56 protein-coding genes (1 of these 56 only partly in view) are annotated in these 55,401 nt (G+C 71.9%); 28 read left to right on the top strand and 28 right to left on the bottom strand.

Translation table 11 applies throughout. From position 1 onward, the window contains the following. A protein-coding gene (locus tag ABZ342_RS36535; protein ID WP_360483084.1) for a toxin-antitoxin system HicB family antitoxin crosses the window boundary here: on the bottom strand, positions 1-349 show its 5' portion. Its footprint begins 143 nt before the window's first position; only the first 349 of its 492 coding nucleotides appear in the window; the start codon lies at positions 347-349; its stop codon lies beyond the left edge, outside the window. Between the two features lie 92 nt (positions 350-441). Then, positions 442-1,125, bottom strand: coding sequence for an FCD domain-containing protein (locus ABZ342_RS36530; RefSeq protein ID WP_360483081.1), 684 nt, complete (start codon positions 1,123-1,125; stop codon positions 442-444). Between the two features lie 49 nt (positions 1,126-1,174). Between ABZ342_RS36530 and ABZ342_RS36525 the strand changes: the two genes are divergently transcribed. From ABZ342_RS36525 to ABZ342_RS36515, 3 genes are all read left to right on the top strand, one after another. Then, entirely contained in the window at positions 1,175-2,404 is a 1,230-nt protein-coding gene (locus ABZ342_RS36525) for an MFS transporter (RefSeq protein ID WP_360483078.1), read from the top strand. 51 nt (positions 2,405-2,455) lie between these two features. Continuing rightward, entirely contained in the window at positions 2,456-3,352 is an 897-nt protein-coding gene (locus tag ABZ342_RS36520; RefSeq protein WP_360483075.1) for an XRE family transcriptional regulator, read from the top strand. 85 nt (positions 3,353-3,437) lie between these two features. Beyond that, a complete protein-coding gene (locus ABZ342_RS36515) occupies positions 3,438-5,237 on the top strand; it encodes a fibronectin type III domain-containing protein (protein WP_360483072.1) in 1,800 nt (599 codons plus the stop codon). Between the two features lie 45 nt (positions 5,238-5,282). On the opposite strand, the gene ABZ342_RS36510 is transcribed toward ABZ342_RS36515, so the two are convergent. Further along, positions 5,283-6,677, bottom strand: coding sequence for a mycothione reductase (locus ABZ342_RS36510; RefSeq protein WP_360483069.1), 1,395 nt, complete (start codon positions 6,675-6,677; stop codon positions 5,283-5,285). Between the two features lie 95 nt (positions 6,678-6,772). After that, positions 6,773-7,645 carry a M15 family metallopeptidase gene (locus ABZ342_RS36505; RefSeq protein WP_360483066.1) on the bottom strand — a complete coding sequence of 291 codons (873 nt, stop codon included), beginning with the start codon at positions 7,643-7,645 and terminating at the stop codon, positions 6,773-6,775. 181 nt (positions 7,646-7,826) lie between these two features. On the opposite strand from ABZ342_RS36505, the gene ABZ342_RS36500 reads away from it, so the two are divergent. Together ABZ342_RS36500 and ABZ342_RS36495 are read left to right on the top strand one after the other, a co-directional pair. Next, complete coding sequence (locus ABZ342_RS36500) at positions 7,827-8,639, top strand: serine protease (RefSeq protein ID WP_360483063.1); 813 nt, start codon at positions 7,827-7,829, stop codon at positions 8,637-8,639. A gap of 18 nt (positions 8,640-8,657) precedes the next feature. Further along, positions 8,658-9,092, top strand: coding sequence for a GNAT family N-acetyltransferase (locus ABZ342_RS36495; RefSeq protein ID WP_360483060.1), 435 nt, complete (start codon positions 8,658-8,660; stop codon positions 9,090-9,092). A 153-nt stretch (positions 9,093-9,245) separates the two neighbouring features. On the opposite strand, the gene ABZ342_RS36490 is transcribed toward ABZ342_RS36495, so the two are convergent. The 3 genes from ABZ342_RS36490 to ABZ342_RS36480 all read right to left on the bottom strand — a co-directional run bounded on the left by ABZ342_RS36490 (position 9,246) and on the right by ABZ342_RS36480 (position 13,484). After that, positions 9,246-10,421 carry an 8-amino-7-oxononanoate synthase gene (locus ABZ342_RS36490; protein WP_360483057.1) on the bottom strand — a complete coding sequence of 392 codons (1,176 nt, stop codon included), beginning with the start codon at positions 10,419-10,421 and terminating at the stop codon, positions 9,246-9,248. A 106-nt stretch (positions 10,422-10,527) separates the two neighbouring features. Then, positions 10,528-12,135, bottom strand: a complete 1,608-nt coding sequence (locus ABZ342_RS36485; protein WP_155545404.1) for a DEAD/DEAH box helicase — start codon at positions 12,133-12,135, stop codon at positions 10,528-10,530. Between the two features lie 326 nt (positions 12,136-12,461). Next, the gene (locus tag ABZ342_RS36480; RefSeq protein ID WP_360483053.1) at positions 12,462-13,484 is read right to left on the bottom strand and encodes an RIO1 family regulatory kinase/ATPase; all 1,023 of its coding nucleotides are present in this window, start codon (positions 13,482-13,484) and stop codon (positions 12,462-12,464) included. 274 nt (positions 13,485-13,758) lie between these two features. Between ABZ342_RS36480 and ABZ342_RS36475 the strand changes: the two genes are divergently transcribed. Then, complete coding sequence (locus tag ABZ342_RS36475; RefSeq protein WP_360483050.1) at positions 13,759-15,297, top strand: NAD(P)/FAD-dependent oxidoreductase; 1,539 nt, start codon at positions 13,759-13,761, stop codon at positions 15,295-15,297. A gap of 54 nt (positions 15,298-15,351) precedes the next feature. On the opposite strand, the gene ABZ342_RS36470 is transcribed toward ABZ342_RS36475, so the two are convergent. Beyond that, a complete protein-coding gene (locus ABZ342_RS36470; protein WP_360483047.1) occupies positions 15,352-16,248 on the bottom strand; it encodes an MBL fold metallo-hydrolase in 897 nt (298 codons plus the stop codon). 100 nt (positions 16,249-16,348) lie between these two features. On the opposite strand from ABZ342_RS36470, the gene ABZ342_RS36465 reads away from it, so the two are divergent. Continuing rightward, positions 16,349-16,792 carry a cytidine deaminase gene (locus ABZ342_RS36465; RefSeq protein ID WP_360483044.1) on the top strand — a complete coding sequence of 148 codons (444 nt, stop codon included), beginning with the start codon at positions 16,349-16,351 and terminating at the stop codon, positions 16,790-16,792. A gap of 1 nt (position 16,793) precedes the next feature. After that, complete coding sequence (locus ABZ342_RS36460; RefSeq protein WP_360483041.1) at positions 16,794-17,651, top strand: LysR substrate-binding domain-containing protein; 858 nt, start codon at positions 16,794-16,796, stop codon at positions 17,649-17,651. Here the strand turns inward: ABZ342_RS36460 and ABZ342_RS36455 are convergent. After that, positions 17,621-18,175: a suppressor of fused domain protein gene (locus tag ABZ342_RS36455; protein WP_230862703.1), complete on the bottom strand. Its 555-nt coding sequence runs from the start codon at positions 18,173-18,175 to the stop codon at positions 17,621-17,623. The genes ABZ342_RS36460 and ABZ342_RS36455 overlap by 31 nt on opposite strands. Positions 18,176-18,259: 84 nt before the next feature. Between ABZ342_RS36455 and ABZ342_RS36450 the strand changes: the two genes are divergently transcribed. Then, entirely contained in the window at positions 18,260-19,330 is a 1,071-nt protein-coding gene (locus ABZ342_RS36450) for an FAD-dependent oxidoreductase (RefSeq protein WP_360483038.1), read from the top strand. Between the two features lie 3 nt (positions 19,331-19,333). Here ABZ342_RS36450 and yaaA read toward each other — a convergent pair whose 3' ends face one another. Beyond that, positions 19,334-20,080 (bottom strand): peroxide stress protein YaaA, encoded by a 747-nt coding sequence (gene yaaA, locus ABZ342_RS36445; protein WP_155545412.1) that lies wholly within the window; start codon positions 20,078-20,080, stop codon positions 19,334-19,336. Between the two features lie 144 nt (positions 20,081-20,224). On the opposite strand from yaaA, the gene ABZ342_RS36440 reads away from it, so the two are divergent. Genes ABZ342_RS36440 through ABZ342_RS36430 form a run of 3 tightly spaced genes read left to right on the top strand, consistent with a single transcriptional unit; the run spans position 20,225 to position 22,305 of the window. Continuing rightward, positions 20,225-21,178 (top strand): GNAT family N-acetyltransferase, encoded by a 954-nt coding sequence (locus ABZ342_RS36440; RefSeq protein ID WP_360483035.1) that lies wholly within the window; start codon positions 20,225-20,227, stop codon positions 21,176-21,178. Between the two features lie 55 nt (positions 21,179-21,233). After that, on the top strand, positions 21,234-22,067 hold the full coding sequence (locus ABZ342_RS36435) for a helix-turn-helix transcriptional regulator (RefSeq protein ID WP_360483032.1): 834 nt from the start codon (positions 21,234-21,236) through the stop codon (positions 22,065-22,067). A gap of 16 nt (positions 22,068-22,083) precedes the next feature. After that, complete coding sequence (locus ABZ342_RS36430; protein ID WP_360483029.1) at positions 22,084-22,305, top strand: DUF397 domain-containing protein; 222 nt, start codon at positions 22,084-22,086, stop codon at positions 22,303-22,305. Here ABZ342_RS36430 and ABZ342_RS36425 read toward each other — a convergent pair. Then, positions 22,286-23,188, bottom strand: a complete 903-nt coding sequence (locus tag ABZ342_RS36425) for a 2-hydroxyacid dehydrogenase (protein WP_360483026.1) — start codon at positions 23,186-23,188, stop codon at positions 22,286-22,288. The genes ABZ342_RS36430 and ABZ342_RS36425 overlap by 20 nt on opposite strands. A gap of 75 nt (positions 23,189-23,263) precedes the next feature. Then, positions 23,264-23,617: a VOC family protein gene (locus ABZ342_RS36420; RefSeq protein WP_360483023.1), complete on the bottom strand. Its 354-nt coding sequence runs from the start codon at positions 23,615-23,617 to the stop codon at positions 23,264-23,266. Positions 23,618-23,754: 137 nt separating this feature from the next. Between ABZ342_RS36420 and ABZ342_RS36415 the strand changes: the two genes are divergently transcribed. Genes ABZ342_RS36415 through ABZ342_RS36405 form a run of 3 tightly spaced genes read left to right on the top strand, consistent with a single transcriptional unit; the run spans position 23,755 to position 27,085 of the window. Continuing rightward, positions 23,755-25,503 (top strand): proline--tRNA ligase, encoded by a 1,749-nt coding sequence (locus tag ABZ342_RS36415; protein ID WP_360483020.1) that lies wholly within the window; start codon positions 23,755-23,757, stop codon positions 25,501-25,503. Further along, positions 25,503-26,393, top strand: coding sequence for a hypothetical protein (locus ABZ342_RS36410; protein ID WP_360483017.1), 891 nt, complete (start codon positions 25,503-25,505; stop codon positions 26,391-26,393). Before ABZ342_RS36415 ends, ABZ342_RS36410 begins: the two co-directional genes overlap by 1 nt. A 26-nt stretch (positions 26,394-26,419) precedes the next feature. Further along, complete coding sequence (locus ABZ342_RS36405; RefSeq protein WP_360483014.1) at positions 26,420-27,085, top strand: hypothetical protein; 666 nt, start codon at positions 26,420-26,422, stop codon at positions 27,083-27,085. On the opposite strand, the gene ABZ342_RS36400 is transcribed toward ABZ342_RS36405, so the two are convergent. Further along, the gene (locus ABZ342_RS36400) at positions 27,063-29,186 is read right to left on the bottom strand and encodes a DUF2156 domain-containing protein (RefSeq protein ID WP_360483011.1); all 2,124 of its coding nucleotides are present in this window, start codon (positions 29,184-29,186) and stop codon (positions 27,063-27,065) included. The two genes, ABZ342_RS36405 and ABZ342_RS36400, sit on opposite strands and share 23 nt — an antisense overlap. A gap of 112 nt (positions 29,187-29,298) precedes the next feature. Next, positions 29,299-29,994 carry a haloacid dehalogenase-like hydrolase gene (locus ABZ342_RS36395; protein WP_360483008.1) on the bottom strand — a complete coding sequence of 232 codons (696 nt, stop codon included), beginning with the start codon at positions 29,992-29,994 and terminating at the stop codon, positions 29,299-29,301. Positions 29,995-30,099: 105 nt separating this feature from the next. On the opposite strand from ABZ342_RS36395, the gene ABZ342_RS36390 reads away from it, so the two are divergent. Further along, positions 30,100-31,104, top strand: a complete 1,005-nt coding sequence (locus ABZ342_RS36390; RefSeq protein WP_360483005.1) for an ABC transporter permease — start codon at positions 30,100-30,102, stop codon at positions 31,102-31,104. Here the strand turns inward: ABZ342_RS36390 and ABZ342_RS36385 are convergent. The 6 genes from ABZ342_RS36385 to ABZ342_RS36360 all read right to left on the bottom strand — a co-directional run bounded on the left by ABZ342_RS36385 (position 31,042) and on the right by ABZ342_RS36360 (position 36,140). Further along, positions 31,042-31,452 carry a secondary thiamine-phosphate synthase enzyme YjbQ gene (locus ABZ342_RS36385; protein WP_155545423.1) on the bottom strand — a complete coding sequence of 137 codons (411 nt, stop codon included), beginning with the start codon at positions 31,450-31,452 and terminating at the stop codon, positions 31,042-31,044. The two genes, ABZ342_RS36390 and ABZ342_RS36385, sit on opposite strands and share 63 nt — an antisense overlap. Before the next feature lie 17 nt (positions 31,453-31,469). Beyond that, positions 31,470-32,114, bottom strand: a complete 645-nt coding sequence (locus ABZ342_RS36380; protein ID WP_360483002.1) for a response regulator transcription factor — start codon at positions 32,112-32,114, stop codon at positions 31,470-31,472. Between the two features lie 171 nt (positions 32,115-32,285). Further along, a complete protein-coding gene (locus ABZ342_RS36375) occupies positions 32,286-33,593 on the bottom strand; it encodes a sensor domain-containing protein (protein WP_360482999.1) in 1,308 nt (435 codons plus the stop codon). 151 nt (positions 33,594-33,744) lie between these two features. Continuing rightward, complete coding sequence (locus tag ABZ342_RS36370; protein WP_360482996.1) at positions 33,745-33,945, bottom strand: hypothetical protein; 201 nt, start codon at positions 33,943-33,945, stop codon at positions 33,745-33,747. 7 nt (positions 33,946-33,952) lie between these two features. Continuing rightward, positions 33,953-35,062: an acyl-CoA desaturase gene (locus ABZ342_RS36365; RefSeq protein WP_360482993.1), complete on the bottom strand. Its 1,110-nt coding sequence runs from the start codon at positions 35,060-35,062 to the stop codon at positions 33,953-33,955. Positions 35,063-35,072: 10 nt separating this feature from the next. Further along, positions 35,073-36,140: an FAD-binding oxidoreductase gene (locus ABZ342_RS36360; RefSeq protein ID WP_360482990.1), complete on the bottom strand. Its 1,068-nt coding sequence runs from the start codon at positions 36,138-36,140 to the stop codon at positions 35,073-35,075. Between the two features lie 92 nt (positions 36,141-36,232). Between ABZ342_RS36360 and ABZ342_RS36355 the strand changes: the two genes are divergently transcribed. From ABZ342_RS36355 to ABZ342_RS36335, 5 genes are all read left to right on the top strand, one after another. Further along, on the top strand, positions 36,233-36,886 hold the full coding sequence (locus tag ABZ342_RS36355) for a TetR family transcriptional regulator (protein WP_360482987.1): 654 nt from the start codon (positions 36,233-36,235) through the stop codon (positions 36,884-36,886). A 123-nt stretch (positions 36,887-37,009) separates the two neighbouring features. Continuing rightward, positions 37,010-38,122, top strand: coding sequence for a Re/Si-specific NAD(P)(+) transhydrogenase subunit alpha (locus ABZ342_RS36350; RefSeq protein WP_155545430.1), 1,113 nt, complete (start codon positions 37,010-37,012; stop codon positions 38,120-38,122). A 5-nt stretch (positions 38,123-38,127) separates the two neighbouring features. Continuing rightward, positions 38,128-38,430 (top strand): NAD(P) transhydrogenase subunit alpha, encoded by a 303-nt coding sequence (locus ABZ342_RS36345; RefSeq protein WP_155547303.1) that lies wholly within the window; start codon positions 38,128-38,130, stop codon positions 38,428-38,430. Next, the gene (locus ABZ342_RS36340) at positions 38,427-39,815 is read left to right on the top strand and encodes an NAD(P)(+) transhydrogenase (Re/Si-specific) subunit beta (RefSeq protein ID WP_360482984.1); all 1,389 of its coding nucleotides are present in this window, start codon (positions 38,427-38,429) and stop codon (positions 39,813-39,815) included. The genes ABZ342_RS36345 and ABZ342_RS36340 overlap by 4 nt, the downstream gene beginning before the upstream one ends. Further along, entirely contained in the window at positions 39,812-40,543 is a 732-nt protein-coding gene (locus ABZ342_RS36335; protein ID WP_360482981.1) for a lipoate--protein ligase family protein, read from the top strand. Before ABZ342_RS36340 ends, ABZ342_RS36335 begins: the two co-directional genes overlap by 4 nt. A 63-nt stretch (positions 40,544-40,606) precedes the next feature. Here the strand turns inward: ABZ342_RS36335 and ABZ342_RS36330 are convergent, their stop codons facing one another. Then, the gene (locus ABZ342_RS36330) at positions 40,607-41,068 is read right to left on the bottom strand and encodes a histone-like nucleoid-structuring protein Lsr2 (RefSeq protein ID WP_230862704.1); all 462 of its coding nucleotides are present in this window, start codon (positions 41,066-41,068) and stop codon (positions 40,607-40,609) included. 137 nt (positions 41,069-41,205) lie between these two features. On the opposite strand from ABZ342_RS36330, the gene ABZ342_RS36325 reads away from it, so the two are divergent. Next, positions 41,206-42,600: an NAD(P)/FAD-dependent oxidoreductase gene (locus ABZ342_RS36325; protein WP_360482977.1), complete on the top strand. Its 1,395-nt coding sequence runs from the start codon at positions 41,206-41,208 to the stop codon at positions 42,598-42,600. On the opposite strand, the gene ABZ342_RS36320 is transcribed toward ABZ342_RS36325, so the two are convergent. After that, a complete protein-coding gene (locus tag ABZ342_RS36320) occupies positions 42,601-43,038 on the bottom strand; it encodes a hypothetical protein (protein ID WP_360482974.1) in 438 nt (145 codons plus the stop codon). Between the two features lie 1,006 nt (positions 43,039-44,044). Beyond that, a complete protein-coding gene (locus ABZ342_RS36315; RefSeq protein WP_360482971.1) occupies positions 44,045-44,404 on the bottom strand; it encodes a hypothetical protein in 360 nt (119 codons plus the stop codon). Between the two features lie 902 nt (positions 44,405-45,306). Here ABZ342_RS36315 and ABZ342_RS36310 point away from each other — a divergent pair. Continuing rightward, positions 45,307-45,810, top strand: a complete 504-nt coding sequence (locus tag ABZ342_RS36310; protein WP_155545434.1) for a DUF3145 domain-containing protein — start codon at positions 45,307-45,309, stop codon at positions 45,808-45,810. 148 nt (positions 45,811-45,958) lie between these two features. Continuing rightward, positions 45,959-46,552 carry a hypothetical protein gene (locus ABZ342_RS36305; RefSeq protein ID WP_360482968.1) on the top strand — a complete coding sequence of 198 codons (594 nt, stop codon included), beginning with the start codon at positions 45,959-45,961 and terminating at the stop codon, positions 46,550-46,552. A 54-nt stretch (positions 46,553-46,606) separates the two neighbouring features. On the opposite strand, the gene ABZ342_RS36300 is transcribed toward ABZ342_RS36305, so the two are convergent. The 5 genes from ABZ342_RS36300 to ABZ342_RS36280 form a co-directional block, all read right to left on the bottom strand. After that, positions 46,607-47,857 carry a beta-ketoacyl-[acyl-carrier-protein] synthase family protein gene (locus tag ABZ342_RS36300; RefSeq protein WP_155545436.1) on the bottom strand — a complete coding sequence of 417 codons (1,251 nt, stop codon included), beginning with the start codon at positions 47,855-47,857 and terminating at the stop codon, positions 46,607-46,609. A gap of 28 nt (positions 47,858-47,885) precedes the next feature. Further along, on the bottom strand, positions 47,886-48,131 hold the full coding sequence (locus tag ABZ342_RS36295; protein ID WP_037820481.1) for an acyl carrier protein: 246 nt from the start codon (positions 48,129-48,131) through the stop codon (positions 47,886-47,888). Between the two features lie 74 nt (positions 48,132-48,205). Next, positions 48,206-49,189, bottom strand: a complete 984-nt coding sequence (locus tag ABZ342_RS36290) for a beta-ketoacyl-ACP synthase III (RefSeq protein ID WP_360482964.1) — start codon at positions 49,187-49,189, stop codon at positions 48,206-48,208. Then, complete coding sequence (locus ABZ342_RS36285; RefSeq protein WP_155545438.1) at positions 49,186-50,109, bottom strand: ACP S-malonyltransferase; 924 nt, start codon at positions 50,107-50,109, stop codon at positions 49,186-49,188. Before ABZ342_RS36285 ends, ABZ342_RS36290 begins: the two co-directional genes overlap by 4 nt. Positions 50,110-50,292: 183 nt before the next feature. Further along, the gene (locus ABZ342_RS36280; RefSeq protein ID WP_155545439.1) at positions 50,293-51,507 is read right to left on the bottom strand and encodes a helix-turn-helix domain-containing protein; all 1,215 of its coding nucleotides are present in this window, start codon (positions 51,505-51,507) and stop codon (positions 50,293-50,295) included. A gap of 128 nt (positions 51,508-51,635) precedes the next feature. Between ABZ342_RS36280 and ABZ342_RS36275 the strand changes: the two genes are divergently transcribed. The 4 genes from ABZ342_RS36275 to ABZ342_RS36260 form a co-directional block, all read left to right on the top strand. Further along, positions 51,636-52,544, top strand: coding sequence for an ATP-binding cassette domain-containing protein (locus tag ABZ342_RS36275; RefSeq protein WP_155545440.1), 909 nt, complete (start codon positions 51,636-51,638; stop codon positions 52,542-52,544). Beyond that, positions 52,541-53,764 (top strand): ABC transporter permease, encoded by a 1,224-nt coding sequence (locus ABZ342_RS36270; protein ID WP_360482959.1) that lies wholly within the window; start codon positions 52,541-52,543, stop codon positions 53,762-53,764. The genes ABZ342_RS36275 and ABZ342_RS36270 overlap by 4 nt, the downstream gene beginning before the upstream one ends. A gap of 318 nt (positions 53,765-54,082) precedes the next feature. Then, the gene (locus tag ABZ342_RS36265) at positions 54,083-54,859 is read left to right on the top strand and encodes a hypothetical protein (RefSeq protein ID WP_360482956.1); all 777 of its coding nucleotides are present in this window, start codon (positions 54,083-54,085) and stop codon (positions 54,857-54,859) included. Between the two features lie 70 nt (positions 54,860-54,929). Next, positions 54,930-55,401 (top strand): MOSC N-terminal beta barrel domain-containing protein (locus ABZ342_RS36260; RefSeq protein WP_360482953.1); only part of this gene is annotated, 472 nt, incomplete at its 3' end.

The raw sequence follows: 55,401 nt of genomic DNA, 5'->3' as shown, positions 1-55,401 counted from the left end.
CGCGCTGCTTGAGCTGCTCGGGCAGGCGCAGGTTGATCCGCGCGACGGCGCCGTCGTCGGGCTCCGGCGGGGGTGGCGGCGCTTCGGCGGGTGCGGGTTCGGGCGTGGTGGGCAGCGAAACGGCGAACTCGGCCTCGCGGCGGCGAAGGCGTACTTCGACGGAGCCGGGAGCGAGGTCGCGGGTGATCTCGTCGGTCGCGGCCGAAAGCGCGTCGAGCAGGGTGAGCCGGATCGCCGATTCGAGCGGCGCGGTGAGCCGCTCGGCGAGAGCGACGGCTTCCTCGCCCGCCGCTTCGGCGGCGACCGCGAGCTCCCGGCGGAGTTCGTCCACGAAGGGCGTCAGGTCCATGGCATTACTGTGGCACCGCGATGGTGCCACGACAACCCTGAAATGGCACCCTTAAGGGTCGGAAGTGGTGCCATCAGGCCCGAAAGTCCAGGTCAGGAGCGTTCGACGCGCTCCAGGAGCTCGTCCAGGAACCCGCAGGCCTCGGCGGCCGCGCGATCGGGATCGCGCCGGGCGATGGCCTCGGCGAGCCCTTCGTGGCCGATCTCCGGCACGTGCTCGACGCCGGGCGTGATGCTCGACGTCGCCGCGATGCTCGCCGTGATGACCTCGGTGAGCCCGCGGTGGAGCTCGGTGAGCAGGCCGTTGTGCCCGGCGCGCACCACCGCTGTGTGGAACTCGGCGTCGGTGCGGGCGAAGTCCTCCCAGCGCCGTTCGCGCAGCTCGACCTCGCGGCGGGCCAGCAGCGACCACAGCTCCGCCACCTCCTCCTCGGTGCGCGACAAGGCGGCGAGGCGGGCGCCTTCGGCTTCGAGGGTGCGCCGGACCTGCAGGACCTCGCGCAGCTCGTCGCCACAGAGACGGCGGATCGCGCCGGACACCTCGCTGGTGGCGCGCACGTAGGTGCCGTCGCCTTGGCGGACTTCGAGCAGGCCCGTGTGCGCGAGCGCGCGCACGGCTTCGCGGATGGTGTTGCGCCCGACGCCGAGCTGTTCGCCGAGCTCGGCTTCGGTCGGGATGCGCTCGCCGAGGGGCCATTCGCCCTCCGCGACGGCGGTGCGCAGCTGCTCGATGACCTGGTCGACCAGGCCGGCCCGCCGGGTGGTGGCCAAAGGCACAGGAGTTATCCCTTCATCCAATCATCCTACGTATGCGATAGTAGCGGTCATGCGCGTCGAACACCGTGAATCCGCCCTGGAAACCGAGCTGGACGGCGCCATCGAGGTCCGGACGCCGGGCGTGGTCGCCGCCGGCGCGCTCCTCGCGGTCGCGGTGGTGCTCACCGCCCTCAACCTGCGCCCGGCGATCACCGGGGTCGGGCCGATGCTCGAAGAAATGCGCGCGGACCTGGGCACCTCGGGAGTCTGGGCGGGCGTGCTCACGACGTTGCCGACGCTCTGCTTCGCCGGCGCCGGGCTGGCCGCGCCGCTGCTGGCCCGCCGGGCCGGGATCGGCTCCGCGATCGCGCTCGCGCTGGCCACGATCGCGGCCGGGCTGGTCCTGCGCGTGGTCGACGGCCCGGCCGTGGTGCTCGGCGGGACGCTCGTCGCCACCGCCGGGATCGCCCTGATCAACGTGCTCATCCCGGTGGTCATCAAGGACTCCTTCCCGGCTCGCATCGGCGTCATGACCGGCGTCTACACCGCGGCCCTGCAGGGCGGGGGCGCCCTCGGGTCGGCGGTGACCCCGCAGCTCGGCGACACCTTCGGCGGCTGGCGCCCGGCGCTGGGCGCCTGGGCGGTGGTGGCCGTCGTCGCGCTGGTCGCGTGGATTCTCGCAGCCCGCGGCACCGGCCGGACACCGCGTCACGCCGACGCCGCCGACGCCGGCCGGTCGCTGCTGCGCAACCGGCTCGCCTGGGTCGTCACGGCCTTCTTCGGCCTGCAGGCGTTCTACGCCTACGCCGCGATGGGCTGGTTCCCGCAGGTGCTGATGGACGCCGGAGTGCCGCGCGACGAAGCCGGCCTGCTGTTCGGCCTGGTCTCGCTGATCGCCGTGCCCATCAGCCTGATCGTCGCGCCGATGGCGGCCCGCCAGCGCGGCCAGGGCTTGTGGATCGTCACCCTCGGCGTCTTCGGCTTCGCCGGGACGACCGGGCTGATGCTCGCGCCGTCGTGGTCGCCGCTGCTGTGGAGCCTGCTGGTCGGGCTCGGGATGAGCGTGTTCTCCCTGGCCCTGACGGTGATCGCGTTGCGCGCCCGCACCGGCGCCGACACCGCCCGCCTGTCCGGGATGGCGCAGGGCTTCGGCTACCTGTTCGCCGCGCTGGGGCCGTTCCTGTTCGGCCTGCTGCACGACGTCGCGGGTAGCTGGCAGGTGCCGCTGGCCATGCTCCTGGCGCTGCTGCTGGTCCAGATGGTGTTCGGCGCCCTCGCCGGCCGCCGCCGGTTCGTCTGATTCTTAACAGTTAACGGCGTTCGTCCGGCCTGGGCCGCTTAAGATCACCGGGTGGCCGTGCCGTCGCCGGACCTCGGGACGTTGCTGCGCGTGGGCCCGTTCGACGCCGCCCTGCGCGCGGCCATCCGCGCCCGCGGCCTGAGCCTCGACCGGCTGCGCGAGCACCTGCGCACCCGTGGTGTCACGGTGACGACGGCGACGCTCAGCTACTGGCAGTCCGGCCGCAGCCGCCCCGAGCGGCGGGACTCGGTCCGCGGCCTGCGTCAGCTCGAAGCCGTTCTCGAGGTACCGCAAGGTTCTCTGGTCGCCTTGCTCGGGCCGCCGCGGGCGCGCCGGTCCTCGCTCGCGGAGATCGGGCGGTTCTGGCCGGACGGCCGGCGCATCGACGCCGCCGTGTCCGATGTGGACATCCGCTGGGACGAGCGGCTGACCCGGCTGAGCCAGCACGACGTCGTCTTGGTCGGAAGCGCCCGCGAGGAGCTGGAAATCCGGTCGCGGCAGGTGCTGCGCGCCGAAGCCGACGGCCCCGACCGGTGGGTGGTGATCCTGCACCTCGACGAGCACGACCGGCCGCTGCCGGAGCTGCGCGACCTGCGCGGCTGTGCGGCGGGCCGTCGCGTCCTCCGGCCGGAAGACGGCCTCCTCGTCGTCGAACTGCTCTTCGGCAGGCCGCTCCTGCGCGGCGAAACCGTGCTCACCGAGCACACGCTCGTCAACAAAGCGCCGCACCCGGTCGCGACGAACTACGAACGCAAGTTCCGGCTGCCGGTCCGCGAATACGTGCTCGAAATCCGGTTCTCGCCCGAGGCGGTTCCGGCGGTGTGCCGCCGGTTCGCCGAACCGGGCGAAGAAGCCGACGTCGTCCCGGAATCCGGTGCGGTGCACGGGGTCGCGCTGAACTTCGGTCCCGGCCGATACGGCTTCGAATGGGACTGGCCCGCCAGTTAACTGTTAAGGACTTCCGGATCTTCAATTCGGTCTTTCCCGCGTTCTACGGTCTGCGCACTCCACTCGCCGACCCGAGGAGAAACCGATGCGCAGATTCGTTTCCGTCGCGAGCGTGGCCGCGTTGGCCGCGCTCGGACTGGGCGTCACCCCGGCCCAGGCGGCGCCACCGCCGAGTCACCCGCAGGCCGAGGTGGACGGCGTGGCCATCGCCTTCGGGCTCACCGCGGACCAGGCCCGGGCCCAGCTCGCGGCCCAGGACGACGCTCACCGGGTGGCCGCGGCCCTGCCCGCCGCGGTGCGCGCGGCCTCGGCCGGGCAGTGGTTCGACGCGGCCACCGGGAAGCTGACCGTCGCCGTGACGTCGGCCGCCGACGCCGGCCGGGTCGCCGCCGCGGGAGCCGTCGCGAAGGTCGTGACGCGGAGCCAGGCGGACCTGGACCGCACCGACGCCGCCGTCCGCTCGCTGGTCGGAGCGGGCGTGCCGGGCGTCTACGGCTGGGGTGTCGACGTCCGCGGCAACGACGTCGGCGTCGACATCGACCGGACGAAGAAGACCGCCGCGACCGAAAGCTTCCTCTCCCGGGTGAAGGATCTCGGCGTCCGGATCACCGAGACGCCGACCTCGCCGCGTCAGCAGTCGGGCACGATCCAGACCGGCAACCCGTGGTGGCCGGGCAGCGAGAGCAACTGCTCGGTCGGCTTTCCGGCCACGGATTCCGGCGGTGCCCAGCACTTCCTCACCGCGGGCCACTGCACGAACGACCGTGACCAGGCCGCGTACGGCGCTTCGGGCCAGCAGAACAGGCTCGGCACGTCGAACGTCGGCGGCACGCACAGCGTCAACGCCCGCGAAGGCGACATGGGCGTCGTCGCGGTGACGGAAGCGGGCTGGTCCCTGTCGGCGTCGGTGAACACCTGGGGCCAGCCGGCGGTCACGCTGTCCGGCGCGGCCGAGGCGATGGTCGGCGACCGCGTCTGCCACTCCGGCACCACCTCGCACTGGCAGTGCGGCGAGGTCAAGTACACGCACAAGTCCGTCGATTACGGCGGCGGCCTGGTCATCGACGACCTGACCTGGACGACGGCGTGCTCCCTCGGCGGCGACTCGGGCGGCGGCTGGCTGCTCGGCGACAAGGCCACCGGCCTGCACGACGGCGGCCCGTCGAAGTGCGTCGACAACCCCTCCGACGGCGACCTGTCCCTGTTCCAGCCGGTCATCGAAGCGCTGAACAAGTGGCAGCTCACGCTGGTGACCGGCAGCGGCGACACGACCCCGCCGAGCGCGCCCGCCAACCCGCGCGTCACCGGCTCGACGGCCACCAGCGTGTCCCTCGCCTGGGACGCGTCGACCGGCGACGCCACCGCGTACGACGTCTACAACGGGTCCGCGCTCGCCACGAGCGTCGCGGGCACCACCGCCACGGTCACCGGGCTCTCGCCGGACACCGCGTACACCTTCACGGTCAAGGCACGTGACGCCGCGGGTAACGCGTCTCCCGCGAGCGCGGCCGTCACCGCGCGCACGCAGGCCGGGGGCGGCGGCCGGACTCTCACCAACGGCACGGACTACCCGATCCGCGACTACCAGCAGGTGTTCAGCCCGATCACGTCCACCCTGACCGGCCAGGCGGCGACCCCGCTTTCCGTCGCGGTCACGCTGCGGCACACCTGTGCCGAAGACCTCGGAGTCACGCTCCTCGACCCGAACAGCCGGGCGTACGCGCTCAAGTACAGCGGCGGCAGCGGCACGTGTACGGCGTGGAACGGCACTCGCACGTTCACCGTCCCGGCAACCGCTCCGGCGGGCGGCCGGTGGCAGCTGCGCGTGACCGACTACGGGCCCGGCGACACCGGCACCCTGGACGGCTGGTCGATCACGCTCTAGGGACTCCCGCGGGCCGGGCGGTCACCCCGCCCGGCCCGCGGTGACTCAGTCCAGGGGCAGGTTGAGCAGGGCGTTCTCGACCAGCTCCGGCATCGCCGGGTGGATCCAGTACTGCCCGCGCGCCATCGAGCGCGCGTCCAGGCCGAAGCTCATCGCCTGGATCAGCGGCTGGATCACCGACGACGCCTGCGGCCCGATGATGTGCGCGCCGAGCAGCTGGCCGGTCGCGGGATCGGCGAGGAGCTTCGCGAACCCCGTCGTGTCCTCCATCGCCCAGCCGTACGCGATCCCGGCGTAGTCCTGCTTCGAAGTCACGTAGGAGACGCCCTTCGCGCGCGCCTTCTGCTCGGTGAGCCCGACGGAGGCGACCTGCGGGTGGGTGAACACCGCGTGCGGCACGAACCGGTGATCGGCCTTGATCCGCTCGTCCGGGTGCAGCAGGTTGTGCTGCACCACGCGGGATTCGTGGTTCGCGACGTGCTTCAGCTCGTGCGGCGAGGAGAGGTCGCCGAGCGCGTAGATGCCCTCGACCACGGTCTCCTGGTAGTCGTCCACCACGACGTGTCCACTGTCCAAAGTGGTCACTCCGGTGGCGGCGACGTCGAGCAGGTCGGAGTTCGGCTTCCGGCCGGTGGCGATCAGCAGCAGGTCGGCCTCGACGGTTTCCGCACCCTGCGGGCCTTCGAGGTCCAGCGCGACGCCGCTGTCGGTCTTGCGCGCCCGCACGGTCTTGCGGTCCAGGCGGACGTCGAAGCGTTCCGAAGCCAGCTCGGTGAACCGCGCGCTGACGTCCTCGTCCTCCGAGCGCAGCAGCCGTCCGGATCGGTTGACCAGCGTCACCTGCACGCCGAAGGACGCGAAGACGTGCGCGAACTCGGCCGCGATGTACCCGCCGCCGAGGATGACGATGCGCTCGGGCAGCTCGTCGAGGCGCATGACCGTGTCGGACGTGTGGTAGTCGACGTCGCTCAGGCCCGGGATGTCCGGAATGACCGGGCGCCCGCCCGCGGCGAGCACGAACTGGTCGGCGGTGAGCACCTCGTCGGGGCGGCCGTCGGAGAAGCTGACGCGCAGCTCCTTGTGCCCGGTGAAGCGGCCGGTGCCCTCGTAGACGTCGACGTTCTTGTTGTCCTCGTGGCTGCGGCGGTACTCCGCACCGCCCGCGGCGATCGGGTCGATCCGGCCGAAGATCCGGTCGCGGATGTCGCGCCAGCGCACGCCCTTCAGCTCTTCGTCGACGCCGTACTTCGCGCTGTGCGAAGGCGTGTACGCGACGTTGGCGGCGTACACGAACATCTTCGTCGGGATGCAGCCCACGTTCAGGCAGGTGCCACCGAAGGTGCCCTTCTCCACGATCGCCGTCTTCTTGCCGGCGAAGTCCGGGCCGAGGATGGAGTTCCCCGATCCCGTCCCGACGATCACCAGGTCGTAGTGGGGCACTGCATCCTCCGCGGGGTCGGTTCCGGTCGTTCACCCTAGCCAACCGTCTCCGCGAAGCGCGTGTTCCCGCCTGTGCTTAACGTCGTATTACGTGCTCAGTGGCCGTTGCCGGTGAAGTGCATCCGGTCCTTCGGGCTGGTCCAGGCACCGCCCCAGCTCCACCCGATCGCCGCGAACGCGCGCACGGTCGCGTCCCCGGCCAGGACCATGCCCGGACGGCGGTTCGCGCGGTCGAGGTAGGCCGAGGCCAGCTCGGGGAGTACGAGCGCGCCCTGGGTGTAGGGGTTGCAGAACGGGTTGACGTCCACCGCGAGCCCGTACGCGTGCGCCGACCAGCTGGTCTGCCCGCGTGCCGGGCGGCAGACGAACGCGCTGGTCGAGTTGCCGTCGCCGGTCGGCGGCGCGGTCAGCTCGGCGGGGCTGGTCACGCGCATCTCCTCCAGCGGGAAGCGCGCGGCGAAGAGCTGCCCGAAGACCTGGGTGATGCCGGTGGCGGTCTTCGCGTTGACCAGCATCTCGCCGGTGTGCGCGCGGCCGTCGAACCCGCGGAAGGACATCGTCAGGTAGCGCAGGTCGGCGGACTTGACCGGGCAGGCGGGCTGCCAGGTGCTGCGCGCGAGGACGTCGGCGGGCACCGCGCTGATCGTCGCGTGGTACGCACCGTCGGCCGGCGGTGGTAAGACGTCTTTTGTCGGAAGTGCCCGGTTCACCAGTTCGGGTGGCGTCGGCTCGATCTCCCCGAAGCCGCCGGGGCCGAGGGGGAGCGGACGGGCACCCACCTGCCAGGTGACGGCGGGCGCTTTCGCCGCCGCCGGCGGCGCCGAAGTCACCGGGGCGGGGGGTTTGGCCACCGCGGTCGGGGACGGCGTCGCGGCCACCGGCTGTGGGCTCTGCGGGACTTCCGACGTGCAGGCGCCCAGCGTGAGGGCCAGGAGCGTGCCGCACGCCGCCGTCGCTGTCCGTCGCATCGAGTCAGCTTGACAGAAGCGTTCGGTGAGCGCGGAGTCCACCCGTTTCAGTGACACCGTTTCGGGCCCACTCCGATTAGGGTATTCAGCGCCGCTCGTTCACGCACCGGAGTCATCCGGGTGCCGAGCGCTCTGACTTGTGCTGTTCGCTCGTGTTGATGTGAAAGAGGGGGAACGACCCATGTCCGTGAAGTCCCGCCGATCCCTGCTGCTCGTGAGCGGCGCGCTCCTCGCGGTCGCCGCGGTCGCCGTCCCGGTGGTGGTCGGCACGGCGTCGGCGGACCCGGCGTCCGCCAACCAGCCGCGGATCGTGGGCGGTGACAAGGCCTCGCTCTCCGACCACCCGTACGCGGTGTACCTGACCGATGCGGGCGGCAACCAGTTCTGCGGCGCCGTCATCGTCAGCTCGACGGCGGTCGCGACGGCCGCGCACTGTGCGAAGGCGGTCGCGAAGCAGGACGTCCGCGTGGTGGCCGGCCGGGAGGACAAGCGCACCGACGACGGTGACGTGCTGAGCGTGTCGAAGGTCTGGATCAGCAAGGGCTACACCGACCCGACGCAGGGCGACGACATCGCGGTCCTGACCGTCCGCGGCCAGTTCAACTACCGGCCCGCGAAGCTGCCCGGCAACGGTGACGCGGCTTCGTACAGCGCGGGCACGAAGGCGACGGTCCTCGGCTGGGGCCGCGTCGCCGACGGCGGCGACCGGTCCGACTACCTGCGCAGCGCCCAGGTCCCGGTGGTCTCGGACAGCGCCTGCCGCTCCGACTACTCGGTGTACGACCAGAAGACGATGGTCTGCGCGGGCTACCCGGAGGGCGGCATCGACGCCTGCCAGGGCGACTCCGGCGGCCCGCTCGTCGTGGGCGACACGCTGATCGGGATCGTGTCCTTCGGCGACGGCTGCGGCAAGGCGGGCAAGCCGGGCGTCTACACGCGCGTCTCGGCGTACACCGACGACATCGAGGCCCAGGCCAAGCCGCGCCTCTTCTAGGCATGGTAAGCAGGGGGCATGCCGACCCTGCACGACGCGACCGGGCCCGAGCTGACCGCCGCCCAGCTCCACGACATCCTCCGCCTGCGCGTGGACGTGTTCGTGGTGGAGCAAAAGGCGGCGTACCCCGAGCTGGACGGCCGTGACCTGCGGCCGGACACCCGTCACCTGTGGTTCTCGGACGCCAGTGGAGTGCTGTCCTACCTGCGGGTCCTGGCGGATCCGGGCGGCGTCCGCCGCATCGGCCGCGTGGTGACGGCGCCTTCCGCCCGCGGCCGGGGCCTGGCGGCCCAGCTGATGGACGCGGCCCTGCTCACCCCGGGCGAGTACGTCCTGGACGCGCAAACGTACGTCCAGGGCTTCTACGCGCGCTACGGCTTCGTCCCGGAAGGCGCGGAGTACGAGGACGAAGACGGAATCCCGCACATCACCATGCGCCGCCTCCCGCAGTAACCGGCGTGATCAGAGGGCCGACACGCGTGATCGAAAGGTCGACACGCGTGACTGGAGGGACGACACGGAGAGCGGCCCGCACTGAAGTCGTGTCGACCCTCTGATCACGCGTGTCGACTCCTCAATCACGCGTGTCGACCCTCTGGACACGGCTCAGGCGGTCGCACCCCGAGGCGCCGTCGCCGTGATCACCTTCACCGCGCGGTCCACATCGGACTCCGTGAGGTCGGCCCGCGCGGTCAGCCGCAGCCGTGAGATGCCGTCCGGCACCGACGGCGGCCGGAAGCACCCGACGCGGATGCCCTGCTCCGCGCACGCCCCCGCCCACGCGACAGCTGCTTCCGCGGACGGCGCCTGAACCGAGATCACGGCCGCGTCCGGCAGGCTCGCCTTCAGCCCGGCCGCCTGCAACGACATCGCCAGGTTGCCCGCGTTCTCCAGCACCTTCCCCGCCAGCCCCGGCTCCTCCTTCAGCGCGTGCAACGCGGCCAGCGCGGCAGCGGCGCTCGCGGGCGCCAAAGCGGTGTCGAAGATGAAGCTGCGAGCCGTGTCCACCAGGTGCTTGATCACGCGACGCGGCCCCAGCACCGCCCCGCCCTGGGCGCCGAGGGACTTCGACAGCGTCAACGTCGTGACGACGTCGGGCGCGCCCGACAGCCCGGCCGCGTGGACCGCGCCCCGGCCGCCGTCGCCGAGGATGCCGAAGCCGTGTGCGTCGTCGACCACCATCGCCGCGCCGTGCGAACGGCAGATCCCGGCCAGCTCGGCGAGCGGGGCGAGGTCGCCGTCGACCGAGAACACCGAGTCGGTCACCACCAGCGCCCGCGGCTTCCGCCGGGTCGCCAGCGCGTTCTCGATCGCCGACGGCGTCGCGTGCGCTACCGCGGCGACGTCGGCCCGCGAGAGCCGGCAGCCTTCGATCAGCGACGCGTGGATGTACTTGTCGGTGACGATCGCGGACTCGGACCCCGACAGCGCCGTCACCGCTCCGAGGTTCGCGGCGAAGCCGGAGGAGAACACCAGCGCCGCCTGCACGCCGCAGAACCGGGCGAGGTCCAGCTCCAGCTCGGTGTGCAGCTCGGTGGATCCGGTGACCAGCCGGGAGCCGGTCGACCCGGCGCCCCAGCGCAGCGCGGCGGCCGCGGCGGCCCCGGCGACGCGCTTGTCGCGGGCCAGCCCGAGGTAGTCGTTGCCGGCCAGGTCCAGCTCGTCCGTCTTCGCGGGACGCGGCCGCAGCTGCCGCACGAGCCCCGCGTTCGCCCGCTTCTCCGCCTCGGTGTCGAGCCAGTCGAAAACCTCTTCGGGCGGGAGAGCCGGCGGCGTAGTCACGTCCCGCAGTCTCCCACCCGGGCTCCGCGCGGCCGGGAAGCGGGCCCGGAAACGCCGGAAGCCCCGGACCGAGGTCCGGGGCTTCCGAAAACTTCCGAGCAGACGATCAGCTGTCGTAGCCGCGACGCGGGCCACGGCTCGGGCGGCCGTAGCCACCGCCGTTGCCCGAGCGCGGCTGACGGCTGCGGCCGCCGAAGCCGGCGGGACGGCCTTCACGGTTGCCGGCACCCTCACGGGAGCCCTGGTGGTACCCGCCACGGTCGCCCCCGCGGTCACCACGGTCGCCGCCGTAGGTGCCGCGGTCGCCGCCACGGTCACGGTCGCCGCGGTAGCCACCGCGACCCGAACCGCCGAAGCCGCGGTCGCCGCCGCGGAAGCCGCCGCCACCGCGACGCGGGTTCTCGCGCCGACGCTCGATGACCGGCTCGCCGCTGGGCTCCTGGGCACCGGTGATGCGGGTCAGCGCTTCGTCACCCGGACGGACCATCGTGGACTCGGCGCGCACGCCGGCCCGGTCGGTCATCCGCTTGACCATGCGGCGCTGGTCGTTGGTGACCAGCGTGACGACGACACCGGACGCCCCGGCGCGCGCCGTGCGGCCCGCGCGGTGGAGGTAGTCCTTGTGGTCGGCCGCCGGGTCGACGTGCAGCACCAGCGAGATGTTGTCGACGTGGATGCCGCGCGCGGCGACGTCCGTGGCGACCAGCACCGGCGAGTGGCCTTCCTTGAAGTCGGCCAGGACGCGGTTGCGCTGCCCCTGCGTCTTGCCGCCGTGCAGGGCCTGCGCGTTCACGCCCTGCTCGCGAAGGCGCTCGGTGAGGCGGTCGACGTGGTGCTTGGTCCGCACGAACATGATCGTGCGGCCCTCGCGGGCGCCGATCTGCGTGATGATGTCCTGCTTGTCCTGGTGCGACACCTGGAGCACGTGGTGGTCCATGGTGTCGACGCTCGCGGTCGACGGCGCGACCGAGTGCGTGACCGGGTCGGTCAGGTACTGCCGGACGAGGCGGTTGACGTCACCGTCGAGCGTCGCCGAGAACAGCAGCCGCTGCCCACCCGGCGGGGTGAGGTCCATGATCTCGCGGACCTGCGGCATGAAGCCCATGTCCGCCATCTGGTCGGCCTCGTCGAGCGCGATGAAGTTGCAGTCGCCCAGGTGCGCGGTGCCCTGCCGGACGTGGTCCGACAGCCGGCCCGGGGTGGCGATCAGCAGGTCGACGCCGCGGGAGAGCGCGTCGGCCTGGCGGGCGAAGGCCATGCCGCCGACGGCCGTGCGGCACCACAGGCCGAGCGACTTGGCCAGCGGGGTCAGCGAGTCGGCCACCTGCATGGCCAGCTCGCGGGTCGGGACGAGGATCAGCGCGCGGGGGCGCTTCGGGCGGGCCTTGCCGTCGGCGAGCCGGGCCAGCATGGCCAGGCCGAAGGCGAGGGTCTTGCCGGAGCCGGTCTGGGCGCGGCCCAGCACGTCGCGGCCGGCCAGGGCGTCCGGGATGGTCGCGGACTGGATCGGGAAGGGGCTGGTGATGCCCGCGTCGGCCAGCGCGCGGAGCAGCGGCTCCGGCAGGCCGAGCTGGGCGAAGGTCTTGGTGGCCACGGTCTCGACTGCGTCGTCGCGCAGCATGTCCCCACCGGCGGGGCGCTGACGCGGCCGACGGTCGGGACGGTCCGCGTGCGCGGACGTCGAGGAAGGGCCGGAGTTGAACGTGACGGTCACAAATGCCTCTCGGACACGGTTCGTCACAAGGAGGCCCGGGCTCCCCGCGCGCAGGCAGGGCAAGATGGTGTGCAGTGGGCGTTCACAGGGACGGACCCGGCACACTGTGTCTTGCGCTTTCTTGACACTGCGCGCCGCTTGGGGGTTACGGATCACCGCGAGCCATTCGGTGGCTCTGGAGGCGACGGACACCAACTCATCCACGCCGCCGGTTGCGGTCTGAAACGATAGTACCTGAGGGTGGGCTGGTCCTCCGCATGGAGGTGACCGGTTGTGGGCGGCGTCGCAGGCGTGTTCCACGCCACACCCGCGACGCCGCCGCGAGATCACCCGAGCCCGGCGGCGGAAACGAGCTCCGCCAGCAGGTCGTCGGTCTTCGTCACGTGCTCGCCGAGGCCGCGGCCGTGGAACCAGCCGGCGAGGTTGCGCACGTCCCGCGCGAGGAACTCGACGCCGGCGGGGTTGGCGACGACGTCGACGACCTGCGGCAGGTCGATCACCACCAGCCGGCCCCGGTGCACCAGCAGGTTGTACGCCGAGAGGTCGCCGTGCGCGAGGCCTTCCGAAGCGAGCAGCTCCAGCGCCGCGGTGGCCTGGAACCACAGGTCGGTCAGCTCGTCCGGCTCCGGGCGCACCTGGGCCAGCCGCGGCGCGGCCGTCCCGTCGTCCTCGCCGAGGAACTCGAGGAGCAGCTCGGTGCCGTTGCGCTGCACCGGGTACGGCACCGGCGCGCCGAGCGTCCACAAGCGACTCAACGCGGCGAACTCCGCGACGGTCCACTGTTCGGCGATCAGGTTGCGGCCGAACGCGCTGCGGTGCTCGATCGCGCGCATCTCGCGGGAGCGGCGCATCCGCCGTCCTTCGAGGTAGCCCGCGTCGCGGTGGAACAGCTTGTGTTCGTCGCTGCGGTAGCGCTTCGCGGCGAGCAGTGTGCCGGGGGTGCCGGGCAGGCCGCGCCGCAGCAGGTGGACGTCGGCCTCCTTGCCGGTCTTGAGGACGCCGAGGTCGGTGTCGACGGCGGCGAGCTCGGTGACGACCCAGTCGGGCCGGGGGAGCGGGCCGTGTTCGGCGTCGTCCCAGGTCGACCAGCGGTCGGCGCCGTCCGGCAGCTGGTTTTCGGTGTAGGCGTCGTCGCGGAGCTTGGCGAGCCGGACGCGTTCGCCTTCGGTGAGCCGGCCGCGGCGGGCCGGTTCGGGTTCGTCGTCGTACCGCGCGCGGCGATTCGGCCGTTCGCGGGTTTCCTCGTCGAACCGTCCGCGGCGAGCGGGACGCGGGTCTTCGAAGCGCGTGCTCCGGTGTGCAGGGCGCGCGTCGAAAAGATCGAAGTCATCGGAATCGTGCTGGCGCACTGGTGGGTTTCTCCTTGGTCAGGGATGCCCCACCGGGCGCGTGATCAGCCTCGGGGGGCGGGTGGGTGAGGGCGCGAGAAGGCCCGGACATCCATCACGACAGGCACCTCCCGGCTCTCGAACCCCGGCTCCCTGCCGGTTGCGTTCCAGCTTGCCGGACCGGTCCGGGGCCGCGCAACCGAATAGCGCGAAAGGACCGTTCGCGACGTTTCCTTGAATTCCGGCCGCCGCCGTGGCCACGATGAACGGGCAGGCAACACCCGAGGAGGGGCGGATGGATTCCTACGACGTCGTGGTCGTCGGCGGTGGTCACAACGGGCTGGTGGCGGCCGCGTACCTGGCGCGGGCGGGCCGGTCGGTGCTCGTGCTCGAACGGCGCGGGGAGACCGGTGGCGCCGCCGTGTCGTTCCGCGCGTTCGACGGCGTCGACGTCCGGCTTTCGCGCTATTCCTACCTGGTCAGCCTGCTGCCGGCGAAGATCGTGGCCGACCTCGGCCTCAACGTGCGGCTGAAGCGGCGCCGGATGTCGTCCTACACACCCACGGGCGACTCGGGTCTCCTTGTCGACACGGGCGACGACGCCCGGACGGCGGAGTCGTTCCGCGCGGTCACCGGGTCCACATCGGACTTCGCGGCGTGGCGCCGGTTCTCGGAGCTGACCGGCGGTGTCGCCGAACGCGTCTTCGGCACGCTCACCGAGCCACTTCTGTCCGAAGTGGACTTCCGCTCGCGGGTGGGCGGCGCCGACGCGTGGTCGGTGTTGTTCGAGCGGCCGATCGGCGAGACGCTCACGTCCTGGTTCGGTGACGACACGGTCCGCGGCGTCGTGCTCACCGACGCGCTGATCGGCACGTTCGCCGCGGCGGGCGACGAGGACCTGCGGCAGAACAGGTGCCTGCTCTACCACGTGATCGGCGGCGGAACCGGCGACTGGGACGTCCCGGTCGGCGGCATGGGCGCGGTGACGAGCTCGCTGGCGGCGGTGGCCGCCGCGGCGGGCGCGCGGCTCGTGACCGGGGCGGAGGTGCTCTCGGTCGATCCGGACGGCGAGGTGCGCTACCGCCGCGACGACACCGAACACGTGGTTCGCGGCGGGCACGTCCTGGCGAACGTCGCACCGGCCACGCTGGCGCGGCTGCTGGGCGAGGAGCCGCCGGAGCGGCCGGAAGGCGCGCAGCTGAAGGTGAACATGGTGCTGTCCCGGCTGCCGAAGCTGCGCGACCCGCACGCGGACCCGGCGGAGGCGTTCGGCGGCACGTTCCACGTCAACGAGACGTTCAGCCAGCTGGAGACGGCCTACCGCGAGGCGGCGGCGGGGAAGATCCCCACGCTGCCGCCGTGCGAGATCTATTGCCATTCGCTGACGGACCCGTCGATCCTCGGCCCGGCCGAACGCGCGGCGGGCGTGCAGACGCTGACGTTGTTCGGCCTGCACATGCCGGCCCGCCTCTTCGAGGGGCGCAACGAAGAGGCGCGCGAAGCGGCGTTGCGCGCGACGCTGGCTTCGCTGAACAGCGTGCTGGCCGAGCCGATCGAGGACTGCCTGCTGACAGCGCCGGACGGGAAGCTGTGCGTGGAGGCGAAGACCCCGCTCGACCTGGAGTCCGAGCTGGGTTTGCCGGCCGGGCACATCTTCCACCGCGACCTGGCGTGGCCGTTCGCGACGGACCCGGCCCAGGAGGGCAAGTGGGGAGTGGAGACACCCCACGAGCGCGTGCTGCTGTGCGGCGCGGGAGCGGTGCGAGGAGGTGGTGTCAGCGGCATCCCCGGCCACAACGCGGCGATGGCGGTGCTGGGCGTGGACGCCGGCTGAAGAGCGGGGCCGGCGTGCACCCGGCCGCCGCCCCGCAGCCCGGCGGTTCCCCGGTCAGGCTCGGGCGGCGTCGTGCTCGGCGCACAGGCACCCGACACCCGGCTCGATCCACTCTTGCCCGGCCCACTCCGGATGGCGCTCGACGAGCACCGCCCGCACCTCGGCGGCGATGGTCTCCACGCCGAGACCCGAGTCCCGCCGGCGCCAGGTTTCGTCCCGCAGCTCGCTCAGGTAGTCACGGACGTCGGTGAGCACCGCGACGCCGCCGACCTCTCCGTGGCCCGGCACCACCACGCGGGGCCCGTCCGAAACCAGCCGGTCCAGGACCGAAAGCCACCCGACGCCGGTGACGTCCGTGTCGTGCGGCGGGAACCACGGGAGGATCGCGAACTGCCCGGTCTCGGCCAGGTCGCCGGTGAACAGCACGCCCGCGTCCGGGACCTCGACGACCTGGTCACCGAGGGTGTGGCCCCGGCCCGTGGGCCGCAGCCGGACCGTCCGGCCGCCCAGGTCCAGCTCGTGCGAGCCGTCGTAGACCTCGTCCGGGACCGGGATCCGGACGTCCTCCAGGCGGGCCGCGATCGCCGGGTCCAAGCCGCGGAACATCCGGAGGTAACCCGCGCCCTTGGTGGTCAGGTCGTCCGCTTGGCCGCGGTTGACCAGGTAGGTGGCGGCATCGGCGAACACCTGCGCGCCGTAGGCGTGCTCCGGGTGGAAGTGCGTCGTCGTCAGGTACAGGCGGCGCCCGGCGGCGACCGACGTCGCGAACGCGAGCACCTCCGACGCGTTCGCGGTGCCCAGGCCCGTGTCGACGACCAGCACGGCCTCCGTGCCGCCGATGACGCCGATGTTGGGCACGAGGTCGACGCCGGCGTTCGGGATCACCAGCAGGTCCGGGGCGATTTCGCGGGCGCCGGCCACCTGGACGGCGGGATCGGTCAGGTCGGTCATGACCCGATTCCACCGCCGGGACACCGGCGCCGTCCAAGACCGATTTCGGCGCTCCGATACCCGGCGGACATCGTCGCCGGTCGCGGTTACTGTTCGGGCCATGGGAGTCGATCAGGAACTGGTGGACGCGGCGATCGCGTTGGCGCGCGGCCGCTTCGGGGGGACACCGTGGTCCGGCGCGGCCGCGCTGCGTCTCGACGACGGCGCGATACTGACGAGCACGGCACCGGAGTTCCCGAACCAGGGTGTCAGCCTGTGCCACGAAACCGGCGCGATCTGCGAAGCCTTCAAGCTGGACCGCCGCGTGACGGGCTCGGTGTGTGTCACCGCCGCCGACGAAGACCGCGGCTACTGGGTCCTGGCGCCCTGCGGGGTCTGCCAGGAACGGCTCTTCGCCCACGGCCCGGACGTCGAGGTCGCCGTGCCCGAGCCCGCCGACCCACGCCGGTGGCGGGCGCTGCGGCTGCGGGACGTCCAGCCGCACTGGTTCGCGCGCGTTTTCCCCGACGACGTCTGGCCCTACGAGACCCGGCAGCCGAGCTGAGGTGGAGCTGCGCACGCTGCGGTACTTCGTGGCCGTCGCCGAAGAACTCCACTTCGGCCGGGCCGCCGCGCGGCTGCACATGAGCCAGCCGCCGCTGAGCCGTGCCATCAAGCAGCTGGAAGCCGACGTCGGCGCCGTGCTGCTCGTGCGGTCGGCCGCGGGCGTCGCGCTCACCCCGGCCGGCGCGGCCCTGCTCGAGGAGGCGCGCTCCCTCCTGGAGCAGGCCGAACGGGCGCGGGCGCGCGTGGCCGGAGTCGCGACGATCACCGTCGGCCTCCTCGCCGACAGCGCCGACCCGGACGCGACGCGGCTGGCCGACGCCTACCGCCGGCAGCACCCGGACGTCGAGGTCCGCGTCCGTGACACGGACCTGACCGACCCGACGTGCGGGCTGCGCGCCGGGCTCGTCGACGTCGCCTTGACCCGCGGGCCGTTCGACGAGACCGGCCTGACCGTGCACCGGCTGCGTGAAGACCGGGTGGGCGCGGTGCTGCGCGCCGACGATCCACTGGCCGGCCGCGACCACCTGGAGCTGGCCGACCTGGCCGGCCGGCGCTGGTTCCGGTTCCCGGACGGCACCGACCCCGTCTGGCAGGAGTACTGGCACGGCGGCGAACCCCGCGAGGGGCCGGTGGTACGCGCGGTGCAGGAGTGCCTGCAGGCCGTGCTCTGGAACGGGACCGTCGGGCTGATGCCGCTCGGCCACCGGCCGCCGGGCGAGCTGACCGTCGTCCCGGTCACCGACCTGGCGCCGAACCCGGTGGTCGTCGCGTGGAAGGACGCGAGCCCGCTGGTCCGGTCGTTCGCGGCGCTCGCGACGGCGGCGTATCAGACGACCGGCGGGCGCCGGACGTCGTAGAGGTCCCAGTCCAGCTGCCAGAACGCGTCGATGCCGTGCTCGCGGATGTACTTCCGCTCGGTGTCGTGCACCGGGAAGCAGCCGGCGATGCTGATGGGCGCGCCGCCGATGTCGATCAGCGTGTACTGGTGCGCGTCGAGGCCCGCGGGCGCGCACACGGCGAAAGCGGTCATCCGGGACTCGGGCGCGATCGGCTCGCCGAAGTCGATCGTGTCGCCGTAGACGAACGGGCAGGTGCCCCTCAGCTGCTCGGCGAGGTAGCCGATGGCCAGCGCCCACACCGGGTCGTCGGACCGGACGCTGATCCACAGCTCGGGTTTCACGCCGTGCCACTCGGCGTGGTCGGCCAGCGAAAGGCCGTACGTCACCCCGGTCAGGTATCTCGGCTCCGGCTCGTCGGCGTAGACGAACGCGATGACGTCGTCGAGCCCGTCGTGGGTCGACGGGATCGGCTGCAGCCGGGGCTCGGTGCTCCCGGTCAGGGTGTCGAGATGGGCGACATACCGCTCGGCACGGCTCGGCATGGCGCGCAGCATACGGCCGCCCGCCCGGGGGCGCGGGGCAATCCCGGTGGCCCGGGCGCGGCACGGTCGGGCAGGGTGGGGGACATGCGAGTCCTCGTGATCGGCAGTGGAATCGGCGGCGCGGCAACGGCCTGGCACCTGGCGGGCCGGGGCGCGGAGGTGGTCGTGGCGGACGCGGCCCGGCCGGGGACGGCCACCGAAGCCGGCGCCGGGATCGTGAGCCCGTGGACGTCGCGCTGGGAAGACGCGCTGTACCCGCTCGCCTCGGCGGCCGGCCGGTACTACCGCGAGTTCGCGGCCGCACTCGAGGATTCTTCGTTCGAGGTCGTCGGCGGCATGGTCGTCTCGGCTGAGGAAAGCGAACTGGCCGAGGCACACGAAAGGCTGACCGCGCGCGCCGCGGACGCGCCCGAAATCGGCGAAATCCGGCGGCTCGACCCGGATCAGGCGCGAGAGCTGTTCCCCGCGCTGGCGCCCGGGCTGGGCGCGGTGCACCTCGCCGGCGCGGGTCGCGTCGACGGCCACCGGTTACGCCGGGCGCTGCTGGCGGATGCCGGGCGAAGGGGCGCGAAGTTCGTCGAAGGCGAGGTCGCGTTCCGGGCCGACGGGACGGTCGCGGGTTCCGAAGGCCCGCTGGAAGCGGACAGCATCGTGGTCGCGGCCGGCGCGTGGAGCCGGGAACTGCTGGCACCGCTGGGGATCGACCTGCCGGTGACGCCGCACCGCGGCCAGATCAGCCACTTCGACCTGCCGGACACGGACACGTCGGCGTGGCCGGTGGTGCTGCCCCGCACGAGCCACTACCTCCTGGCGTTCGGCGGCGGCCGCGTGGTGGCGGGCGCGACGCGCGAGGCGGAGTCGGGCTTCGACTACCGCGTGACGGCGGCGGGCCAGCGCGAGGTGCTGGACAACGCGCTGACGGTGGCCCCGGGCTTGGCGGACGCGACGCTGGCGGAGACGCGGGTGGGCTTCCGCCCGGGCACGCCCGACGGCTTGCCGATCCTGGGGTCCCTGCGGCCGGGGCTGGCGGTCTCGACGGGCTTCGGCGCGGGCGGGCTGACGAACGCGCCGTTCGCGGGGAAGCTGGTCGCCTCGGTGGCGCTGGGGGAGGACCCGGGGTTCGACCTGACCCCGTTCGCCCCGCACCGGTTCTGAGCCTCAGCCCTCGGTGACCAGCTCCAGCGCGTGGTCGCCCGTGCGCTCGACCGTCATGCCCGCCCTTCGGATCACCTTCAGCAGCTGGTCCACAGTGGACGGTTCCGCCCGCGTGATCGCCAGTTCGCGCGCCAGGCGGCCCTTGTACGCCTTGTTGAAGTGGCTGACCGTCACGCGCTCGCCGTGGGCGTTCTCCGTCACCACGCGGACCGTCACCGCGTCCGGGCGCAGCTTCGCGAACGCCGAGTACGTGCCCGAGCGCAGGTCCACCACCAGGCCTTCCACCTGCTGCAACACCGGCTCGAGCACCGGCTTCCAGTGCCCGCGGACCGTCCCCAGTGACGGCAGCGAGTTCCCGCCGGACAGCCGGTACGCGGGAATCGGGTCGGTCGCCGACACCACGCCGAACAGCGACGACGTCACCGCCAGCCGCCGGTGGGCCTTCTCCAGGCCCGCCTTCGTGAAGCTCTTCACGTCGAGCGCGTCGTACAGGACGCCGGTGTAGCGGCGCAGTGCCGGCATCGTCGGCGACGTCAGCAGCTCCGCGTTGCGCGCCACCTCGCCGGACTGGCGCTCGGTGAGCCCCAGGGCCGCGACGCTGCCCGGGACGTCACGCGCCAGCTCGACGAGCGCGTCGGCGAGCTTCGCGCGGGCCGGGTTCAGCTCGGGGAACGACAGCGCGCCCAGGTCGAGGGGGCCGCCGCGGCCGCCGTCAGCTTTGGTCTCGGAAGGAGGGAGGAGCACCAGCACGCACCGAGCGTACTTTGCCGGCTTCCGCCGATCCGATCACAGCCACGGCCGAAGGCTTTCGTGTCAACGGTCACGGGCCGCGGGTGCCGGCCGGGTGGCGAAATCGGGGTGCGCGGACGCCGCCGTCCCGCCTAGCCTCCCGCCATGGACCTCACCTGGCGCCCGTTGACCCTCGACGACGTCCCCGCGTTGACCCGGCTGTACGCCGCGGCCGAGGAAGTCGACCGGACGGGTGACCACTTCAGCGACGAAGACCTCCGCGACGAGCTCGAAGGGCCCAACATCGACCTGGCCCGCGCCACCACCGGCGCCTGGGCGGGCGAGACGCTCGCCGGCTACGGCCTCGTCCGCCGCCGCGACGCCGCCGACCCCGTCCACATGCTCCGGCTCCAGTCGGTCGTGCACCCGGAGTACCGGACCGACGGCGTCGGCGCTCACCTGGTCGAGTGGTTCTCGCGCACGGGCCGCGAGGTCAACGAGCGCACCTTCCCGGACGCGCCGTTCGAGCTGCACCACGGCCAGCACCAGAACGAGCGCTGGATCGCCGGCGTCCTCGCCGGCGCCGGGTACACGCACGCGCGCACGATGGTCACCATGCGCGTCGGCCTCGACGACCTGCCGCCGCAGCCGCCGCTGCCGGACGGTTTCACGGCGGTCCCGTTCGACTTCGAGCACGACCTCGCGGTGCTCGACGCCCGCAACGACACCTTCGCCGGCCACTGGGGCAGCACGCTCTACGAGCCCGGCGCCTGGCGCCACCTGGTCACCGGCTCGAAGGACTTCCGTCCGGAGCTGTCGTACCTGATCCTCGACGGCGACAAGGTCCTCGCGTTCGTGCTGAGCCACTTCTACGCGTCCGAAGCCGCGGCGACGGGCATCCGCGAGCACTACGCCAGCTGGGTGGGAACACGGGAAGCGCTGCGCGGCCGCGGCGTCGCGTCGGGGTTGCTGGGGCACACCCTTTCCGCGGTGAAAGCGGCGGGATTCGACCGGTCGGCGCTGAGCGTCGACGTCGACAACGCGCACCGCGCCCTGGGCGTTTACGAGCGGTGCGGATATCGCGTCGACGACGAATGGCACGTGTACGTGCTGTCCTGAAATCGGGACGCCCCACCGCCGATCGGGGAATGGACGGCGTTCGTACCATCGCCGTATGAAGCCGACTTCCGCGTCCCCGGGTGCGAGAGCATTGGCCGCGTCACTGCGCGAATTGCGGATGACGCGGGGTAAAGGACTGCGCGAGCTCGCCCGGATGGTGCGGATTCTCCCGCAGTTGCTGTCGGCGTGGGAAAAGGGGCAACGCGTCCCCGGCCCCGAGGACATCGCCCGGCTGCTGGGCGCGCTCCAGGTCGACGACGCGACCTACGAGCGCATGATGCGCCTGGCCAAGCGGGCGAAGGACGACAACTGGCTCGATTCGAACCCGTCGGACCTGCCGCCCGCGCTGAGCGGGATTCGGGAGTATGAGCGCACCGCCACCCGCATCTCGAACTGGGAGCTGGCGATCGTGCCAGGAATGCTCCAGACGCCCGACTACGCGCGCGCAATCCTGAGCAATTCGGAGATCGGCCTGGCGCAGGCCGATGCGATGCTGGTTGTGCGCTTGGACCGCCAGCGAATTCTCACCAAGGCTGATCCGGTCCGGCTCACCGCGCTCATCGGCGAGGTCGCGATCCGCGAGGAGATCGGCAGCCCCGACATCATGTCGGACCAGATCGACCATCTGCTGGAAATGATGGCGCTGCCGAACGTTTCGGTGCGGATCGTGCCCGCCAACATCGGTTATCACCCCGGGCTGATCGGCTCGTTCATCCTGTACGAGTTCGCTGATCTGCCGCCGATCGTGCACTTGGAGAGTTCGCACGCCACTGCATTCCTCCACGAGGATGGCGCAGTGGGCAACTACCGCAGGCAGGCTAAGATCTTGACTGGCAAGGCACTGAGTGAAGACGGCACCCGAAGCATGCTTCGGGAGGCCGCGCGATAGCCCGGGAGGCCTCGGCATGAGCGGCATGGTCTGGCGCAAGTCGAGTTACAGCGGCGGCCAGTCCAACTGTGTTGAAGTGGGTTGGCGCAAGTCGAGCCACAGCGGCGGCCAATCGGACTGCGTCGAGGTGAAGCTCGACCGTTCCGTCGGCATCCGGGACACCAAAGCCCGCGAGCAGGGTCACCTGACCGTCACCCCCGCGGCGTGGGCCGCCGTCGTCACGGCTCTACGAGGTTGAGCAGCTCCTCACCCTCGACATACCTCCGCAGCTGCTCGCCCGCCAGCTTCTTCGCGCGCGGATAGAACGACGCCGAGCCGCCCGCGATGTGCGGTGTGATGACCACCCCCGGCACCGTCCACAGTGGATGGTTCGCGGGCAGCGGTTCCGGGTCCACGACGTCGAGGCCCGCGCGCAGGCGGCCGGTGCTCGTCTCGGCCAGGAGGGCGTCCGTGTCGATCGCCGTGCCGCGGCCGACGTTCACCACCAGGGCGTCGTCGGGCAGCGCCGCCAGGGCCTTCGCGTCGAGCAGTCCGCGCGTCGCGGGGGTGTCCGGCAGGACGAGCACCACGATGTCGGCTTCGGGCAGCAGGTCCGGCAGCTCGGCGACGCCGTGGACGCCGTCCGCCGGCCGCGCACGGCTCGCCACACGCGTCACCACGGCCTCCGCGGCGACGAGCTGGCGTTCGATCGCCTGCCCGATCGAGCCGTGGCCGACCAGGAGCACGCGGCTGTCGGCGAGGGACCGCGTGTGCTCGCGCACCCACTCGCCGCGCGCCTGCTGCGCGAACCAGCGCGGCAGATCACGCTGCGCGGCGTGGATCAACGCGAGCGCGTGCTCGGCGACGCTCAGGTCGTGCAGCCCCCGCCCGTTCGCCAGGCGCACGCCCTCAGGCAGCAGCGGCACCAGCGTCTCGACCCCGGCCGACAGCGACTGCACCACCCGCAGCGATGGCAGCTGCCCGATCAGCTTCGGCGGCTCCGCCCCGCGGTCGTACGGCAGCACGTAGAACTCGACGTCACCCAGCCCTGCCGGCGGCGACGAGACACCGTCGTAGTACGCGACCTCGACCCCTTCCGGCACGTCGATGTCGGTCCAGGGCAGCAGTACGCGAGCGCTCATGCCGCCTTTCTACCCGCTGCCGCGCGCCGCGACCGCACACCGTGACCGCATGCCGCGACCGCCTGCCACCACCGATCAGTGCTCACCTCCCGACACGCAGAATTCGTTGCCCTCCGGATCCGTCAGCACCGTCCACGCCAGGCCCGGCACATCGTGCTCCGCCACCTCCTTCGCACCCAGCTCCACCAGCCGTTTCACCTCCGCCGCCCGATCGTCCCCGCCGAAGTCGACGTGGACTCTGTTCTTGCCCGCCCGTGGCTCGGGCACCCGTTGCAGGCCCAGTGGCAGCCCGCCCTCCGGGGGCGCCAGCACCAGGAACTCGCCCGCGTAGTCCTGCGCCACCGTCGTGCCCAGCGCCGCCGTCCAGAACTCCGCCAGACCGCGCGGATCCGCGCAGTCGATCGTGATCATGCCCATGTGGATCGCCATGTCCCGAAGCTAGCGGCGACCACCGACAAAAACGGGCCGCCGGGTGAGCCGAGTAACCCGTTGGAGTCAGAGCCGGGGGGTTGACTACCCTGAGCGGCATATGCACACCCGCCCGGAGCAGAGCAGGGAGCCCCGCAGTGATCACCAGGACTTCGTCGTTGTTCCTTCGCACGTTGCGCGAGGATCCGGCGGACGCCGAGGTACCGAGCCACCGGCTCCTGGTACGCGCCGGCTACGTCCGCCGGGTCGCCCCGGGCGGGTACTCGTGGCTGCCGCTCGGCCTGCGCGTGCTGCGCCGCGTCGAGAACGTCGTGCGCGAAGAGATGAACGCCATCGGCGCGCAGGAGATCCAGTTCCCCGCGCTGCTGCCGAAGGAGCCCTACGAGGCGACCGGCCGCTGGACCGAGTACGGCGACAGCCTGTTCCGCCTGAAGGACCGCAAGGGCGCCGACTACCTCCTCGGCCCGACGCACGAAGAGCTCTTCACGCTCACGGTCAAGGGCGAGTTCACCTCCTACCGCGACTACCCCGTCACGCTCTACCAGATCCAGACGAAGTACCGCGACGAAGCGCGTCCCCGCGCCGGCATCCTGCGCGGCCGCGAGTTCGTCATGAAGGACTCGTACTCGTTCGACCTCGACGACGAGGGCCTGGAGCGCTCCTACCAGGCCCACCGCGCCGCCTACACGAAGCTGTTCGACCGCCTCGGCCTCGAGTACGTCGTGGTCAAGGCGACGTCGGGGGCCATGGGCGGCTCGGCGTCCGAGGAGTTCCTCGCGGTCGCGGAGACGGGCGAAGACACCTACGTCCGCAGCACGGAGTCGGGCTACGCGGCGAACGTCGAAGCCGTCGTGACGCCCGCGCCCGCCGCGCAGCCGATCGAGGGCCGTCCCGAGGCGCAGGTGCACCACACGCCCGGCACGCCGACCATCGAAACGCTGGTCAACTTCCTGAACAACACCGGCCTGGGCCGCACGTTCACCGCCGCGGACACGCTGAAGAACGTCATGCTCAAGGCGCGTCAGCCGGGTGCGAAGGAGTGGGAGCTGGTCTGCGTCGCGCTCCCCGGTGACCGCGAAGTGGACATGAAGCGCCTCGAGGCGTCGCTGGAGCCCGCCGAGGTCGCGCTGCTCGACGAGGCCGACTTCGCCAAGAACCCGTTCCTGGTCAAGGGCTACATCGGCCCGAAGGCGCTGCAGGACAACGGCGTGCGCTACCTCGCCGACCCCCGGATCGTGCCCGGCACCGCCTGGGTCACCGGCGCCGACAAGGTCGACCACCACGTCGTCGACCTGCTGGCCGGCCGCGACTTCACCCCGGACGGCACCATCGAGGCCGCCGAGGTCCGCGAGGGCGACGCGTCGCCGGACGGCCACGGCACCCTGGTCGCCGCGCGCGGCATCGAGATCGGGCACATCTTCCAGCTCGGCCGCAAGTACGCGGACGCGTTCGGGCTCGACGCGCTCGGCCCCGACTCCAAGCCGATCCGGATCACGATGGGCTCCTACGGCGTCGGCGTCTCGCGGCTGGTCGGCGTGCTCGCCGAGCAGAACCACGACGACCTCGGCCTGATCTGGCCGCGCGAGGTGTCGCCGTTCGACGTGCACATCGTCATCGCGGGCAAGGACGACGCGGTGCGCGACGGCGCCGAGAAGCTCGCCGCCGAGCTGGACACCGCCGGTCTCGAGATCATCCTCGACGACCGCAAGGCGAGCCCGGGCGTCAAGTTCGCCGACGCCGAGCTGGTCGGCGTGCCGACCATCCTCGTGGTCGGGCGCGGCCTGGCCAACGGCGTCGTCGAGGTCAAGGACCGGCGCACGGGCGAGCGCGAGGAGATCGCGGTCGACGCCGTCGTCGAGCACCTGGTCAAGCTCGTCCGGTCCTGATGGGCCTGTTCTCCCGGCGCTCGGACGACACGACGCCGGGGTACGAGGACAATGCGGCGCTCCGCGGGTTCGGCGGTTACGAGCCCGCGGACGCGCCGCACGTCCCGTCACCGGACGCGCCGCGCGCGCGGCCGAAGCGGATCCGCCCGGCGCCGAAGCCGCTGAAGTGGCGGCGGGCGCCGTGGCTCGGGCTGGTGCTCATCGCGCTGATCGCCGGTGTGCTGAACGCGCTGGGCGTCGGCAAGCCGCACCACACGTCGTCGGCACCGACGTCGCGGCCGCCGCGGGTGGAGACGCCGTCGCCGCGGACGGTCGTCCCCGCGGTGACGAGCGGCTGGCAGTCCGTCGCGGCCCGGGACGGCTCGTACGCCTACGACGTCCCGCCGAGCTGGGAACCGGCGCCGACCACCCAGCACGGCTGGGACGAGCCGCCGATCCGGCTGATCACGAGCGCGTTCCTGGGCCGGGACTTCTGCGCCCGGGACACGCTGGGCGGCGCGGGCGTCACCACCGAGCCACTCGCCGACCCCGAGGCGGCGGCGCGCAAGGCCGCGACGGATCTGGCGACCGGCGCGTACGGCGGGACGTCCCAGGTGGGCCCGGGCACGGACGCCGAGCTCACGAAACCCGACGGCACCCGGGCCCCGGCCCGGATCGTGGTCGCGGAAGTGACTCCGGCGGCCACGGGCGAGTGCGCGGCGAAGGACGCGTTGGTCGCGGCGATGGCGTTCGGAAACGGGAGCGCGTCGGGGGTCGTGGTGGCATACGCGGACAGCGACCGCTCCGGCCCGACGATCCGCGAAGACCTGGTCGGGATCCTCAAGAGCTACCGGTTCGTGCCGGCCGCCGACCGCCGCACGACGACTCCGCCGCCGACCACCTACCGCTGAGCGCCGGGGTTCGGCAGGCTGAACCCATGGACGAACGCCTCGCCCGCATCCGGATCGCCGCGTTCTCCGTGCTCGGCGTCGCCGGGGTCCTGCTGCTCTTCGGGCCGCTCCTGGCGAAAGCGTGGAGCTGGCTCGTCCGGTCCCGGGAGCCGGACTGGTGGGGCGCGGCCGGGCAGTGGGCCGGCGCCGTCGGGACCGTCGCGGCCGTGGCCGTCGCGCTGTGGATCGCCATCCGGGACGGCCAGGTGGCGCGGGCGGACCGCGCGAAGCGGGAGCTGCGCGAGTGGCAGGAGCAGGCCGCGAAGGTCACCGCGTGGATCGAAACCACGGCGGCGGGCGAGGTCTGCATGATCGTGTCCAACGCCAACTCCGAGGCGGTGCACCACGTGGTCGTCTCGTTCGACCTCGTGCGGGTCCTGCCGATGACCGGGTCGACCCTGCACCGCGGGCCGGAGATCGAACCGGACGAGTACCTCTACGCCGTGCTCCCGCCGGGGAAGTGGCGCATGCCGGTGCGCGACGGCCGGCGGATGGAGCACACCACGCCCGGCGTGATGCTCGCCTTCACCGACTCCCGCAACGGGCACTGGCTCCGGCTGACCGACGGCACCCTGATCGAGAAGACCCAGAACGTCGTCAGCCGCCGGAAGATCCAGTTCCCGCAGCGGATCAGCGTCCCCGAGAGCTACTGACCAGCTTCGCCAGCTCGCGCAGCCGGACGTCCGGCAGGTAGGCTCGGCTCAGCGCCAGCCCGATCCGCGGCAGGTCCGCCTCGTCGCGGTAAGCCAGGTACAGCGGCACGTGCCGCGGCTGGAACTTCGCCTTGAACGCGTGCAGGGAACGGAATCCGTAGTACGGCTCCATGACCTTGCCCAGCGACTCCAGCGCCCGGTCGACCGTGCGCGCCGGGCCGGCGTCGCCCGTGCGGGCCAGCGGCGCGCCCGACAGCGAGACGAACCGCGCGCCCTCCTCGCGGAACCGCACGCACGCCGACGCGATCAGGAACTCCATCACCGGGCGGAATCCGTGCGGGCTGCGGCGCATGACGTCCAGCGTCCAGCCGCCCACCTTGCCCGCGCCCGTGTGGACCGGCAGCCACGACGTCACGCCGTGGACCGTGCCCTCCGCGTCGACCGCCAGGCCGACCCGCGTCGCCGGGTCCATCGCCTCGTCGAGGCCGCCGAGGGTGAAGCCCATCTCGGGCATGGCCTTGTCGGCCATCCACTGCTCCGACAGCGCCCTGACCTGCGCGAGGATGGGTTCCGGCTGGTCGGCCAAGCGGACCAGCCGGAAGTCGATGTCCTGCTTGGCGGCCTTGTTCAGCGCCGACCGGACGTCCTGCCACGCCTTGCCGCGGAACTCCAGCCCCTCCAGGTCGAGCACGTTGTCCTCGGCGACCTGGACGTGCTGCCAGCCCAGCTCGCGCGTCGCCGCGACCGTCTCCTCCGTCGCGGAGAACACGCACGGCACGAGGCCGGTGTTCTCGCACATCAGCGTGAACTCGGTGACGGTGGCCGCCGCCGTGCCGTCCGGCGCGATCGGGTCGCCGAGCGCGACGGCGACGCCCGCGTGCCGGCGGTAGGCGAGGTAGGACCGGCCGTCCTCGCGGACGAAGTAGGTGTTGCGCGGCCAGGTCGTCATCCACGACAGCGTGCTGCCGCCGTGGCGCCCGAGCAGGGTGCGGGCCAGCGCCGCCCCGGGACCCTGCGTGTGCCGCCGCAGGCGTCGCCGCGACGGGACGCGGAAGGCGCGCTGCCCGGCGATCAGGACGACCAGCAGGACCGTCCACAAGAGATTGTCGACGAAGAACAACGGCAGGCCCGTGGTGTCGTAGTCCGCGCCGAAGACGTCGGCCAGCCCGTAGAGCGTGGCGTCGCCGAGGGCCTGCAGGGTGACGAAGACCGCCAGTGCGACGGCCCAGCGCCACGCGACGCGGCCGCCCTTGCGCAGCCCGTTGAGCATCGGCACCACGACCAGCACGAGGACCGCCAGCTCCGGCGCCGACAGCGAAACCGCCTCGGTGGAGCCGAACGGGCCTTCGCCGGGCACCAGGAACATCACGACCTCGGCGATGGTGAGCAGCAGCAGGCCGGCGACGGTCAGCAGCCGCCATTCCCGCAGGTTCGGCCCTGCCGACGGCACCCGCCGCGAGCCGACGAGCCGGTTGCCGAGCGGGATCGCCGCGAGCAGCGCGAAAAAGTGCACGAGGTCGGCCAGCGTGCCGACGTAGATGATCGCGACCCCGGCGTACACGCAGAGCCCGGCCCGCAGCCGCAGCGCCCACGGCGGCCGCAGCGTCGCGCTGGCGACCGCGACCGCGGCGAGCGCGCCGCCGGAGAACCCGACGTCGAGGCTGCCCGCCATGCGCTCGGCCCACAGCCAGCCGGAGTTGCGGCACAGCGCGAGGAACTGCGTCGCGACGAGCACCGAGACGAACTGGCCGCCGATGGTCACGGCCATCGCGCGCCGCGTGCCCAGCTGCCACTCGGCGAAGCCGGCGAAGAGCGCGAAGCTGCCGACCATCGGAAGGTAGAACCACGGGACGACGGCGAAGAACGGCCCGGTGAGCATGGTCCACCACCGGCCCGACTCCAGCGACGGCAGCCCGTACGCGATGAACGGGTAGGCCGCGCGGTCTTCGGCGGCGCTCCAGAGCGCCCCCGACGCGACGGCCAGCACGAGCATCGCGAGCACGACGGTGCTGGTGAACGGCAGGCGCTGCCTGAGCACCGCGACCGTGCCGCGGATGCGTCCCCCTCCGGCGAGCTCTGCCGCCGACGCTGCTTCAGTCATGTCGGACAGCATGGCGACTGTCCGCCCCTGTCCACATCGGGAATACGAAGGACTTCGACCCCTAAGGGGTCGTCCTTTGGAATGAGGGTTGACCCCCTCTGAAGGACGACTTTCAGCTGAGCACGGCGGTCCGCACGAGGTCGGTGTCGGCGAGGTCCGGCAGCACGATGTGCGCGCCGGTCGCCCGCAGTTCGTCGGCGCTGTAGAGCCCGGTCGCGACGGCGATCGAGAGCGCGCCGTGGGCCAGTGCGGCTTTGACGTCGTTCGGGGTGTCCCCGACGACGACCACCTTGTCGGCGTCGAACGCCGTGCCGTGCTTGGCCGCCGCCAGCCCCACCGCGTGCGGGACCAGGTCGGGGCGGTGCACGGAGAGCGTGCCGTAGCCGCCGATGTCGAGGTCGAGGTGCTCGTGCAGGCCGAACGCGACGAGCTTGTGTCGCGAGATCTCCGGCAGGTTGCCGGTGACGAGCGACTGGACGACGCCGTCGTCGCCGGCGAACGCGGTCAGCGCCTCGGCGGCGCCCGGGAGCGCGCGGGCTTCCGTCGCGAAGCGGTGCGCCGCGCGTTCGGACTCCGCCACCAGGGCCCCGAACATGGCCCGGATCGTGTCCGGGGCGGGGTCGAAGCCGTTCGCGGTGAGCAGCTCGGTGGTGGTCGCCAGTTCGGTGCGACCGCCGAACACCGGGTGGACGCGCATGGTCCCGCCGGTCGCGGCGGTGAACGCGGCCGCGTACCAGGTCATGCCCAGTCCGGCGAAGTCCACGAGCGTGTGGTCGATGTCCCAGAGCACCAGCCGCTTCTTCGTCACGAGGTCGAGGTTACCGGCGGCACTATTCAACACGCGTTGACTTCTTGGCGGCACGGTCGTACCTTGGCTATTAATTCAACAAGCGACGAATAACTGGAGGTTGTCATGACCGGTCCTGTCCGGCGCCCCGCCGGGGCGTTCGCCCTGGTCGCCGCCGTGGCCGGCGCGCTGGTGGCCGTGGTGCTCGGGTTCCTCACCTTCGGCGCGCAGGCCACGGCCGCGCCGGACGGCGTCCCGGTCGCGGTCGCCGCGCCGCCCGAGATCGCGCAGCGCATCGCGGCGCACGGCGGTGGCCAGCTCACGTGGACGGTCGCGTCCCCGGCCGACGCCCGGAAGCTGCTGGAGGACAAGAAGGTCTACGGCGTGCTCGAAATCGGGCCGGGACCGTCCGCGACCGTGGTGACCTCGGGGGCGGTCAACCCGTCGGGCACCCAGGTCGCGCAGCAGGCACTGACCGGCGCGGCGTCCGCGCTGGGCGGCGCCCCGAAGCAGGAGGTGGTGCACCCGGTGAGCGTCGCCGGGCGGACCGCGCCGCTGGCCGCGTCCGCGCTGGCCTGGATCGGCGCGCTCGTCGCGGGTCTGGCGCTGACGCAGCTGGCCGAGCGCACCGGCCGCACGGTCGGCGCCGGCGCGCGGTTCCTGCAGGTCGCCGGCGCCGGGGTGCTGGTGACGGCGGCCGTCGCCGGGTTCTTCGCACTGTGGGACGCCGCGCTCCCGCTCGACGCCGGCGTCCTCGGGTTCGTCTTCCTCGCCGCGACGGCGTTCGCGGCCGTGCAAGCGGGCCTGCTGCGCCTGCTGGGGCTGCGCGCGATGGCCGTGCTCGGCCCGCTCTACCTGGTCGCGCCGGCGGTGGCCGGGCAGGTGCCGGAGCTGCTGAACCCGGCCTACCGCACGCTGCTGTGGTCGTGGACGCCGTTCCGCTTCTCGACCGAAGGCCTGCGAAGCCTGCTTCAGGGCGTGCCGGACGCGCCCGACGTCGTGACCGGGGTCTGGGTGCTCGGCGCGTTGCTGGCGGCGGGGCTGCTGCTCGCGCTGTGGCCCGGCCGGTCAGCCCGCGAGGAGGCTGAACCGCACCTTGCGGACCGGGTTGTCGAGGTTGGTGTCCACTAGGCAGATCGACTGCCAGGTCCCGAGGGCGAGGACGCCGCCGAGCACCGGGATCGTCGCGTAGGGCGGCACCAGCGCCGGGAGCACGTGGTCACGGCCGTGACCCGGGCTCCCGTGCCGGTGCCGCCAGCGGCCGTCGCGGGGGAGCAGCTCGTCGAGCGCGGTGAGGAGGTCCTCGTCGCTGCCGGCGCCGGTCTCGAGGATCGCCAGCCCGGCGGTGGCGTGCGGGACCCAGACGTGCAGCAGCCCGTCGGTCGCGTCCGCGTCGCGCAGGAACGACTCGGCCTCGTGGGTGAGGTCGTGGACGACGGCTTCGGAGCCGGTGCGGACCTCGATCTCGGTGGAGTACATGGGTCCCAGCGTAAGGCTCAGGAGTCCAGGTAGCGCAGCACCGCGAGCACCCGGCGGTTGTCCCCTTCGGACGGTGGCAGGCCGAGCTTGCCGAAGATCGACGTCACGTACTTCTCGACCGACCCGGCCGAGAGGAACAGCTTCGCGGCGATCGCGGAGTTCGACCGGCCTTCCGCCATCAGGCCCAGGACTTCGCGCTCCCGCGGGGTGAGGCCGCCGAGCGCGTCGGTCTGGCGGGTGGCCGAGAACAGCTGGCTGACGACCTCGGGATCGAGCACCGTCTCGCCGTCCGCGACGCGGCGCAGGGCGTCGAGGAAGTCCGACACCTCGGCGACGCGGTCCTTGAGCAGGTAGCCGACGCCGCCCGCGCGGTCGGCCAGCAGCTGGGCCGCGTACTTGGTCTCGACGTACTGGGAGAACAGCAGGATCGCGCGGCCGGGCGACGCGCGACGCAGCGAGATCGCCGCCCGCAGGCCTTCATCGGTGTGCGTCGGCGGCATCCGGATGTCCACAATGGACACATCAGGAGTGTGCGCTTCGACGGCGGCGTGCAGCGCGTCGGCGTCCTTCACCGCGGCGACGACCTCGTGGCCGCGGAAGGTCAGCAGCTCGACGAGACCCTGGCGCAGGATGGTGGAGTCCTCCGCGATGACGATCCGCATGCCGCGACCCTAGCGGGGCAGCGGCACCCGCGCGGTCACTTCGGTCGGGCCGCTCGGGGTTTCCGCTTTTCGATTCGCTTCGGCCCCGGGGTCCGGATCCCGCCGCTCGGGGGTGCTGGCCGCGGTTTCATTCTGCGATCCGCTTCGGCGGGGCCCCGGCTCCTGCCGCTCCTAGCGGGGCAGCGGCACCCGCGCGGTCACTTCGGTCGGGCCGCCCACCGGGCTCGCGACGGTCAGCTCGCCGTCGACCGTGCGCAGCCGTTCGGCTACCCCGGCCAGCCCGCCACCCGGGACGAGCCGGGCACCTCCCCGGCCGCGGTCGCGTACCCGCAGCCACAGCACGTCGCGCTCTTCCGTTACTTCGACGTACGTCGTCGTCCCGCTGTGCTTCGCCGCGTTCGTGAGCAGCTCGGCGGCGCTGAAGTACACGATCGTCTCCAGGGACGGTGGCGGGCGGCGGGGCAGGTCGACCGCCACCCTCGCGTCCATCCCGGACGTCGCGACCAGGGTGGCCAGCGCGACGTCGAGCCCCGCGTCGAGGGCGGCCGGGTGGATGCCGCGGGCGAGGTCGCGCAGCTCGGTCAGGGCCTGCTTCGCGTTCGTGTGGGCGGCCGTGACCAGCTGCTTGACCTGGGGGAGGTCGACGTCTTCCAGCTCGTCCTTGGCCAGCCCGAGCTTCATGGCGAGCGCCACGAGCTGGGCCTGCGCGCCGTCGTGCAGGTCGCGCTCGATGCGTCGCAGCCGGAGCGCGGAATCCTCGACCGCGGTGGCCCGGCTCGCTTCGAGGTCGCGGACGCGTTCGGACAGCTCCCGCGCGCCGAGCAGGCCGACGACGAGCATCCGGTCGAGGGCGACGAACGCGTGCGTCACCCACGGGAGCGCCACGAGCACCAGCAGCCCCGACGCCGACCAGGCGAGCGAACCGACCCAATTCGCCGCCTGGATGTCGAACACGTCCAGGTGGTCCACGCCGAGCGGCCACCACAAGAAGGCGAACGGGGTCGCGGCCACGGCATAGACGGTGGCGGAGATCGTCGTGGCCATCCCGGCGAGAGTCAGGGGGACGCGCAGCAGCAGGTAGCCGGCGGCGCGCCAGCCGGCCGGGTCGCCGACGCGGGCGCGGACCCAGGCCCACAACCCGGGCTTCAGCTCGGCCCGCCGCGGGGCGGGCACGCTCACGCCGAGCAGCGCCTTGGCGAGGCCGCGGTGCGCCGCGCCGATGCCGCGGGCGTAGGAGAGGGTGCCGGCGAGGACGAGGAAGCCGAACAGCACCGGGGTCAGGGCCAGGCCCAGCGCCAGGAGCACGAGAAAGCTGAACAGCGAGAAGAGGGTCAGCGGGCCGGAGAGCCCCAGCCAGGCGTACTCGGCCCAGAAGTCGCGCGCGGCCAACGGCCCGAACATCCGGCGCAGCGGGCGGGGGCGGGGGACTTCGAGGCTGGTCACGGATCCAGTCTGACCGGGGCGGGAGGCTCTGCCCATCCGGTTTTCCCCCTGGTGCGGCCCGGGGAAAACGCCGGTTCTCCGCGGAGGCGCCCCCGTCTTCCACGTTACCGGGCGGCACCGACAGTTCCGGCGCCGAAAGCCGGCGGAGGCCACCTCTTGTCCCCAAGGTGGCCCCCGCCGGCTCGTCTCACGGCGCGTCCGGGTCGTCCACCCGGGCCTTCTGCGCGGCCTCGCGCATCTCGATGACGTCGGTCAGCCAGTCACCCGTCTCGCGGGCGATGTCGCGGATCGCGCCCGTGATGATCGACGCTATGTTGCCGACGTGCGTCGCGGCCGATTCGGTGATCACCTGCAGGGTGTCCTTCTCCCGTTCGAACTGGCCCACCATGTCACCCTCACGCTGCTCGGAGCTGCCGGTCGGGTTCCACGGTAGCCGTCGACGGCGAACTCTGCGGGAGAGCCAGCTTCACGATCTTCTTCGCCACCGACCAGAGCTGCTTGTGCAGCGGGCCCGTGTGGTACGGCAGCCCGTACTTCTCGCAGATCGCGCGCACCTCGCCGGCGATCTCCGGGTAGCGGCGCGCCGGGATGTCGGGGAACAGGTGGTGCTCGATCTGGTGCGACAGGTTGCCGCTCATGATGTGGAACAGCGGGCTGCCCGTGATGTTCGCCGAGCCGAGGATCTGGCGCAGGTACCACTGCCCGCGCGACTCGTTCTCGGTCTCTTCTTCGGTGAAGCTCTCGACGTCGGCGGGGAAGTGGCCGCAGAAGATGATCGAGAACGACCACAGGTTGCGGACCAGGTTCGCGGTCGCGTTGCCCGCGAAGGTCAGCGGCGCGAGCGGCCCGGTCAGCAGCGGGAACAGGACGTAGTCCTTGCCGACCTGCCGCGAAGCCTTCTTCAGGATGCGCCGCAGCACCGGCACGTTCTCGGCCCACGACCGCTCGCCCTTGACGACGTTCTCGACCTCGAGGTCGTGCAGCATCACGCCCCACTGGAAGAACAGCGCCAGCAGCGTCGCGTACACCGGGTTGCCCAGGTAGTACGGGTGCCACTTCTGCGCGGTGTCCATCCGCAGGATCCCGTACCCGACGTCGCGGTCCTTGTCGACGATGTTCGTGTACGTGTGGTGGATGTAGTTGTGCGAGTGCCGCCAGTTCTCCGCCGGCGCCACCGTGTCCCACTCGAACCGCTGCGAGCTCAGCGCCGGGTCGCGCGTCCAGTCGTACTGGCCGTGCATGACGTTGTGGCCGATCTCCATGTTGTCGAGGATCTTGGCCACCGACAGCGCGCCGACACCGGCGAGCCACGCGGGCGGGAAGAACCCGGCGAACAGCAGTGCCCGCCCGGCGACCTCCAGTCCGCGCTGCGTCTTGATGATGCTGTGGATGTAGTCGACGTCTTCCTGGCCGAGGGAGTCGACGGTGCGCTGCCGCAGCGCGTCGAGCTCGCGGCCGAACTCCTCGACCTGTTCCGGGGTCAGGCGGTCCTGCAGACCGGTCATGGCAGTCTCCCTACGCGTCGATCTCGACGTCCCCGACGGGGACGGAGATGCAGAGCTGGATTTCTTCGTCTTCTTCGCCGGAGATCTCGCCCGTCTTGGCGTTGCGGACGCGCCCGGCGGTCTTGAGCTGGGTGCAGGAGAAGCAGATGCCCATCCGGCAGCCGTGCTCCGGCGACAGGCCCGCTTCCTCGGCCTGCTCCAGCAACGGCTTCCCCGAGTTGGCGCACTCGCGCCCGCTGCGCTTGAAGCGGACCTGGCCCTCGGCGTTCGCCGTGTCGAAGGTCAACGCCGGCGGCGTGAACTCTTCGGTGTGCACGCGTTCACCCAGCTGCTCGCGCACCGCGTCCATCAGTGGCTTCGGGCCGCAGACGAACGCCTCCGCGTCGCGGTACCACGGTGCGACGCGCTCGAGGTGCTCCGGCGAGAAGAACCCGCGCAGGTCTCCGCCGCCGGTGTGGGTGTAGGCGTGGACGACCCGCAGGCCCGGGTGCCGGGCCGCGAGCTCGGCCAGTTCCGTGCGGTAGAGCGCGTCGGCCGGGCCGTTCGAGTAGTGCAGGAACACGATCTCGCCGGTGTGGCCCTCGTCGACCAGCGTGCGGGCCATGGCGAGCACCGGCGTGACGCCGCTGCCGCCGCTGACCAGCAGCACGCGGTCCGGGCGGGTGGCCGGCAGCGTGAACGTGCCGTCCGGAGTGGACAGACCGACCACGGAGCCGGCGCCGAGCGCGCGGTTGAGGTGCCCGGAGACCAGGCCTTGTTCCTTGACGGTGAACTCCAGCTCGCCGTCGTACTGCGAACCGCACGGCGAATAGCAGCGCGTGCGCCGGACGCCGTCGATCTCCACCTGCAGGCGGACGTACTGCCCGGCGGTGAAGCCGGGCCACGCGCGGCTGGGCCGGACGGTGAGGGTGACGGTGTCCGGAGTCTGCTTGCGCACCGCCGTGACCAGGCCGCGGATCTCGCGGCGCACCAGCATCGGGTCGACGAGCTCCAGGTAGCGGTCCATCCCGTGCGGCGTCAGCAACGCCTCGGCCAGCGAAGCGAGGCTGCGTACCCGCCGGGGGATGAGCGCCGTCATCGGGTCCTCCTCGGTTACAGTGAACGACTGTACACTCAACAGTGCACTGCAGGAGTGGACTGCCTGTCAACGCGTGAAGCGGAGGATGTGACGTGAGCAACGCGGTGGACATCCGTACGCTGGACCTCGTGTCGGAAGAGCCGGTGAGCCGCCAGGAGCGCAAGCAGCGCACGCGCCAGGCGTTGCTGGACACCGCCCTGGACCTGCTGGCCGACCGTCCGTTCGCGACGCTTTCCCTGCGCGAGGTCGCGAAGGGCGCCGGGCTCGTGCCGACGGCGTTCTACCGGCACTTCGCCTCGATGGAGGAACTCGGCGTCGCGCTCGTCGAAGAAGCGACGCGCACCCTGCGCGGCATGATGCGTTCGGCGCGCACCGACCCCGACACCTACCAGGGGATGATCAGCGCTTCGGTGGCCACGGTCCACCAATTCGTCCGGGCGAACGAGGACCATTTCCGGTTCCTGACGCGCGAGCGCTACGGCGGCGGCCCGCTCGCCCGGTCCATCGCCGTGGAACTGCGGATGTTCTCCGGCGACCTCGCGATCGACCTCGCCCGGTTCGCCCCGCTGCGCGCGTGGAGCACCGAAGACCTGCACATGCTGGCCGACTTGATCGTTTCCGTGATGATCACGACCACGGTCGAACTGCTGGAAGCCCGGCCGGGTGAAGACGCGAAAATCACCGCGACGGCGGAGAAACGCCTGCGCCTGATCCTGCTCGGCATCCCCCACTGGAAAACGAACTGAACGTACCCCTTACGGCGCTCGTATCTTCTGGCACAACCCCCGGACTTGCGACCCAGGTCACTGGGGACTGTCGGTCCGGCGTGGTACAACCCTCGGATCGTGCCTCGCCGATGAGGAGGTCGTGTGGCCGACAGCGAACAGCATCAGCAGCTCACCGTGGGTGTGGTGACCGAATCACGCCCCGGGGAGCGCCGGGTGGCGATGGTGCCCAAACTGGTCGGGCGGCTCGCGCAACGCGGGTTGCGCGTCCTGGTCGAACCGGGTGCCGGCTCTCGGGCGTACCTGAGTGACGACGCGTTCACCCAGGCGGGCGCCGAGCTCGGCGACGCGTGGGGCGCGGACATCGTCGTGAAGGTGAACCCGCCCGCGCCGGAAGAGGTGGCGAAGCTGGCCCGGGGCACCGTCCTCGTCGGCTTCCTCGACCCGCGCGGCAACCCGGAGGGGCTCGCGAAGCTCGAAGAAGCGGGCCTGCGGGCGTTCGCGATGGAGGCGGTCCCGCGGATCTCCCGGGCGCAGGCGATGGACGCGCTGTCGTCACAGGCCAGCATCGGCGGCTACCGCGCGGTGCTGCTCGCGGCGCAGAAGCTCCCGCGCTTCTTCCCGATGCTCACCACCGCGGCGGGCACCGTGCCGCCGGCGAAGGTGCTGGTGCTCGGCGCCGGCGTCGCCGGGCTGCAGGCACTGGCCACGGCGAAGCGGCTCGGCGCGCAGACCACCGGCTACGACGTCCGGCCCGAGGTCGGCGAGCAGGTCAAGTCACTCGGTGCGCAGTTCCTGGACCTCGGCATCGAGGCGGTCGGCGAAGGCGGGTACGCCCGCGAGCTGACGCCGGAGGAGCGCGACGAGCAGCAGCGGCGGCTCACCGAGGCGATCACGAGGTTCGACGTCGTGATCACCACGGCGCTGGTGCCGGGCCGCAAGGCCCCGACGCTGGTCACCGCGGACGCCGTCAAGGGCATGCCGGCCGGGTCGGTCGTGGTCGACCTCGCCGGCGAGACCGGCGGCAACTGCGAGCTGACCAAGCCGGGGGAGGACGTCGTGGAGCACGACGTCACGATTTCGTCCCCGCTGAACCTGCCCGCCGAAATGCCTTCGCACGCGAGCGAGCTGTACGCGCGCAACGTCACCGAGCTGCTGGAGCTGCTCGTGACGAAGGAAGGCGCGCTGGAGCTGAACTTCGAAGACGAGATCGTCGCCGGTGCCTGCGTGGCCGGGCGCGAAGGGAGCGCGTCGTGAGCCCACTGGTGCAGAACCTGGCGGTGCTCGTGCTCGCCGGGTTCGTCGGCTTCGCCGTCATTTCCAAGGTGCCCAACACCTTGCACACCCCGCTGATGTCCGGCACCAACGCCATCCACGGCATCGTCCTGCTGGGCGGGCTGGTCGTGCTCGGCCTCGGCGTCGACGGCGTCTTCAACAAGATCCTGCTGGTGATCGCGATCGCCTTCGGCACGATCAACGTCGTCGGCGGCTTCCTGGTCACCGACCGGATGCTGTCGATGTTCAAGGGCAAGAAGCCCGCGCCGGCCGAGGAGGAGGAGAAGTGACCGACTTCGTCGCGATCCTCTACATCGTCGCGTTCGCCCTCTTCATCTACGGCCTGATGGGCCTGACCGGCCCGCGCACCGCGGTCCGCGGCAACTGGATCGCCGCCGTCGGCATGGGCATCGCGGTGATCGCCACCCTGCTCACCCCGGGCATGGGCAACTGGCTGCTGATCGTCCTCGGCGTCGCGATCGGCGCGGTGGTCGGCGTGCCGTCGGCGCGCAAGGTCAAGATGACCGCGATGCCGCAGATGGTGGCGCTGTTCAACGGCGTCGGCGGTGGCGCGGTCGCGCTCATCGCGTGGGTCGAGTTCAACTCCACCGACGGCTACGCGCACGAGCCGGCGTACATCGCGATCGCGTCGCTGTTCGCCGCGATCATCGGCTCGATCTCCTTCTGGGGCTCGAACGTCGCGTTCGGCAAGCTCCAGGAGCTGATCAGCGGCCGCCCGATCACCATGGGCAAGCTGCAGCAGCCGATCAACGCGCTGCTCCTGCTGATCGCGCTGGCCTGCGCGGTCGGCATCATCGCGGGCGGCGACTCGTGGCTGCTGATCGTCGGGCTGCTCGTCGCGGCCGGCATCCTCGGCCTCACGGTCGTGCTGCCGATCGGCGGCGCGGACATGCCGGTGGTCATCTCGCTGCTCAACGCGTTCACCGGGCTTTCGGCCGCGGCGATGGGTCTCGCGCTGGACAACACGGCGCTGATCGTCGCCGGCATGATCGTCGGCGCGTCCGGCTCGATCCTGACCAACCTGATGGCCAAGGCGATGAACCGGTCCATCCCGGCGATCGTCGCGGGCGGCTTCGGCGGCGGACCCGCGGTAGCGGCCGGTGGCGGGGCGAAGGAAGCTCGCCCGGTGCGCGCGACCAGCGCCGCCGACACGGCGATCCAGATGGCGTACGCCAGCAAGGTCGTCGTGGTGCCCGGGTACGGCATGGCCGTGGCGCAGGCCCAGCACACCGTCCGGGAGATGGCGAAGCTGCTGGAGAAGAAGGGCATCACGGTCGCCTACGCGATCCACCCGGTGGCCGGCCGGATGCCCGGGCACATGAACGTGCTGCTCGCCGAGGCCGACGTGCCCTACGAGCAGCTCAAGGAGATGGACGAGATCAACTCCGAGTTCGCCCAGACCGACGTCGCGCTGGTGATCGGCGCGAACGACGTCACGAACCCGGCCGCGCAGACCGACCCGAGCTCGCCGATCTACGGGATGCCGATCCTCAAGGTCAACGAGAGCCGGTCCGTGATCGTGTTGAAACGCGGGATGGCCTCGGGCTTCGCCGGGATCGACAACGACCTGTTCTACGATCCGAAGACCAGCATGCTCTTCGGGGACGCCAAGTCGTCGGTGGGCGAGATCGTGGAGGAACTCAAAGCGCTATGACGACCGGGTCGGACGTCCGTGCCGCGTTCACGGATCCGGCCGAAAACCTGGCGTTCGACGAAGCGCTCCTCCGGGTCGCGCCGGAGTCACCGGTGCTGTGGCTCTGGCGCAACCCGGTCTGCGTCGTGGTGGGGCGCGGCCAGCGGATCGCGCGCGAAGTGCGCGTTTCGGAGTGTGAGCGCGATGGCGTGCCGGTGCTGCGGCGGGCCAGCGGCGGCGGCACCGTGTTCCACGACCCGGGCAACCTGAACGTCACGCTGGTCCTGCCCGGGCCCACCGACCGGCCGCTGGAGACGCTGGGCAAGGTGATGAGCGCGGCCGTCGACCAGCTCGGGCTGGTTCCGCGGATCGGCGACCGCGGCTTGTTCGTCGAAGACGCGAAGCTGTGCGGCTTCGCGGTGTTCCGGACCAAGACCGGCTTGCTGGCCCACTCGACGTTGCTGGTCGAGACGTCGGCGTCGCTGGTCGGCCGCTACCTGACGAGCGCGCCGGCGGACCCGCGGCCGCTCGACTCCCACCGCAGCCCGGTGGCGTCGCTGGCCGAGCACGGGCTGAACCCCGGGTTCCCGTCGGTCGAGGCGGCGGTGCGGGCGGCGGCGTCGCAGATCCTGGGGACGCTGGTGCCGCGCCCGCCGTCGGCGGCCGAGCTGACGCGGCAGCGGGCGCTGCTGCACACGCGGTACCGGTACCCGTCCTGGCACGCGGACGGTTCCCAGCGCGCGGCCTGAAACGCCAGGAAGGGCACCCCGTCGAGCAGGGTGCCCCTCGTGACTTGTCTGTCTACTGTGGACTTACTCCGCCGCCGAGAACGTGACGCCCGGCACCTTGCGCGCCGCCGCCCGCGTGGTCTTCTTCGGCTCCGCCGCCTTGCGGGTGCGCGTGGTCTTGGCCGGTTCGGCCTTCGCCTTGGTGACCTTCGCGGTGGCCCTGGTGGTGGTCTTCGCGGGCTCGGCCTTCGCGGTCTTGGCGGACGCCGCGCGACGTCCGGCGACCGGCTTCGCCGCCTTCGTCGTCTTCGGGGCCGCCTTCGCCCGGGGCCGCTTCGCGCCCGGGACGATCCGCGGCCGGCGCTTGCGGCCACCGGTCCGCCGGCCCGCGTCGGCGTAGCGCTGCAGCAGCTCACGCAGGGCGTCGGCGTTGGCGAAGGAAAGGTCGATGTCGTAGTCGATACCGTCCAGCCCGAACCCGACGGTCTCGGCGGCGGCTTCGCCGGTGAGATCATCCAGGACCCGCACAGCCGTGTTCTTGGCCACGACAAACCTCCCGTGCTCGAACGTGGTATTCGCGCGCACCGGGGCCGACGGCACCCGGGCCGCCGACTTCTTGCAGCTTCCCGACCGAGGATAGCCGCTGGCTTGCGTGATCCCGCGCGGTGGTGTGCGCTGAACGCATGTCTGGACAGACTTTTGACGTAGTGGTGATCGGCGCGGGTCCGGTGGGGGAGGTGGCCGCCGAACGAGCGGCCCGCGGTGGCCTGAAGGTCGCCCTCGTCGAGCACGAGCGTTTCGGCGGCGAGTGCTCCTACTGGGCGTGCATCCCGAGCAAGGCGTTGCTGCGGCCGGGAAACCTCCTCGCCGCGGCGAAGCGGATCCCCGGCGTGCCGGTCGGCGACCGGCTCGACCCCGCGGCGGTGTTCGCGCGGCGTGACTGGTTCACCGGCAAGGGCGACGACTCGGGCCAGGTCGAATGGGCCCGCGGCGCCGGCATCGAGCCGATCCGCGGCCACGGCGTGATCACCGGTGAGCGGGAGGTGACCCTCGACGGCGACCGGGTGCTGACCGCGCGGCACGCGGTGATCGTGTGCACCGGCAGCGTGCCGAGCAAGCCGTCGATCCCGGGGCTCGACACGGTCCGGGTGTGGGGTTCGCGGGAGGCGACGTCGGCTTCGTCGGTGCCCGGCCGCCTCGGGGTTCTCGGTGGCGGGGTGGTCGGCGTCGAGATGGCGCAGGCGTTCGCGTCGCTCGGCTCGGAGGTGCACCTGGTCATCACGGGCGAGCGGCCGCTGCCGCGCAACGCCACGATCGCCGGCGACCTCGTGTTGCACGGGCTGCGCGAAGCCGGCGTGTACGTGCACACGGAGTCGGGCGTTTCCCGCGTCGCCGCCGTCGACGGTGGCACCGAGCTGACGTTGAAGGACGGCGAGACGCTCGTCGTCGACGAGTTCCTGGTGGCGACCGGGCGCCGGCCCGCGACCGCCGGGCTCGGCCTCGAGGCGTTCGGCATCGAGCCCGGCCGCGCGCTGGAGGTCGACGACACGGGCCGGGCGTCCGCAGTGGACGGTGGCTGGCTGTACGCGGCGGGCGACGTCACCGGCCGCGCCCCGCTGACCCACCAGGGCAAGTACGGCGCCCGCGCGGCGGGGGACACGATCGCGGCGCTGGCCGCGGGCAAGCCGGTGTCCTCGGAGCCGTGGAGCCCGTTCACCGCGACCGCCGACCACAGCGCGGTGCCGCAGGTGGTGTTCACCGACCCGGAGGTCGCGGCCGTCGGCCTGGCGGACGCGCGGCCGGGCTCGGCCGACCGGGTCGTCGACATCGACATCGCGGTGGCGGGCTCGTCACTGCACGCGGACGGCTACACCGGCAAGGCCCGGATGGTCGTCGACACCGAGCGGAACGTCCTCCTGGGCGTGACGTTCGTCGGCCAGGACGTCTCGGAGCTGCTGCACTCGGCGACGATCGCGATCGTCGCCGAGGTGCCGCTCGACCGGCTGTGGCACGCGGTGCCGTCGTTCCCGACGATCAGCGAGGTGTGGCTGCGACTGCTGGAGGCCTACGGGCTCTAGTCACTGAGCGGGCAGGTCCAGGGCGGCTTTCGCGGCCCGGGCCAGGCCGGGATCGTCCGCAGTGGACGGTCCCGGCGCCCAGACCGCCTGCACGACCCGCACGGACGTGCCTTCGATCCGGGACGTGTAGGCGGCGTTCTCGAACCGCGGCGCCGGGGTCGCGCCCCACTTGCCGGTCTCGGAGGCGAGGTCGAGGATCCCGCCCCCGCCGGGCGTGTCCGCGACGGCCTTGAACGCGCCGGCCTGCGCGGCATCGGGGAACTCGACGATCCCGACGGTGACGGCGGCCTCGCGGCCGTCGACGGTGGCGGCGTAGGACGCGCGCCGGACGCCGGAGCAGCTGGTCTGCTGCAGGCTGGCCTGGGCATCCCCGAAGGCGTGGGAGGCACACCGCTGGTCCCGATCGGCGGCGCGGAGGGCGAACTGCAGGCTCCGCACCGGAGCGGCACTGGTCCGCGGCGGCGGCTGAGTAACGGGAGTGGGCGGCCCGCTGGGCGCGGCGGCGGTGTCATCCCCGGAGGTGGCCACGGCGATGGCCGCGACGACCAGGGCGACCAGGAGCCCGATGGCGCCGAGGGGGAGCCAGCGGACGGTCTTCGAGGTGGGGGCGGTTTTTGGAGGGACCGGCCGCGGAGCGGGTGCGCCGGCGGTGGGGGGTTCGGGCGGCAGGGTGATCTGGGCGAGCGTGACGGGGCGGGGTGCGCTTCGCGGGGTTCGTTCGGTTGGGGTGGGGAAGGCGAGTTTTTCGGTTCGTTCGGTGTCGATGTCGGTGCCCGGCTCGGGGGACTGCGGCTGCGCGGTGGCGCCGGGGAAGAGAGGGAGGGCGGTTTTCGGCGCGGGGAGCGTCTCGGTGCGTTCCTGGTCCGGGGGAGTTTCGTCGCCGGGGTGCGACGAGTCGGCGAGATCCGGCTCGGACGCGGCGCTGGAGGCTCGCGATCCAGCGGTCGAGTCTTCGGCTTGCGGCGCGGTTCCGGAGGCGGGCGCCGAGCCTTCGGCAGGCGGAACGGTCTCAGCGGGCTCCGGCTCGGCGGGCTCCGCGCCTGCGGCCGGGGGTGCTGATTCGGCGGGCTCCGCGCCTGCGGCCGCGGGTGCCGATTCGGCGGGCTCCGCGGCTGGGGTTGCTGATTCGGAAGGCGCTGCGGCTGGGGTTGCCGGCGCGGCCGGTTCCGCGCTTGCGGCGGTGGGCGCCAGTTCGGCGGCCTCGGAGTCCGTGGCAGGGATGGCCGCCGGTTCGGAGTCCTCGGTGGGTGCGGGCTTCGGCACGGCCGAAACCGGAGTTGTGGTTTGCCACCCGGCTCGGCCTACCGCGGGCGAACCGAGCGAAGGCGAACCCGGCTCGGCCGAGCCGGCCGCGGGCGAGCTTGCCGTGGGTGAACCCGGCGCGGCTGAGCCTGAATTCGCACTGTCCGAAGTGGGCTTGGCCGAACTCGAGCCTGCCGCCGTGTCAGCGGCGGTCGCGCCTGCCGCCGCAGCAGCTGAACCGGCCGCGCCCGCTGCGGGACTTGCCGCTGCGGCTGAACCGGCCGTGCCTGCCGCGGCCGAGCCCGCCGAACCGGCCGCGCCCGCAGTAGTGGCCGAACCCGCTGAACCCGGCGACCCGTCGGTGCCTGCAGCAGTTGTTCCAGCCGAGCCAGCAGCGGCCGAACCGGCGGCGCCAGCTGTGCCCTCCGAGCCCGCGGAAGCGGCCGAACCGGTCGCGCCCGCTGTGTTCGCAGCAGCGGCCGAACCCGCAGAACCCCCAGAACCCGCCGTGCCCGGGGTTGTCCTTCCCGGCTGGCGGGGCACCGGGGGCCCACTGTCCCAAAGGGACTCCGGTGGCGAATCGTCCGTGAAGCGGCTGAAGCCCTCGCCCACCAGGATCTCGTCCGAAAACTCCGGTGCCTCCGGGGCCAACCCGCGGATCAGGGCCCGGACCTGGTCCACCGATCGGGGCCGGTGCGCCGTTGCCAGGGACACCGTGGCCGCCAGCATCGTCGTCGGGGTCGGGTGCAGGACCCGGACCGGGCCCGCCAAGTCGGCCGCCGGCTGGTCGACCGTCTCCACGTACGGTCCTACCGCGACTACCGTCCCCACCGGGCCTGTTCCCGGCACCAACGAAGCGATCCGCTGCTCGCACGCCTGGGAAATGTCCAGCGCCTCCGTTGCCGGGTTGACCGCGTCGTCGTCCGCGATCAGGGGCCAGCCGTCGGCCTTCCACGGGGCTCCCAGCGGGGCTTCCAGCCTCAGGGCCGGATCCGGGAGGTCCACGCCGATCACGATGATCACCCCGTGGGGCAGCAGGACCACCGCCTCGATCGGGCGCTCGGTCACCGAACCGACGCCCACCAGCGCGATCCCGCCGATGACGGTGCTGCCACGGCCGAGGGATGCCAGCGCCGCCCGGACGTCGTCGGCCACCCGGGACTGCTGCCGCTCCAGGCGCACCAGTCGCACCGAAACCCCTCCCTGCTCGTCGTTCCGGGTCATCACGCTAGCGCGCGTGGCGGTATCCATCGTGCGACACGGGGACAGCGTGGCCGCGAGCCCACCGAAAGTGGGGCCGTGGGTGACTTGTGGTGTTCATGTGGCCAAACAGCACGGTTGGGGTGCAGAATGTGCTACAACGCATCGGAGGCGGCATTCGGGAGCCGCGCTGAGGCCGCGCTGAAAGCTCGAAGTAGGGCGTAGGGGAAGACGTCCCTCGTCGAGCAACAAGCGGAGGTAGCAGTGAGCACCCGTGGCAGCACCCGAGGTGTGGTGTACGTCCACTCGTCGCCGTCTGCGGTGTGTCCGCACGTCGAGTGGGCTATTTCGGGCACCCTGGGTGCCCGCGTTGACCTGAAGTGGACGGCGCAGCCGGCCAGTCCGGGTCAGCTTCGCGCCGAATGCGGATGGCGCGCGCCCGCGGGCAGCGGCGCCAGACTGGCGTCAGCCCTCAAGGCGTGGCCGATGATTCGGTTCGAAGTCACCGAAGAGCCCAGCGCGGGCCTCGACGGCGAACGGTTCTGCTTCGCGCCCGGCCTCGGCCTGTGGCACGGGCGGACCAGCGCCAACGGTGACATCGTCGTGGGTGAAGACCAGCTGCGCGCGCTCGCCGCCATGACCCGCGGGGGTGAGTCCTTCGCACACAAGCTCGACGAACTCCTGGCCGCGAGCTGGGACGAAGCGCTCGAGCCCTACCGACACGCCGGCGACGGCGCTCCGGTGACCTGGCTGCACCAGGTCGGCTGAACCAAGCCGGCTGACGGCCGGACAGCTCCGGCGGGCGGTCCGGCGCGACCCCGGGTGATCGGGGCGCGCCGGGCCGCCCGTGTGCGTTTCCCCGGCACGCCACCGTGCTGCCCCCGGGCGCCTCGCCGGGGCCGGTACGCTCGTCGGCGTGACCAGCCCCGCCCCCAGCTCCCGCCAGCGCTGGCTGGTGCCCGTCGTGGCCGTGGTGCTCTCCGTGACCGTGGGCGGCGGCCTGCTCGCGCGTGAGATCTACCGCCGGCCCGACCAGCCCGCCGACGAGACCGCCGTCTCGACCTCCGCGCCCTCGTCGGCCAGCAGCGGGGCGTCGGCCGCGACGGGTGCCATCCGGATGACCGACGACGCGAAGGCGCACCCCCAGGCCGAACCCGTCCGCAGGCTGCTGCAGGCGTACTTCGACGCCATCAACACCAAGCAGTACGGGCAGTGGACGGCCGTGGTCAGCTCCCAGCGGATCGCGGAGCAGTCGCAGACGACCTGGCGCAACGGCGTCCGCACCACAAAGGACACTGATGCCCTCGTCTACCGGATCGAGCGCGGATCGGGCACCTCGCTGCGGGTGCTGGTCGGCTTCACCAGCTTCCAGAACCGCGAAGACGCGCCCCTGTTCTTCCCGGAGCCGTGCATCAAGTGGCGGCTCGTGCTGCCCGTGATCGTCGAGAAGTCCGAGCTGAAGATCGACTCCGTCGACAAGGGCCCGCCGCCCGAACACGACAAGTGTTGAGCGCGAGAAGGGGGCCCGGCCGAAGCCGGGCCCCCTTCTCGTTCGTCAGTGCGTTCAGGCCGCCGGGGTGAACAGCAGCGCGGTGTTGTGCCCGCCGAAGCCGAACGAGTTGCTGATCGCCGCGGTCAGCTCGACCTTGCGGGCCTCGCCGGACACGACGTCCAGCTGCACCCGCGGGTCCAGGTCGGTCAGGTTCATCGTGGCCGGCACGATGCCGTGGTAGATCGACAGGATCGTGATGATCCCCTCGACCGCGCCGGCCCCGCCGACCAGGTGCCCCATCGAACCCTTCGGCGCCGTCACGATCGCGTGGTCGCCGACCGCCTTGCGGATGGCCGCCGCCTCGCCGATGTCACCGACCACAGTGGACGTCGCGTGGGCGTTCACGTGCCCGACGTCCGCGGCGGTCACGCCGGCCATCTTCATCGCCGCGCGCATCGCGGCGATCTGGCCGATGCCCTCGGGGTGGTTGCCCGTGATGTGATAGGCGTCCGAGGTGATGCCGTGCCCGGCGATCGTCGCGTAGATCCGGGCCCCGCGGGCCTTCGCCTGGTCCGCGCGCTCCAGGATGACCACGCCGGCGCCCTCGCCGAGGACGAAGCCGTCGCGGCTCGCGTCGAACGGCCGCGACGCGCTGCCGGGGTCGTCGTTGCGCGTGGACACCGTGCGAGCCTGGGCGAACCCGGCCAGCGTGATCGGGTGGATGCACGCTTCGGCACCACCGGCGACCACGACGTCGGCGCGGCCGGAGCGGATCATCTCCACCCCGCTCGCGATGCCCTCGGCGCCGGAAGCGCAGGCCGAGGCCGGGGAGTGCACCCCGGCCCGCGCCTTCAGGTCGATGCCGACGTGCGCGGCCGGGCCGTTCGGCATCAGCATCGGCACGGTCAGCGGCGACACCTTGCGGAGACCCTGCTGGTGCAACAGATCGTTCTGGGTGAGCAGGGTGACCGGGCCGCCGACGCCGGTGCCGATCGACACGCCGAGGCGGTCGGGGTCGACGTCGGTGTGCTCGTCGGTCGGTTCCGCGTACCCGGCGTCGGCCCACGCCTGCCGGGCGGCGATCAGCGCGACCTGCTCGCAGCGGTCCAGCCGGCGGGCCTGCACCCGCGGGAGGACTTCCGACGGATCGACGGCGAGCATGCCGCCGATCTTGACCGGCAGCTGCAGCTCCTCGACCCAGTCGGCCTCGATCGCCCGGATCCCGCTCCGCCCGGCCAGCAGACCGTCCCAGGTGGACGTCACGTCCCCGCCGAGCGGTGTGGTGGCGCCGAGACCGGTGATCACGACGTCGTGGTTGCTCATGGGAGTCTCCTCAAGGAGGGAAGAGGACTTACTTCGAGTTGGCCGACACGTAGTTCACCGCGTCGCCCACGGTCTTCAGGTTGGCGAGCTCGTCGTCCGGGATCTTGACGCCGAACTTGTCCTCGGCCTGCACGGCGATCTCGACCATCGACAGCGAGTCGATGTCCAGGTCGTCCACGAACGACTTCTCGGCGGTGACGTCGTCCTGAGCCACACCGGCCACCTCTTCGACGATCTCGGCGAGGCCGGCGAGGATCTCAGTGTTGTCAGCCATGGGGTAGTTCCCTTCTCGGTCTTACTCGGGTCTGGTTGCCCTTGGGCGAGTGCCCGCGGGGAGCGTAACGGTGATCAGGGGCAGACGAACGCCTGCCCGGCGTAGGACAGGCCCGCGCCGAACCCGACCGCCAGCACCACATCGCCGGACTTCGCCGTCCCGGCCTTGCGCATGTGGTCCAGCGCGAGGGGGATGGACGCCGACGAGGTGTTGCCGGAGTACTTGATGTCGTCGGCGACTACCATGTCGTCACGGGCGCCGTTGGCCCGGAGCTTCTTCGCGATCGCCTCGACGATGCGCAGGTTCGCCTGGTGCGGGATCAGCACGTCCACATCGGACGGCTTGAGCCCGGCCACCTCGAGCGCGCGCATGGCGATCGGCGCGATCTGGGTCGTCGCCCACCGGAAGACCGACTGGCCCTCCTGGTAGATGAACTTCTCCTCGGTCATCCCGATCAGGTCGACCAGGTCGCCGGCGCTGCCCCACGAGACCGGGCCGATCAGCGGCTCGTCGGACTCGCCGACGACCGCGGCACCCGCGCCGTCGGCGAAGATGATCGCGTTCGCGCGGTCGGTGGGGTCGACCGAGTCGGTGAGCTTCTCGGCGCCGATCACGAGGACCTTCTTCGCCGAGCCGCCGCGGATCAGGTCGGAGGCGACGCCCAGGCCGTAGCAGAACCCGGCGCACGCGGCGTTGAGGTCGAACGCGCCGGGGCCGGGGATGCCGATCCGCGCGGCCACCTGGGCGGCGGCGTTCGGGATCTGCGTCGGCATGGTGCAGTTCGGCAGGATCACCGTGTCCACTTCGGACGGGTCGACCCCGGCGTCGGCCAGCGCGGCGGTGCCGGCGGCGACGGCGAAGTCGGTGAGCAGCTCGTCCTTCTCGGCGAAGCGGCGCTCGATGATGCCGACGCGCGTGCGGATCCACTCGTCGTTGGTTTCCATGATCTTCGAGAGGTCGTCGTTGGTGACGATCTTCTCCGGCTGCGCGCTGCCGATGCCCAGCACGCGGCTGCCGCGGGAGCCGGGGTTGAGGCTCAGGGTGGGTCGATCGGTCACGAGGCGTCCTCCTGGCGCAGCGCCGCCAGCTCGGCCGGCGTCTTCAGCGCGGTGGTAGTGGTGACGACGCCCTTGAGCTGCCGCTTGACCAGTCCGGTCAGCGTGCCCGCGGGCGCGAGTTCGACGGTGCGGGTGACGCCGAGGGAGACCAGGCCGTCCATCGTCAGGTCCCAGCGGACGGACCGCGTGACCTGTGCGACGAGGCGGTCCAGGTACTCGGCCCCGCTGGTGACGACCGCACCGTCCGCGTTGGACAGCAGCGGGCGCGTCGGGTCGGCCGGGGTCAGCTCGGCGGCGTGGGCGCGCAGCGCCTCTTCGGCGGGCGCCATGTACTGCGTGTGGAACGCGCCTGCGACCTTGAGGGCGCGGATCTTCGTGCCTTCCAGGGGTTCGGCGACGATCTTCGCGATGGTGTCGGCGGCACCGGAGGCGACGATCTGTCCCGCTCCGTTGCGGTTCGCGGCGGTCAGGCCCTGCTCTTCGAGCCACGCGACGACCTGCTCGGGATCCCCGAGCATGACCGCGGCCATCGACGTCGGCTCCAGCGCGCACGCCTTCGCCATCTCGGCACCCCGGACGGCGGCGAGCGCGACGGCGTCTTCGGGCTTCAGGACACCGGCGATCGCGGCGGCGGCGAGCTCGCCGACGGAGTGCCCGGCGACGGGCGCGTCCGCGGGCACCGGCGCGGTGGCCTGGAGGTGTTCGAACGTGAGCAGCGACAGCGCGACGATCAGCGGCTGCGCGACCGCCGTGTCCTGGATCTCGTCGGCGTCCGCCTCGGTGCCGAGGCGGAGCAGGTCGAGCCCCGCGCGCTCGGACCACAGCGCCACGCGTTCGCGGGCGCCGTCGAGGTCGAGCCAGGGCGTGAACATGCCGGGGGCCTGGGACCCCTGGCCGGGAGCGAGGACTGCTGCTGTCACCCTTCAAGACAACACGGCGGAGGGTGTTCCCCGGGATGCCGACGCTCACAGTGTCTGCCCGGCGTCTTTGTCGGAAACCTCCAAAGACGCGCCGGAGAAGCTCGCGCGTAACCCGGAAGCCTTGTCGGGTTCAATCACCTTTCGCTGTTAAGTCCATCACGTGACGCCCGTCTCGGGAAGGGCTCACCAGAGGCCGCGGGCGCGGGCCAGCCGTCCCACGGTGAGCGCGATCCGCAACACGAGCGCGTCGCGGGGGTCCGTCGGCTGGCAGCCGGTCAGGTCCGCCGCCTTGCGCAGCCGGTACCGGACCGTGTTCGGGTGGACGAACAGCGTCTTGGCGCACGTCTCCAGCACGCCGCCGCTCTCGAGGTAGGCCTCCACCGTGCGCTGCAGCGTGGGGCCCGCCTCCTCCAGCGGCCGCGCGATCGTGTCGATCAGCAGGCGCTCCGCCTCGGCGTCGCCCGTCAGCGCGCGCTCGGGCAGCAGGTCCGCCGACCGGACCGGACGGGGCGCGCCCGGCCAGCCGATCACCGCCCGCAGCCCCGAGAGCGCCTCCGTCGCGCTGTGGTGCGCCTCGGCCAGCGACGGCACCGTCGGGCCCGCCACCACCGGGCCGTCGGCGAACGCCACCGACATCCGGGCGAGGATCTCGCGCTCCTTCACCCCGCCTTCGGTCGGGCCGCCGACCACGACCACCAGCCGGGAGCCCTGGACCGACAGCAAGACCGGGCGCCCGACGCGGGCCGCGCGGCTGCGGACCTCGAACACCACCGTCGGCGGGTCCTCCGACGGCGGGTTGCCCACCAGGACCGTCGCGGCCGCCGACGGTTCCCAGCCCAGCGCCGTCGCGCGCGAAAGCACCGACTCCTCGGCGTCGCCGCGGACGATCCCGTCGACGACCAGCGCCTCCAGCCGGGCGTCCCACGCGCCCCGTGCCTCCGCCGCCGCCGCGTACGAGTTCGCCGCCGCGAACGCGATTTCCCGGCCGTAGCGCAGGATTCCCTCGATCAGCGCGGCCCGCTCCGCCTCGTTCGCGGCGAACTCCGGCAGCTGCTCTTCGAACACCTCGATGGCCAGGCGCACCATGCCGACCGCCTGCCGCAGGCTGACCCACCGGGACAGCTCGGCCGGCGCGTCGCGGAATGCCTCGGTCGTCAGCTTCAGGGCCTCCTTCGCGTCCCGCAGCCAGTCGACGAAGCCCGCGGCGCCCGCCTGCGTGATCAGCAGGACGCTGGCGCGCTGGTCGGCGGGCAGCCGGGCGAACCACGACAGCCGCCGCTCCATCACCGCGACGCTCGCGCTCGCCAAGCTGCCGGAGGCGTGCTCCAGCCGCCGAAGCGTCTTCGCGGAGAGTCCGTGGTGCTTCGGCACCTGGCGCGGGGCGGGGGTTCCATCCATGGCGCCCGCGATCCTACGTGCCCGCAACTTTCGTAGCCCGGGTCGGCAACGCGCGGTGCTATGCGGTGCGTGTACGGACTGCCTAGGATCGCGAACGGGGGCAGCCAGCAATGAACGGGGGAACCGGGATGACCGGTTTGGAGATCGACAGGGTCTCGAAACGCTACGGCGATGTAGTCGCTTTGCGAGAAATGACGTTCGAAGTCCGGCCGGGCGAGCTTTTCGGGTTCGTCGGCAGCAACGGCGCCGGAAAGACCACGACCATGCGGATCGCGCTCGGCGTGCTTTCCGCCGACGGCGGCGAAGTCCGCTACGACGGCCGGCCCGTCACGCACGAAACGCGCCGCCACATCGGGTACATGCCCGAGGAGCGCGGCCTTTACCCGAAGATGAAGGTGGCCGAGCAGCTCACCTACCTCGCGCGGCTGCACGGCATGCCGGCCGCCGCCGCGCGGGCGTCGGCGGACAAGTGGACCGAACGGCTCGGCGTCGCCGGCCGCCGCGACGACGAGGTGCAGAAGCTCAGCCTCGGCAACCAGCAGCGCGTCCAGCTGGCCGCGGCGCTGGTGCACGAGCCGCGGATCCTGGTGCTGGACGAGCCGTTCTCCGGCCTCGACCCGGTCGCGGTCGACGTGATGAGCCAGGTGCTCAAGGAAAAAGCCGCCGAAGGCGTGCCGGTCGTGTTTTCCAGCCACCAGCTCGACCTCGTGGAGCGGCTCTGCGACCGCGTCGGGATCGTCCGGAGTGGACAGATGGTCGAGGCCGGCACGGTCGAAGAGCTGCGGGCCGGCGGCGCCGTCCGGCTGCGGGTCGACGTCCCCGAAGCCGGCGACGGCTGGGCCGACGGCCTGCCCGGTGTGAAGGTGCTGGGCCGGAAGGGCACGGTGACCGAGCTCGAGCTGGGCGAAGGTGCCGACGACCAGGCCGTGCTCAAGGCGGCGCTGGCCACCGGGCCGGTCCGCGAGTTCGCGCGCGAGCAGCCGTCCCTGACCGAACTGTTCCGTTCCGTCGTCACGACCGAGGAGGTTCCGGCATGAGCACACCGGTCCAAGACGTCCGGATGAGCCCGGCCGCGGCGGTCGGGCTGGTCGCCTCCCGCGAGATCTCCACCCGCGTGAAGTCGAAGGCCTTCCGGGTCGCCACCGTCGTCATGCTGCTGCTGATCGTGATCGGCATCGTGCTGCTCAAGCTGATCTCGGGCGGCAGCGGCGCCGACTCCACGGTCGGCTACACCCCGGCCACCGCCGCGTTCTCGGCGCCGCTGCAGGCCGGCGGGAAGACGGTCGACGAAAAGATCGACGTCGTCCAGGTCGCCGACGAAGCCGCCGGGCGCGCCAAGCTGGCCGACGGCTCGATCGACGCGCTGCTCACCGGCGACGGCAAGACCGTGCACGTCCAGGTGAAGAAGGACCTCGACGGCAAGCTCGCCAACGTCCTGCAGCTGCTGTCCCAGCAGGTCGCGATCGACCAGCAGATCACGGCGCTGGGCGGCGACCCGGCGCGGTTCAAGGCCGCGATCGCGTCGGCGAAGTTCATCGAGGACACGCCGCTGGAGCAGCCGTACGACTACAACGGCGCGCAGCTGGGGCTCGGCATCGCCGCCGGGATCCTGATCTACCTGTCGCTGATGATCAACGGCCAGACCGTGGCGCAGGGCGTCGTCGAGGAGAAGACGTCCCGGGTCGTCGAGCTGCTGCTGTCGACGATCAAGCCGTGGCAGCTGATGGCCGGGAAGGTGCTCGGCATCGGCGTGGTGGGGCTGATCCAGATGCTCGTCATCGGCGTCGGCGGGCTGGTCACCGTGACCGCCACCGGCGCGCTGCCGGACCTTTCGCTTTCGTCGGCCGTCGGTACCGTCGTGTGGCTGATCGTCTGGTACCTGCTCGGGTTCTTCATGTACTCGATCGTGTTCGCCGCGCTGGGCGCGCTGGTTTCGCGCCAGGAAGACGTCGGCGGCGCGACGATGCCGGCGCTGATGTTCGTGATCGCCGGGTACGTGATCGGCATTTCGGTGCTGCCGTCGAACCCGGGCAGCACGTTCGTCGAGGTGCTTTCCGTGATTCCGGTGTTCTCGCCGACGCTGATGCCGATCCGGCTGGCGATGGGCGGGGTCCCGGTGTGGGAGGCCGCGTTGTCGGTGGTGCTGGTGTTGCTGATGATTCCGGGGCTGATCTGGCTGGCCGCGCGGATCTACCGGAATGCGGTCATGCGCACCGGCGCGAAGGTGAAACTGCGCGACGCCCTGCGCGCCGCCTGACGTTTTCCGGCTGTTCACCGGCCCCCGAGTGCTCCGGCGCTCGGGGGCCGTTTTTTCGGGCGGCCGAGGCGCGAGTTCCGCCAAATGCTCGAGGCCGCCCGGCGCTTGCGGTTTACGCTGCGCCGGACGGCCTCGTCTCCCCGGTCCCCACCGGTGAAACCATTATGGCCAACGGTGATCTTCGCGCGCCAGTCGTCTCACTCGATAGTGGGGCGCACGAGTTGCCGCGGCTGGGTACCTGATCAACGATCCGGTGCACAACAGCGCGCACCACCCGAATCGCGACGATTCGGTGCGAAACACCTAGAGGGAGTCGGTATGGGCCAGCAACTGAAGGACGGGCTCGGGCAAGCGTGGAACCTGGTGGCCACGTTCGTCCCGAAACTCGTCGGTTTCCTGATCATCCTGCTGATCGGCTGGCTGATCGCGAAGGCCGTCGCGAAAGGGTTGAGTCTCGTGCTCGGAAAGGTCGGCTTCGGCAAGCTGATCGAGAAGACCGGCCTTTCCGGCAGCATCGGCCAGCAGAAGATCGACGCGGCCGGGATCCTCGTGAAACTGGTCTACTACTTCATCCTGCTGATCGCGCTGCAGCTGGCGTTCGGCGTGTTCGGGCCGACCAACCCGGTGAGCCAGCTGCTCAACGACATCATCGCGTTCCTGCCGCGGATCGTGGTCGCGCTGGTGCTGGTCGTGGTCGCCGCGGCCATCGCGAAGGTCGTGCGTGACGTCGTCTCGTCGGCGATGTCGGGCCGCCCGGCCGGCCGCTACCTGGCCACCGGCGCCTACTGGCTGATCATGGCGTTCGGCATCATCGCCGCACTCGGCCAGGTGAACATCGCGACGGCCATCACCGGCCCGGTCCTGATCGCGGTGCTGGCGACGATCGGCGGCGTGATCGTCGTCGGCTTCGGCGGCGGCCTGATCAAGCCGGCGCAGGACCGCTGGCGCGGGTGGATCTCGAACATGGAGCACCAGATGGCCGAGACGCCGGCGCAGCGCACCGGCGAGATGGGCACGAGCGTGCAGCCGCGCGCGGCGGTCGGCGCGGACAACACCCCGACGCCGCCGGCGGGCATGCCGCGCTCGCAGGGCTGAGCGGGATCGGTGCGGAAGGGCCCGGCGGACGAGGAAGCCGCCGGGCCCTTCCGCGCGTTACGCTGGGGCGATGGGGGTCGTGGCGGCGCTCTGGCGCTATCCGGTGAAGTCGATGGCGGGCGAGCGGCTGACCGAGGCGACGGTCGGTGAGCGCGGCCTCGACGGCGACCGCCTCTACGCGGTCCACGACGCCGACGGCAAGTTCGGCAGCGGCAAGAACTCCCACCGCTTCCGGCGGATGCCCGGCCTGCACGCGTTCGCCGCGCGCTACGACGGCGACGTCCCGGTGGTGACCTTCCCGGACGGCCGCGTGCTCCGCGGGGACGCGGCGGGCGGCGAGATCGCCGCCGCGCTCGGCATCGCGGGTGCCGAGCTGGCGAAGGAAGCGGAGATCCCGCACCACGACGAAGCGCCCGTCCACCTCGTCACGACGTCGTCGCTGGCCTGGCTGGCCGAGCGCACGCCCGGTGTCGCGCTGGACGAGCGGCGGTTCCGGGCCAACCTCCTGCTGGACACCGGCCCGGCGCCGGACCGGGCCGAGG

Source organism: Amycolatopsis sp. NPDC005961 (assembly GCF_040629235.1).
In the GTDB taxonomy this organism is placed as follows: domain Bacteria; phylum Actinomycetota; class Actinomycetes; order Mycobacteriales; family Pseudonocardiaceae; genus Amycolatopsis; species Amycolatopsis camponoti.
This window is presented reverse-complemented; position numbering and strand designations above follow the sequence as displayed.

Excerpts from the sequence above, each read along its gene's own strand:
- ABZ342_RS36525 (WP_360483078.1), top strand. The coding sequence starts at position 1,175 with ATGCGCGTCGAACACCGTGAATCCGCCCTGGAAACCGAGCTGGACGGC.
- ABZ342_RS36515 (WP_360483072.1), top strand. The coding sequence starts at position 3,438 with ATGCGCAGATTCGTTTCCGTCGCGAGCGTGGCCGCGTTGGCCGCGCTC.
- ABZ342_RS36505 (WP_360483066.1), bottom strand. The coding sequence starts at position 7,645 with ATGCGACGGACAGCGACGGCGGCGTGCGGCACGCTCCTGGCCCTCACG.
- ABZ342_RS36500 (WP_360483063.1), top strand. The coding sequence starts at position 7,827 with ATGTCCGTGAAGTCCCGCCGATCCCTGCTGCTCGTGAGCGGCGCGCTC.
- ABZ342_RS36495 (WP_360483060.1), top strand. The coding sequence starts at position 8,658 with ATGCCGACCCTGCACGACGCGACCGGGCCCGAGCTGACCGCCGCCCAG.
- ABZ342_RS36475 (WP_360483050.1), top strand. The coding sequence starts at position 13,759 with ATGGATTCCTACGACGTCGTGGTCGTCGGCGGTGGTCACAACGGGCTG.
- ABZ342_RS36470 (WP_360483047.1), bottom strand. The coding sequence starts at position 16,248 with ATGACCGACCTGACCGATCCCGCCGTCCAGGTGGCCGGCGCCCGCGAA.
- ABZ342_RS36465 (WP_360483044.1), top strand. The coding sequence starts at position 16,349 with ATGGGAGTCGATCAGGAACTGGTGGACGCGGCGATCGCGTTGGCGCGC.
- ABZ342_RS36455 (WP_230862703.1), bottom strand. The coding sequence starts at position 18,175 with ATGCCGAGCCGTGCCGAGCGGTATGTCGCCCATCTCGACACCCTGACC.
- ABZ342_RS36450 (WP_360483038.1), top strand. The coding sequence starts at position 18,260 with ATGCGAGTCCTCGTGATCGGCAGTGGAATCGGCGGCGCGGCAACGGCC.
- ABZ342_RS36440 (WP_360483035.1), top strand. The coding sequence starts at position 20,225 with ATGGACCTCACCTGGCGCCCGTTGACCCTCGACGACGTCCCCGCGTTG.
- ABZ342_RS36435 (WP_360483032.1), top strand. The coding sequence starts at position 21,234 with ATGAAGCCGACTTCCGCGTCCCCGGGTGCGAGAGCATTGGCCGCGTCA.
- ABZ342_RS36430 (WP_360483029.1), top strand. The coding sequence starts at position 22,084 with ATGAGCGGCATGGTCTGGCGCAAGTCGAGTTACAGCGGCGGCCAGTCC.
- ABZ342_RS36425 (WP_360483026.1), bottom strand. The coding sequence starts at position 23,188 with ATGAGCGCTCGCGTACTGCTGCCCTGGACCGACATCGACGTGCCGGAA.
- ABZ342_RS36420 (WP_360483023.1), bottom strand. The coding sequence starts at position 23,617 with ATGGCGATCCACATGGGCATGATCACGATCGACTGCGCGGATCCGCGC.
- ABZ342_RS36410 (WP_360483017.1), top strand. The coding sequence starts at position 25,503 with ATGGGCCTGTTCTCCCGGCGCTCGGACGACACGACGCCGGGGTACGAG.
- ABZ342_RS36405 (WP_360483014.1), top strand. The coding sequence starts at position 26,420 with ATGGACGAACGCCTCGCCCGCATCCGGATCGCCGCGTTCTCCGTGCTC.
- ABZ342_RS36400 (WP_360483011.1), bottom strand. The coding sequence starts at position 29,186 with ATGACTGAAGCAGCGTCGGCGGCAGAGCTCGCCGGAGGGGGACGCATC.
- ABZ342_RS36390 (WP_360483005.1), top strand. The coding sequence starts at position 30,100 with ATGACCGGTCCTGTCCGGCGCCCCGCCGGGGCGTTCGCCCTGGTCGCC.
- ABZ342_RS36385 (WP_155545423.1), bottom strand. The coding sequence starts at position 31,452 with ATGTACTCCACCGAGATCGAGGTCCGCACCGGCTCCGAAGCCGTCGTC.
- ABZ342_RS36380 (WP_360483002.1), bottom strand. The coding sequence starts at position 32,114 with ATGCGGATCGTCATCGCGGAGGACTCCACCATCCTGCGCCAGGGTCTC.
- ABZ342_RS36375 (WP_360482999.1), bottom strand. The coding sequence starts at position 33,593 with ATGGGCAGAGCCTCCCGCCCCGGTCAGACTGGATCCGTGACCAGCCTC.
- ABZ342_RS36370 (WP_360482996.1), bottom strand. The coding sequence starts at position 33,945 with ATGGTGGGCCAGTTCGAACGGGAGAAGGACACCCTGCAGGTGATCACC.
- ABZ342_RS36365 (WP_360482993.1), bottom strand. The coding sequence starts at position 35,062 with ATGACCGGTCTGCAGGACCGCCTGACCCCGGAACAGGTCGAGGAGTTC.
- ABZ342_RS36360 (WP_360482990.1), bottom strand. The coding sequence starts at position 36,140 with ATGACGGCGCTCATCCCCCGGCGGGTACGCAGCCTCGCTTCGCTGGCC.
- ABZ342_RS36335 (WP_360482981.1), top strand. The coding sequence starts at position 39,812 with ATGACGACCGGGTCGGACGTCCGTGCCGCGTTCACGGATCCGGCCGAA.
- ABZ342_RS36325 (WP_360482977.1), top strand. The coding sequence starts at position 41,206 with ATGTCTGGACAGACTTTTGACGTAGTGGTGATCGGCGCGGGTCCGGTG.
- ABZ342_RS36300 (WP_155545436.1), bottom strand. The coding sequence starts at position 47,857 with ATGAGCAACCACGACGTCGTGATCACCGGTCTCGGCGCCACCACACCG.
- ABZ342_RS36295 (WP_037820481.1), bottom strand. The coding sequence starts at position 48,131 with ATGGCTGACAACACTGAGATCCTCGCCGGCCTCGCCGAGATCGTCGAA.
- ABZ342_RS36280 (WP_155545439.1), bottom strand. The coding sequence starts at position 51,507 with ATGGATGGAACCCCCGCCCCGCGCCAGGTGCCGAAGCACCACGGACTC.
- ABZ342_RS36275 (WP_155545440.1), top strand. The coding sequence starts at position 51,636 with ATGACCGGTTTGGAGATCGACAGGGTCTCGAAACGCTACGGCGATGTA.
- ABZ342_RS36270 (WP_360482959.1), top strand. The coding sequence starts at position 52,541 with ATGAGCACACCGGTCCAAGACGTCCGGATGAGCCCGGCCGCGGCGGTC.
- ABZ342_RS36265 (WP_360482956.1), top strand. The coding sequence starts at position 54,083 with ATGGGCCAGCAACTGAAGGACGGGCTCGGGCAAGCGTGGAACCTGGTG.